Genomic DNA, 57,671 nt, shown 5'->3' on the forward strand with positions numbered 1-57,671 from the left:
TCTCTTAGAGGAATGATTCGATACTCAATTAGAAATTCCTGGTTAGAAGATTCTCTCTACTTTTATTTCCTTCTGCACCCTGTAAAAATTATTTTTGGGTTGCTCACAGGGTGCGGAAGATGGGTTACATATCCCGTTAAAAAATTTTATACAAGGGGTGTTCTTGACTGGTCGTACGCCGCCCAGCCTGGCGCCGTAGGCGATAATAGCACTGGCCGTAGCGCAGGCGGGGTAAACCCAGGGGGAATGGCGGATAGGCCCGTAAAAGATGAAATCGGCGCCGTATACCAGAGACAACGTGTAAACAGCTACCCCCGCCGCTACCATTGCCCTTTCCTCCTGAAGGCGTGATTTCTGCCAGGTGTGGAAAGCGTTGGAAGGCGAGCAGCCGGCCGGGTAGCCCAGCTTTTCTTCCTTGATCATTATAGCACTCCAGAAGGTACCCGGCACATATTAGTGGAATTTTTGTACCGGAGTTATTAAATTAAACCCTTACGATGAGCACTGATGAAATTCCGGCAGTGACGATCCCTCCCACACAAAACTTCAGTTGAAAGTACAGTCCCCATTATTTCTCTGTCAAGAGGATCGAGGATCGCCGCATCCAAACCCTCATAAAGAGCAATGGTCAGGAAGTGCCGGTTAATCATCTTTCTTTTTGGTAGACCAAATGAAATATTGCTTAGTCCGCAGGTAATTTTCACCTGAGGGAATTCCTCTTTCAGTCGGTGCATCACTTCAATAAACTTCAGCATTGACTGATTATCGGTGGCGAGGGCGATCACTAGGGGATCTATATAAATTCGGTCTTCAGATATACCATAGCTCTTCCCCTTGTTGATCAGGCTTCTCGCAATATTCAAACGGCTCTCCGCATCTTTTGGAATCCCATTATCATTTATGGTAAGGGCAATTACATCCCATCCATATTTTAATGCTAAAGGGAAAATTTTTTGGGGTTTATTTCCTTCTTCTGAGACTGAGTTGATTATTCCCTGCTTCTTAACATATGGTATCACTGCAGCCAGGGCTTCCGGACTTGGGCTATCCAAGCAGAGTGGAATACTTGCCACTTCCTGTACCACATCTATCAACCATTTCAAACTCTCTACCTCGATACTAGGGCCCGTACCGGCACAAACGTCAATGTAATTTGCCCCTGCCTCTTCTTGATCCTTGGCTAACTTTTGTATGAACTCTACATCTCTTTTAGTTATTGCTTCGGCTACTCTTTTAATGCTACCATTGATTTTCTCCCCGATAATAATCAACTTAATATCTCTCCTTCTCCTTCAACGTAATATGATTATAGATTATGGTACTACTTCAGGAACGATTCGGTAGGCATCCCAGTGCTGGCATATCCCCAGTTTTGAGCCTGCTTGGACTCGAAAGCGAGCGACTTGAGCCGAGCGCAAGTCCTGCCCGCGAGGACACCCCCGCGAGCGAGAACCAAGCAGGCTTATAGGCTAAAACCGGGGATAACTCAGGGAGAACATTGCTAGATTGAAACTGGCATAGTTCACTTGTGCATTAATATTTTAATATACCCCATATTCTTTTGCCGCCTGAATCATTGCATGTACATTTTCTGGCTTTGCGTTATCGAGAGATGCTCCAGAACACAAAATAAATCCTCCTCCTTTACCCGCTACGTTTATTAGCTTCTTGCAGTATTCTTCCACTTCTTGCGGGCTACCTATTTGCAATAACGATAATGATACATTGCCCATTATGCAAGCCACATCGCCCAAAATATCCTTTGCTTTAGCCATATCGGTATTATCAAAATACCATATGGTTTTCCCTTTGGGGATATCTCGAACCACTTCCAATCGGGTGTTATAGCCCCCTTCTGCAAACAATCTTGGTACTAAGCCTTCTTCTACCAACCCTATGATAACTTTTCTTAAAGATGGCCAGTAGAAGGTTTTAAATTGTGCATCTGAGAGAAAACCATCTGCTCCTTTGTGTAAGGGTATACCGACCAGCGGAGAACCCGTTTTCTTTGCCGAAGTTACGCCCCACCTTATGGCAAGCGGTGTCAGCCTTTCAATTGCTTCCAACAATTTTTCCGGTTTACGGTACATATCCAACATTATGCCGCGCGTTCCTCTAAGGGTATCGCCAATTATGTCAAATGGTGCTCGCGTTGTACCTCCACCGAAAGCAGGAAAACCATTAGCCCTCAATGTACGACCAATTTCTCTAACTTTTGTCGACCATTGAACTGCTTCGTTTCCTGCTGCTATTAGGGCGTTTAAAGCCTCTTGGACCTCAGGCAGCCCGAAGGGTAAGAAGCTATTCATTGCAGTAGTTTCTAAAACTTCGGTAACAGGAGCAAGTTTGGTAAACGGCTCGAGAGCTCCAAAAACCCTAGGTAAATATACCCTAAGCCAGAAATCAGAAGGATCCTCAATTAAATGATCATACTCATCGGCTTTCATATATTCTGCTTCCACATACTGGAAATCAGCATTAGGTGGTAATCCATAACCTGGCCATTTATATTGTTTATTGACAAGGATTTCATTAAATTTGCCTGATATAGGACCGCCCGAATATGCGTCTGGTACAAAATCCATTACAACCTTTGTATATGCAAATACAGCCTTCTCCGCGTCATACATAATATCTTGAATCGTCATGCCTGTATAACGAGCAGGGTAAAGTCCTACTCCTAGGATTACGGGTACGCGGTCAGGGGTTTCTTTTAATTGAATGGCTTTCTTTATTCTGTTCGCCCTGCTTTTATATGCTTCTTCCGCTTCTGCGCTTACGAACTCAATACCCGAAGGCGAAAGCCACTTTTCAAACATTTTTTCCTGTTTTTCTTCTGATGTCATCTTTTTATTCCCCTCCTATCCATTTTTTAGCAAGCGCAACAGCCTCAACAGCATCTTTTCCATAAGCATCTGCACCTGCATACTGTCTTACATTTTCATTACATTGACCCCCACCAATCATGATCTTAACTTTATCACGCAAACCCGCCTCTTTAATAGCATTCACTGTGTCCTTCATCGCATCAAATGCCACTGTTAAAAGTCCACTCAATGCAACTACCTGGGGCTGAAACTCCTTAATAGCTTCCACAAACTTGGCCGGAGGAACATCTACACCAAGATCTAGAACTTCAAAACCGTTTACCTCCAGCATAAAACTGACTATGTTTTTGCCAATATCGTGTACATCTCCTTCAACCGTTCCTATGAGCACTTTTCCTAAGCGCCTCGCAGTAGCACCTTTGCTTAACCTGGGTTTTACTAACGATGCTATTTCTTTGAGTATCTCCCCTGCCATTATAAGATCCGGTAAGAAGTATTCGCCATTTTCGTAGCGTTTACCTATGATATCCACACCTTGTTGAGCCAGTTCCAGGACCTCTTCTGCCATTGTCCCGCTCTCGAGCATCTTTTGGGCTATTGTAATCGCTTCATTCTCCTGCAAATTTGCTAGGGCTTCAACAAATTCATTTTTCACAGTTCCTTTCCTCCTTGATATGATAGTAATTCAAGGTTCAAACCTATGGCCTTTGAAAAGGTAGATAGCGGGCAAAGAAGGTTTTTGGGGTTCCCAGGAGAAACCATCTGTGAGGATGGTTTTGGGGCGGCGCTATCCCCCCTTGCACATGAGCGCTCGATGAAGACTGCGTCCCCACTCCTGACGGATACCGCTAACCCCCACAATGCGCACCCAGTCCTTAAGGCCGGTAGCAGCAGCCGGCTCGTGCATCCCTTAAGGCTGGGACGGTGCTAATGGCGCAAGGCCGCTGGATGAAGTCAGGGCTGCTGGGACCCCAAAACCTTTTGTTAACCCCCACACCCAGGGAAAGGAGGTGATAAGCGCATGTCGGTCTTGTTCGTGGGTATTAACGTTAGCCTCCGGGAAAATAGGCCCGGTTCAGATCCTAATGTTAACTTTTTATTCTTCAAGAGCTTTAATGGGTTGTTCCCTTATCAAAATTAGTGCAATAAGGGCGATTAACGCAACTATAAACAGAACATTCATAGCAGTACTAAAGGCGGCAGGTACATAGCCTCCTCCTTTTTGTATAATAACACCCCACGTTTGGATCATAGCGCCAGAACCCAAAAGATTTTGCAGAAGCACCTGTGTTGAACGTGCAGTACCTATATACCTGGGACCGACTAATGTCCTTAATAATGCTATACCGGCATTTACTCCAACAGAAGTGCTGAAGCTGAAACCTCCAAACAACGCAAACATCATGGCGATTATTGTAGCCTGTTCCAAGGTCGTAGCACGTTTCAAGGTTAAAGCAAACGTTATTATTATAATCATTGTTATAGCATGTGCTATTATATTAGTAAACTTGGCTCCTTTTTTACTCGCTACATATCCTGCAACATATGCACCTATTAGTGTGCCAAAAGAGCCTGTTAATAAAATATTGCCGGCAGTAACTATATTTATTTTTAGAACTTGCTTCAGTATTACGCCACCCCAACCTGCGAATAACGTTTGATATATTGTCGCGTTAATGATAGCGAATACTAGAAATAGCCCATACTGCGGCTGTTTTAATAGCACACCCAAGCCAGCGAGGGGATTTGTCACCTCTCTCTTAGGAACCTCAGCGGAGGATTGTTCAGTTGGTATTAAACCCGCATCCCTTGGACTGTCTTTTACAAGCAAAAATATACTAACTGTGATTATAGCTGCCAATATACCTAACGTTAAGAAAGTGTTTCCCCATCCTAAATTAGTAAGCATCAATGCAAGCGGCGTTGTTGCCAGCATTGCTCCAAGTCTTCCAATTGCTGCTACCGTACCATTTACATAAGCAAATCCTTCTCTACTCTCCCATCCTGCTATCAATTTTATAATAGCGGTGTACACAGACAGTGCACCCATAGCTATTAATGCTCTTCCGACAAGGATAGCGGTAAAATTGTTTTGAAAAACAACTAATGCCAATGTTCCTATTGACATAAGAGTATACAACACTGCCATTGAACGTCTTGCACCAATATAATCGATCAATAATCCACCAGGGATAGCCGCAGCAGCAGTAGCGTAGAACCATACTGCACCAATCAAAGCAGCTCTTGCAGGAGTCAGGTTGAATTTTTCAACCAGAGCCGGGGTGATCATTCCGCCAGAAGTAGTATGGAAAAAGGTATATATCAGAGCTAGGCTTGCAATTACATATCCTATCATTTTTATTTTACCTAACCTATTTAACCTTTCCCTTTCATCTATGGTTATCTCCATATTGCAGTTCCTCCTTCTGTTCAAACCGTTCTTCTATCAGCTCCATACCCTGGCGGCATTCTTCGATAATGGCCAGGGGAGCTCCTCCAGCTGCCAGCCGGGCCTTTACTTCAGTTAATTAATACCTTTTTCTCTTGCAAATCAGCCAAAAGTTGTCCCGCAAGCCCATCCCCACACGCCCCTTTTTCCCAAGATTTAGCGAAGTCATCGACCTTCTTGTATGTCGGTCAAGTCCAGAATATGGTGTAAAATTTTTTTACTAGACGGACTACCTTTCCTCCGACCATTACTTAGGTTATACCATAATTTACCTCCTTCCCTGTTAATACCAATTTGGGTTCCGTATAATTTGCTTCTGCTTTACGTTTCCTCAACCGTAACGCAAATTCATCTAACAGAGGGAATTTTGCACCAAAATCGAGACTTGACCTTGTATACCGGTCTATACATATATTCTACTTCTGTTTGATAATTCCTGCTTATAATCGAACAAAAAATTTTGATACCATGTTGTTTATTTTCCGGGGAAAGATGGTGGACAAAACAGACAGTTAAACCAGGGCCCGTCTCTCTTCTGTACTCACGACCCTCATCCCCAGCCAGCGCCGGCAGATGGCCACTCCTTCCCCCGCCTCCCGCACCCAGGCGTCAGCACCCACATACTGGCAAACCCGCTCGTTGACCAGGCCTCCTATAAGAACTTTGACCGCAGGTTTAGGAGCCAGCATGCGGATCAGTTGGACGGTCCGGCGCATGGATTCAAAAGATGAAGTCAGTAAAGCAGATAACCCCAAAACCCGGGCACCAGTTTCCCGGAGAATGCTTAAAAATATATCAGGTAGGATGTCCACCCCTGCATCATAGACGCGGAAACCTTCACATCGAAGCAGGGAGATAGTTATGTTCTTGCCGATGTCATGGATATCGCCCTCTACCGTGCCAAAAACGATGTCAGCTTTGCCAGGCTGCTCCTGAGAGATTGGCGAGATAGCCAGAAAGGGTTCTAGAACCTGGAGAGCTTCCTGGAATATTTCCGCCGACATTACCAGGTCACTTAAGAAATATTCTCCCGCTGCATAACGTTCCCCTACTATTTTAAGCCCCTGCCGGCATTCTTCTACAATTTCCAGGGGCAGCTTCTGTTCGCGGAGGGCTTGCTTGACCAGTTCAAGGACCTTCTTTTCTTCAAATTCTGCCATAGCCAGGGCTAAAGGTCCCAACACACAAACCACCTCTCGTCCTTATTTTAGGCTCTTGTAAGCTTGCACCTCAGAGTCTAAATTGCCATGGAAACCGAAGTCAACTGATACCGATCGCCACGGTATAAACACCATCCCCACCCCACCGGCCGGCCATCCCCGGCCAGGAGTACCTGCTCCAGCAAGAAGGCCGGCGAGCCCGGCGCCACACGTAAAGCCCGGGCCTCTTCGTCATTAAGGACCGTCGCTTGCAAAACCATTTTACTGCTTATCGGGAGAGCCTCGGCATGTTTCTCCACCATCTCCGGGAGCGCCTGGTACTGGAGCTCGTTCTCAAGGATGGGCCGTCCCCGGTCGTAGCGGAGGTATTTACGATCATAGGCCAGGGGCTCTCCCCCGGCTAAAAGGGAACGGCGGATATAGAGCACCTTCGTCCCTGCCGGAACTTGTAATTTCCCGGCTGCCTTTTCCGGCGCGGGAACCAGCCTGGCTTCCAGCAACCGGACACTGGAGGTTAAGCCCCGTGCAGCCGCCTCCTTGTGGAATTCTTCCATGACAAAAACAGCGCGGTCCAGCTCGGGCCGGGAGACAAAAGTACCTTTCCCTCGTTCAGTGCGAATGAGACCGGCCCTGGCCAGCTGGCTCAGGCTGCGGCGGACGGTCATGCGGCTTAACCCGTATTTTTCGCTCAGCTCCGCTTCGGAGGGTAAAGCCTCGCCCGGGCGGTAGTCACCCGCCCTGATCTGGCGTTCTAGGATCTGTGCCAGCTGATAGTAAGGAGGTACAAAAGAGCTTTTGTCTATAGCCACGTGTTAACCCACCTCACTCAGGTAGAAGTAACCAGCTTAACAACCCTGGGTTCCAAGGAAGCTTTGTCGTTTATACAACTATTCTCCATTTATTTGATAATTCCTGCTTAAGGCAAACTAATAGCAGCATTAATTTAGCTCAAGCAGAGCACTCGCCGCTACTACTTTTTTCTCTTGTGTTTTATATATGTTGCTGTATAATGTATATGTATATTACATTACAGAAGGAGGTATTAAAGCCATGGCTGTACGCACCCAGATTTACTTGCCAGAAGAACTTTACGAGCGCTTGCGTAGACGCGCGGTTATTACTGGTAAGTCCATGGCCGAACAAATCAGAGAATCGCTGGAACGCTACTTTACCGAAATAGAAGCCAACACCCCGAAACTTGAAGATCCTATCTGGCAATTAGGCGACCGTATCCAGAGCCAGGATCACGATCTTTCCACCTGCCATGATGCTTATCTCTATCCCCGGAAAGGCCGGTAAACATGAAGCCCTTTTTTGTTGATACTTCCGGCTGGTGTGCTGTATATGACCGCTCGGATGATAACCATGGGAAAGCCTTTTCCTTCTGGCAAAAGATAGCTTCCGCTGCGGGCACGCTATATACCAGCGATTATGTAATGGATGAAACCCTTACTTTACTCCGAGTTAGGACCGGCCATACATCAGCAGTAGAATTCGGTCGCCTCATCCTCGCCAGTAAAGTGGTAAAAATTGTTCCAGTTTCCGCATCCAGGTGGGAAAAGGCATGGGAGCTCTTCATAAAGTTTGGGGATAAGGATTTTTCTTTTACTGACTGCACCAGTTTTATAATTATGCAGGAATTACACTTGAGGGAAGTACTGGGTTTTGACCATCATTTTCGCCAAATGGGTTTTATTCTTTTACCAGATTAAAATTAAAAGGCCCCGGCTAAGTCCAGGGGGCCTCTAGATAACTGTTGTGGATAGGATGCTTGCTTTTACCTGCGTCCCGGCAGGTTGCCGTTGTGAATTTCAAAACTCCAGTTGAGACCGTTATTGTTGTCCCAGTTGTTGGCGCTGTCCTTGAAGCAGATGTTCAGGCGGCTGCCGTCTTCCACCCGGATGTTTTTCACCCAGCCGTAGCCGGTACGCTCCATGCGGTAATCATAGATATTCTGCCAGTTATTAGCGTCCCCGTAACCGGTATGCATCCATACCTGGTCGGCGCCGCAGGCATCCAGGAGGCCGTGGTAAAGGATGGTCACTTCATCGCCAGCGGTAATGGGTACCGGGTCCACCACCACCCCGCCGGGATATTCGGCCGCCCGCATCTGCTGCAGGCGCGTCCGCTCATCACTTACAAAGCGGCTGCGGTTTTTATCGCCCAAATCTATAACCTCCCCAGGGAAAGTTGCTAAAATTAGTTTCCCTGGAGCCAGGCCGGGCTATGCAAAAACTGCTACTTTCTCGCCGGTCCGGTAATAGCGCTGCTCTCAGACACCAGGCGCGAAAAATGAGTTTAGAGATGCAGGTCGGTTCTTTAGGAACTTACCGTCTTTCCAACCAGTCTTTACTGGCATATTTCGCCCTTAACTCGTCCAATCGCCCTTTTTCCCCATCTGTCAGCTCTCCCCGTATAAATTCTAAGCCGTAGAGCCTGGTAAAGGCCCGGGCTATACCGGCCTTTATTTCCTCTCCTTCGACCCGGCGGCCTAAAATGTCCTCCAGGCCGCAGGCCTGGTGGTAAAATTTATCCTTGAGGCGCTGGCGTACGGCTTCCGAAGGCATTTTTAGGACGGCAAAAAGGTCGTCAACATTTAAGGCGATGACTATCGACCCGTGCTGGAGGACCACGCCCCCCTTACGTGTCTGGGCGCTGCCTACCAGCTTGCGGCCGCCACAGGTTATCTCATACCAGGAGGGGGCATCAAAACAGGCGGCCGAAGTATGCTCATCCTGGCCTCCTTTGCGGCCAGAGGCAATCTCCACTGGCGCTCCCAGCTCCCTTAACCCCAGGGCCAGGGCCTCCGCCAGGCGCAGGTAAGAAGGGCGAATCCCGCCAGTCATGAGGGGGTGGTCTTCCCGGGCCACCACGCTGTAGGTGACTTCATTATCATGGAGTACGGCCCGGCCGCCGGTTAAGCGGCGCACCAGCCCCAGGCGCCGTTCTTTCACGGCCTCCAGGTCAATTTCTTTCTCTAACTGCTGGAAATACCCCAGGGAAATGGTGGGCGGCGACCAGGCGTAAAAACGTAAGGTCGGCGGCGTTTTGCCTTCCCGGTGCTCCAGGAGGATGGCCTCGTCCACGGCCATGTTGGTGTAAGGATCGGCCACGCCGGTATCTAATAGCCGCCAGGTTTCAGCTGGCATAGATTTACCCCCCTGGTCCTAACTGATTAGATCGCATTAATATTTCTTAAGGATATCATGATGACCGCAAGCTAGTAATACCAGAGTATCACCGGTCCGCTCAAAAATAACCCGGATACTAATGCTGGCATAGGCTTCCCAAAAGGGTGTTCCTTTAATACGGTGTACCTTGAGGGAAGGATGGCACGGGTTTTGAGCCAGGAAGCGTATGGTTTTCAACACGTGCTTTTGAGCTTCTTTGCTTAACTCTTGAAACTGTTCCAGGAAACTATCAGTCCTTATTATCTGAGGCATTCTCCAGTTCTCCTATTAATTCTTCAACATTGCCGTAAGCCTTAACTCGCCCTTCCGCCAGATGCTGCAAGCTCCGTTGCATCCTTTCCTGCCATTCCTCGCTCCAGAAATATTCCTGTTGCCTGGGGTGCCAGTCAACCGGGACAAGGCGAAGGCTGGTACCATCTTCGGCCAACTCTAAGCGTATATAATCACCCTCTTTAAGGCCCAGTTTCTTTGCCAGTTGACCTATACTGATAAGCATCCTCTTCTGCACTTGCTGAATTATTGCTGGTTCCCGATTCATGTCTGGTGCACCTCTTATTGATTCTGTTTTTCTGTATTATACCACACCGCTCAATAATGAAAAAGCCGGCAAGATAGGGCTTGCCGGCCTTAATTATAAATTCTTCGTGCTGCTTACTTTCCCTGCCAGCGTAAAACCGGGTTCCTGGCCGCACCCACCTCGTCCAGGCGCCGCACCGGGGTGTTATGGGGAGCCTGATGCAGAACCTCCGGGTCCTCGACTGCCTCTTTAGCAATAGCTATCAAAGCATCGCAGAAGGCATCCAGGGTTTCCTTGGGCTCGGTTTCCGTGGGCTCGATCATCATGGCCTCATGGACAATCAGGGGGAAGTAGATGGTCGGCGCGTGGAAGCCGTAGTCCAGTAGGCGCTTAGCGATATCCAGGGTATGAACGCCGGCCTCATTTACCTCCTTGGGCGGCGCAATTACAAACTCATGCTTGCACACCCGGTCGAAGGGCACCTTAAAGTAGGGCCTGAGCCGCGCCAGCATATAGTTGGCGTTTAAAACGGCCTGCTCGCTGGCTTCCTTCAGGCCGGAAGCTCCCAGGGTACGGATATAGGCATAGGCCCTGACCATCACGCCGAAATTACCATAGAAGGAACGTATCCGGCCGATGGTCTGCGGCCGGTCGTAATCCAGGTAATACCGGCCGGCATCATCCCGGGCCACCACCGGTACCGGCAGGAAGGCCGCCAGGTGCTTTTTCACCCCCACCGGGCCGCTACCGGGTCCGCCGCCGCCGTGGGGGGCGGCAAAGGTCTTGTGGAGGTTCAAGTGCACCACATCAAAGCCCATATCCCCCGGCCGGGTAATACCCATTATGGCGTTCAGGTTGGCGCCGTCGTAATAGAGGAGCCCGCCAGCTGCGTGGACCAGGTCGGCCATGGCTTCAATATCGCTTTCAAAAAGACCTAAAGTGTTGGGATTGGTCAGCATGAGGGCCGCCGTCCGGGGGCCGACGGCAGCCTGCAGGGCTTCCAGGTCTACCAGGCCCCGCTCGTCCGAGGGTATCTGGACTACCTCCAGGCCGGCCATGGCGGCGCTGGCCGGATTGGTACCATGGGCGGAATCCGGCACCAGCACCTGGCGGCGTTCCAGGTCGCCGCGGCTCTGATGATAGGCGGCAATTATGGCCAGGCCGGTAAACTCGCCGTGGGCGCCGGCGGCCGGCTGCAGGGTAACGGCGTCCATACCGGTGATTTCCGCCAGGTACTCCTGCAGGTTGTACATGAGTTCCAGGGCGCCCTGGGCCGCCTCAACCGGTACCAGGGGGTGCAGGTTGGTAAAGCCGGGCAAAGCGGCGACCGCTTCATTGACCTTGGGGTTGTACTTCATAGTGCAGGAGCCCAGGGGGTAAAAACCGGTATCCACCCCATAGTTCATGCTCGCCAGGTGGGTAAAATGGCGGACGACTTCCACTTCGCTCAGCTCCGGCAGGGCGGCATCAGCCCGGCGGCAGGCCGCTGCCGGGAGGTAATCTTCTACCTTCCCCGGCACGTCGCACTCCGGCAGGGTATAACCCCGCCGGCCGGGAGCCCCCAGTTCAAAAAGCAGCGGTTCCGTCCTCATGCCAGGATCCCTCCCATGGCCGCTACCAATGCGTCAATTTCGGCCCTGGTCCGCACTTCCGTGACGGTAAAGAGCATGGCGCCGGCGATTTCCGGGTAATAAGGGCTCAAATCAAAACCGGCGGCAAAACCCTGAGCTGCCAGGCCCCGGGCCACTTCATCAGGCGTGAGTTTCGTCCTCAGGACAAACTCGCAGAAGAAGGGGCCATTAAAGACCGGCGTCACCCCCGGCAGGGCGGCCAGCCTGGCGTAGGCGTAGTGGGCCTTCAGCAGGCACTGGCGGGCCACTTCCTTCAGGCCCTCCTTACCCAGGGCCGCGAGATATATGGTAGCCGCCAGGGCGCAGAGGGCTTCATTGGAGCAAATATTGGAAGTAGCTTTTTCGCGGCGGATATGCTGCTCCCGCGCCTGGAGGGTCAGGACAAAGGCCCGTTTGCCTTCGACATCCGTGGTCTGGCCGACGATACGGCCCGGCAACCGCCGTACCAGTTTCTCCCGGGCGACGATGAAGCCCAGGTAGGGACCGCCGAAGTTCAGGGGATTGCCCAGGCCCTGGCCCTCGCCTACGGCCAGGTCGGCCCCGTATTCCCCCGGTGCCGTCAGCAGCCCCAGGGAAATGGGATCCACGACGGCAATGCTTAAAGCCCCGGCCTTATGGGCCAGTTCCGTTGCCGCGTCCATAGGCTCAATTTGACCAAAGAAATTGGGATTCTGCAGGACAACCCCGGCCACTTCCTTTCCGGCCATCTTTTCCAGGGCGACCAGGTCCGTCCGGCCGTCGGCCAGGGGTATCTCTTTAAGCTCAACTCCCTGGCCTTTGGTATAGGTGGCCAGGACGGCCCGGTACTGGGGATTGACGGCCCGGGAAACTAAAATCTTCCGGCGCCTGGTGGCGTTGCAGGCCACCAGGGCCGCTTCGGCCGTGGCCGTAGCCCCGTCGTAATGGGACGCCGTGGCTACATCCAGGCCCGTAAGTATACACATTAATGATTGAAATTCAAAAATGGCCTGTAAAGTCCCCTGGCTGATCTCGGCCTGGTAGGGCGTGTAGGCCGTATAAAACTCCGACCTGGCCAGGAGGTTGCCAACAACGCTGGGAATGTAGTGCTCATAGGCACCGGCGCCCAGGAAGGAGACCAGCCTTTTATTCTTTCCGGCCAGCTCCTCCAGATGAAGCAGGACCTCGGCTTCCGCCATGGGCCGGGGAAGATCGAGTTCCCGGCCCAGGCGGACGGCCGCCGGTATGTCGTTAAAAAGCTCTTCCATCCGGTTGGCACCGCAGGCCGCCAGCATCTGCGGCCGTTCAGCTGCCGTGGTGGGAATGTACGTCATCCCCTTACTCCCCCTTCTCCTCCTTCACCAGCTGCCGGTAAGCGCCGGCATCCATCAGGTCTTCCACCTCAGCCGGATCACTCATTTCCAGTTCGATCATCCAGCCCTTGCCGTATGGGTCGGCGTTAATGTCCTGGGGTGAATCCAGGAGGGCTTCATTGACGGCGACGACTTTGCCGCCTACCGGTGCGTAAACGTCGGAAGCCGACTTCACGGACTCGACGACGCCAAAGCTGTCACCGGCAGCCAGTTCGTCGCCCACCTGGGGTAACTCGACAAAGACGATATCTCCCAAAGATTCCTGGGCGTAGTCGGTAATGCCGATGCGGGCGCGGTTGCCCTCAACTTCCACCCATTCATGATCCTTACTGTAATACAGGTTAGTAGGGAATTCCATGTTCCCATTCCTCCTTCTTACTTTTTGGTCCGGCGGTAGAAGGGGAGATCCACCACCACGGCGCGCTGCAAACGGTCGCGGATGCTCACCTCTACTTCGGCGCCGGCACTAACACTTCCTGCTGCCATCAGGGCCAGGGCAATATTTTTCTCTAAAGTGGGGGCATAGGAACCGGAAGTAATATAACCAATTTCCCGGCCACCCGCCAGGACAGGGTACCCCGGCCGGGGGATGCCCCGGTCGACCATGGCCAGGCCCACCAGCCGGCGTTTTATGCCGGCTTCTCTTTGCGCCGCCAGGGCCGCCCGGCCGTTGAATTCACCCTTCTCCAGGCAGACAAAGCGGCTTAGGCCCGCCTCCAGGGGGTTGATGGCCGGGCCCAGCTCATGGCCGTAAAGGGGCAGGGCTGCTTCGAGGCGCAGGGTATCCCGCGCCCCCAGCCCGGCCGGCACCAGGCCCGCTTTTTGGCCTGCGGCCAGGAGCTGGCGCCACATGGCGGGGGCGTTACCCGCCTCAAAATAGATCTCAAAACCGTCTTCCCCCGTATAACCGGTGCGCGAAATCAGGCAATCCACCCCCAGGACCCGGCCCCTGGTCCAACGGTAGTAGCCCAGGAGAGCAATTTCCACATCCGTCAGGGGCTGGAGGATGGCCAGGGCCAGGGGACCCTGCAGGGCCAGCTGGGCTGTGGCCGGGGAAATATCGCTTATCTCCACTGCCAGGCCGGCGGTGTTCTCCCGGATCCAGGCAAAGTCTTTATCGATATTCCCGGCATTGACTACCAGCAGGTACTCGCCTTCTCCCTGGGGATAGACCAGGAGGTCGTCCACAACGCCCCCGTCCGGGTAACACATGGGACTGTAAAGGACCCGGTCGCCGGTAGCCCGGGCGGCATCGTTGGTGATTAGTTTTTGCACCAGGTTAAAGGCATCCGGTCCTTTAATGACAATCTCGCCCATGTGGGAAACATCGAAGAGCCCGGCGCAGTTACGTACCTGGCGGTGTTCTTCGATAATGCCGGTGTACTGGACGGGCATCAGCCAGCCGCCGAATTCCACCATCCTGGCCCCGGCACCTATATGTTCTTCATACAAAGGTGTCTTTTTTAACCCCGCCACCTAATCCACCTCGCTTTGTTAGTATGTCCATAAAAAAAGCCATCGCCGCATCATGCGGTGATGGCCTCTGTCCTGGTACCTGAGAGATTAGGCAGCTGCCTGCCTTCCCCTTTGGTGTTCCTTAAAGCCAAGCTTTAAGGAAGCTCTCCAGAGTTGGGTCCGGGAGCGGTACTTTTGCCTGAGAGGTTCCTTACCCCGTCACCCACCCGGGGAAAATTGCTCCTTCGGCGCCCTGGAAAAGGGTCTCTTCCACTCCCTTCATCCGCCCGGTATGCAGTTTTATTTTCAAGTTATTATATTCTATTCGTCCTGCAGGTGTAAATTCCTGCCGCCCAAAAAAATTTTTCAGTTAATTTTGCCTTGAACTTTATGCTGTCTTACCTGTGTCTAATGTTTGCGTAGAGGTAGCTGGCGGAAGGCTTGCTCCACCAGCCTCCGGGCGGTAAGGCAGGCAGCTACCCCGCCGGTACCGGTTTCCCGTAACGATGCCGGCAAAGCTCGCCCCACCTGGACCATGGCGGCTATTACCTCGTCAAAGGGTAGATAACACTGGAAGCCGGCCAGGGCGATGTCGGCTGCCGCCAGGGCATGGGTCGCCCGGTAGCGTTGCGCATGACACAGGGGATCTCCACCAGGCCACCCACCGGGTCACAGACCAGGCCCATCAGGCCCTGGAGGCTAATTGACCATAACTTACCCCGCAACAATCCTAGTCCCCGAACGACCGGCTACGGCCTCGGCAGCCCTGGCCAGGGAGCCGATGATGGCCTTCTCGCCCCCCGCCTCTACGAAGGCAATGGCGGCTTCGACCTTTGGTCCCATGCTGCCCGGCGGGAACTGGCCCTCCGCTAGATACCGGCGGGCCTCACTGGCGGTCAGTTCCTCTACCTCCCGCTGGGTGGGCCTACCGTAGTCCAGGCAGACCCGCTCTACGTCCGTCAGCAGGAAAAGGACATCAGCCCCTACCTGGCTGGCCAGGATCGTGGCCGCCCTGTCCTTATCAATGACGGCCTCCACTCCTGCCAGGCTACCGTCGGGACGGCGCACCACTGGGATGCCCCCGCCGCCCGCGGCGACAACAATAACTCCCGCCATAGTTAAAGCCTTGATGGCTTCCTTCTCGATAATCTCCAGAGGTTTAGGGGAGGGTACCACCCGGCGCCAGCCGCGGTTACTATCTTCAACCATGCGATAGCCCCGTTCCTGCATCAATTTTTTGGCTTCTTCCTGGGTGTAAAAGGGACCTACGGGCTTGGTGGGATTTTGAAAAGCCGGGTCGTCGGCCGCAACTACCACCTGGGTAATGACCGCGGTCACCGGCACCTGGAGACCCTGGCGGGCCAGTTCATAACCCAGGATCTGCTGGATGGCATACCCTATGGAACCCTGGGTGTTGGACACCAGAACATCCAGGGGCATGGCCGGGACAATATCCTTGGCCAGTTCATTTTTAATTAGCAAATTCCCCACCTGAGGCCCGTTGCCATGGGTTAAAATCAGGCGATAACCATTACGGACAAGATCGACCAGTTGCCGGCAGGTGACAGCAACGTTGGCCTTTTGCTCGGCAAAGGTCCCCTTTTCCCCGGGGCGGGTGATGGCATTGCCGCCAAAGGCCATGACTACGGTCCGGGGCATCTTACTCCCTCCTGTGTTATCACTCTTTATTTTATGCCTTTATATTCAATACAGATTTAATTATTCCTGCCGGCGCCAACAGATTTTTAAGTAAAAATTAAAAACAGGGGTGGTTTTGCCACCCCTGCTAAACCAGCACCGTTCCAGGCGTTGTTGCCCTGAGCATTAAAGGCTTGTCAGGTGGTAATTTAAAACAAATACTTATACCCCTTATAAGCAGCCCAGATAAGGTTTAAAATCCCTTTTTCTACGTCAACACCAGCCCTTCCGGAGGCATCAAACGTTACCTTCAATACCCTGCCGCCAACCCTGAGCTTAAAGACAGGTTCTTCCTTGTCTGCTAACAAGAGGAAACCGTTGTTCTGGCTGTTCGTAAAATCTTCTTCCCTCCAGAAAAGAGTTAATTTATCCTTATAAGGAGCGCCGTCATAAGGGCAAAATGTCGCGCAGTTCCCGCATTCATTACACATACCGTCCACATGAATAATCTGGTTTAAATTCTTGTAACCACCATTTCCAGTCTTAACAGCAATGTTGGCCCTGTTGGGACACACTTCCACACAAATATTACATACAAAACCGCATTCCAGGCATCGCTCATATTCATTACTTAAGTCCAGGAAGGAAGGGGCTTTCAGGGTTCCTTTTTTCAGGTTAATTTCCTGCAGCCTTTTTTCCTGTGCAAACGCTAGCCTTATACCAAGGTCGTTCAAAGCACCTTCCCTGGCGAGAATGGCCCCGGCAACCTTACGGCCGTCGGCAATAGCCTCCACTATTGTGGCCGGGCCGCGCAGGGCATCGCCGCCGAGAAAAACATTTTCAACATTTGTTTCATTGGTAGCAGGATTAATGGCAATTTCCCCTTGCGCGTTAACCTCTATACCGTTCTTCTGCAGGATACTATAGTCCACACCCTGGCCGATGGCAGAGATAACGGCATCAACTTCGATATTTTCAAACTCACCTTCTTGAGCAACTACATTCATCCTTCCGGAGGCATCCGGTTCGCTAAGTTTCATCTTTTGACACTGCAGTACACCTTCCGACCAGGAGTACGGGGACAAAAGCTCCTTCAAAATTATGCCCTCCGCCAGGGCAGCTTTGAGCTCTTCCCTGCTCGCCGGCATATACTCTTTCGTTCTCCTGTAGACTATATAAACTCTTTCTACGCCTTCCACCCTCAGGGCCGCCCTCGCGGCATCCATAGCCACGTCCCCGCCGCCGATGACGGCCACCTTTTTCCCCAGCTGCACAGTATTCCTGTCCGCTTTAAACTTCTCCAGGAATTCAATAGCGCTCACTACTTTTTCTGCGCCGCTCTTTAGATCCAGGGCTTTAGCTTCTCCCGCCCCTATCGCCAGGTACACGTATTTATAGCCGTCCCTTTTTAGCTGCTCGACGGAAAAGTTCGGATCGGCGCCCAGCTTAAATTCGACGCCCGTCCCTTTAATCAACTCCAGATCGTTTGCAATTACTTCCCTTGCAATCCGGAAAGGCGGGATAATATACTCGACGGTACCGCCGGGCTTTTCCCTTTGGTCAAAGATGGTGACACCCATGCCGGCCTTTGCTAAAAAATAACCTGCAGCCAGGCCCGAAGGACCAGCCCCGATAATTGCCACCCTGGGTGTTTTTCTCGCGGTCGCCTGCCCTTCTCTTTGCTCATGAGGCCGGCAGCCGTTTTCGGCAGCCATCTTCTTTATGGCGCGAATGAGAACCGGCTCATCATAGTCCAGGCGGGTACACTTGGCGGCGCAGTGCTGGGTACAAATCGTTCCCGTGATAAAGGGCAACGGGTTTTTTTCAATTATAAGTTCGTACGCCTCGCGATACCTTTGCTCCCCCACCAGCCTGATATACTCCGGGATGTCCTGGCCAATAGGGCAGCCAACGGTACACGGCGCTATAAAGCAATCTGTTAAGGGTAATTTCTTGACTAACTTCCGGCTCCTGACTCCTCTTTTTTCCTTCAGGTAATCGGGATCTTTAAAGGCGCCGGCCGCAAGTTCGGCGAGCTTTTCCACGTCTATAGTATCTGTTGCCCTGTCCTGCAGGTGAGATTCCAGTTCCCCGGCAATCTGCTGCAACCTTAGATAGCCTCCAGGCTTTAAGAGCGTCGTTGCTACGGTAATGGGCCATATTCCCGTCGCGAAGATGCGAACAATGTTAAAAGCATCTCCTCCTCCGGCGTAGGAAATTTTCAGCCGGCCGGCAAATTCCGCAGCCAGCCTGGAGGCAAGATTAATGGTCAACGGATACAGGGCCCGGCCTGATAAATACATTTCTTCGCCCGGCAATTCGCCTTTTGTGTTTTTCACCGGCAGGGTATTGGAAAGTTTGACGCCAAAACCCCTTTCCTGTTCCTGAGCAAACCCTTGCAGCCTCTTTAATAAGGCGAGGCCATCTTCATATTGCAGGTCGTGGCTAAAAGACTCTTCTTGCAGGTGGATGTAATTATAACCCATCCTGGCCAGGGCATCTTTTACAAACTCATAGCCCAGCAGGGTCGGATTGAGCTTGACAAAAGTGTGCAGTTTTTTTTCAGCCAGGAGATACCGGCAAATGGTTTCTATTTCTGCCGGCGGGCAGCCGTGCATGGTGGAAAGGGTGACGGAGTTACATATGTTTGGTGAGATGCTGTCGATAAATCCTTCATCCACCACCGCAAACCTCTTAATTTCTTCCTTTAGCACCGTCTTGCATTCCTGGAATATGGCGGTATTTGAGGCGTCCTTGAGCCCCTCTATGAATTGGTCAACTTTGGGAGATTTTATGCCCTTTAAGTCATAGCCAACGCTCATATTAAAAATGAAGCCCCGCTGGTCCGAACCCCACAGTTCCTTTTGCAAAATGTGCAGCAAAAACCATGCCTTGACATACTCTTCCAGGGCTTCCTCAATGGCCAGTTCGGTTGACCATTCCACATTATAACATTCATCCGCTGCGGCGATACATGGCTTCGGAATGTCCAATTGGTCAAGCACCTGCACCGTCTTCAGCTCAAAAAACCTGCCGCCGGATAGAAAAGCAGCAACTATATTCTGTGCCAGCTGCGTATGGGGACCGGCAGCCGGTCCAATGGCGTTCTCCAGATATTCTCCGAATAATTGCAGGTAGACTTCTCTTCTCCTCTGGAAAAATTTTTCCTGCGGTAGGCCAAAAATGCTGCCGTATCTCTCTTTTTCTGCAAGTACCCAGTTTAAGAGTTTCCTGAACGGCATCGGACGCATTATGCTACCCATGCGTTATCCCCCCATATGAAAATACAATGCCAGTCCCAACTAAAAAAATCTGCTTACCTGATAACATTTTTTGAAAAGCCGGGCGTTGCCGCCACCTTATCTTTCTTCCCGGTCGTAAGGAATGGACAGGGCACCGGGGGCGCCGATGTGTTTCACCAAGGTCTGACGGGTGGCAATGATCAGGACCACCAGGGTCAGGATATAGGGTAACATCTTTAAGAAAAATGAAGGAACGGCGATTTTGGTGGCCGCCTGCAGGGTATAGGTCAGGGCATCCACCCCGCCAAAGAGATAGGAACCAAGGAGCGCTTTAACGGGGTCCCAGACGGCAAAAATAACCAGGGCTACGGCAATCCAGCCCCGGCCGGCCGTCATGTTTTCCAGCCAGCTGGGAGCATAGGCCAGGGAAAGGAAGGCGCCGCCGGCCCCGGCCAGCATGCCGCCAATGATGACGTAGATATAGCGCAGGGCAAAGACATTGACCCCCAGGGCGTCGGCTGCCGCCGGGTTCTCCCCCACGGCCCGTAAATTCAGGCCCGGCCGGGTACGGTAAAAATAGTACCAGAGCAGCGGTACCAGGACATAGGTTAAATAAACCAGGGGGTCGTGGCGGAATAAGACCGGACCAATAAGGGGGATATCCGCCAGGAAGGGTATGGCCACGGGCTTAAAGCTTAAGGGCAGGGGAATACCAACATAGGGTTTGCCCAGAAAACCGCTTAAACCGGTACCAAACATGGTCAGGGCCAGGCCGGTTACCACCTGGTTGGCCCGTAAGGTGATAGTTAAAAAGGCAAAGATAGCTGCCATCAACCCGGCCGCCAGCAGGGCCACCAGGAAGCCCAGCCAGGGGTTACCCGTGCGCACCGCTACCATGAAGCCGGTCACGGCTCCTACCAGCATCATGCCTTCTACCCCCAGGTTTAAAACTCCGGCCCGCTCGGCCAGGATTTCCCCCAGGGCGGCATAAAGGATGGGCGTACCGGCAGTTATGGCTGCAGCCAGGGTGGCAATCCAGACAGAATTTTCCATATTATTTTCCCTCCTTACGGCCAAAGTGCAGGCGGTAGCGGGTTAAAATCTCGCCTCCCAGGACAAAGAAAAGGATGGCTCCCTGGAGCATGGATACCGTCGCCGCCGGCACGCCGGAAGTCTGGACGCTGTAACCCCCGACAATGAGGCCGCTAAAAAGGAAAGATACCAGGATGATGGTCGCCGGGTGGAGTTTGGCCAGCCAGGCAATAATAATGGCCGTATAACCATACCCCGGGGAAATACCGTGCTGCAGGCGGTGGGTAATGCCCGCCACCTCGCTCATGCCGGCCAGGCCGGCCAGGGCGCCGCTCAACAGCATGACCAGGATAATATTGCGCTCAATTTTAATCCCTGCATAGCGGGCGGCCCGGGGGCTTTCACCAATAACCCGGATTTCATAGCCCCAGCGGGTACGCCAGAGAATAATGGTCAGCATAATAGCAGCCAGCAGGGCAAAAATCAGGCCCAGGTGGATGCGAGTACCGGCAATGGTCGGCAGGATTGCCGCCTTGCTGAAGGGTGCGGTCAGGGGGAAATTAAATCCTTTGGGGTCCTTCCAGGGGCCGTAAACCTGGTAATCCACCCAAAGGATGGCCACATAGTTTAACATTAAAGTGGTAATGACTTCATTTACACCCCACCTGGCTTTTGGCAATGCCGGCAACACGGCCCAGAGGCCGCCCATAGCGATACCGGCTACAAACATGGCCGGCAGCATGATATAGGCCGGCAGGTTGGGAAAGGTCAGGGCCACAAAGCTGGCGCCAAAGGCACCCATGTAGAATTGTCCTTCCGCCCCTATATTCCACAAGAGCATGCGGAAGGCCACGGAAACGCCCAGGCCCGCCAGCATCAAAGGGATAGCCTTGACGACGGTTTCCGATAGGCCGTACTTGGAGCCGATGACGCCATAAAGCATGCTCTGGTACACCTTTAAGGGGTTAAATCCTGTCGCTGCCAGAAAGATGGCCCCCACCCCCAGGGCCAGGATGACGGCAATGACAGGAACTATCACCGCCATGACCCGCGAGGGCTCCAGGCGTTTTTCCCAGGTGAACAGGGGTGCCGGGGCCGGCCCCGGTAAGGAAGATCCAACCATCAGGCACTAACCTCCATTCTTTTCGCTCCGGCCATCATCAGGCCTACCTCCTCAACGCTGGCCTCTTCGGTAGCCACCAGGCCCATAATTTCGCCTTCATACATGACGGCAATGCGGTCGGCCAGGCGGAAAAGCTCTTCCAGGTCTTCGGATATTAAGAGGATGGCCGTCCCGGCAGCCCGTTGTTCCAGGAGCAGCCGGTGCACTGTTTCGGTGGCGCCAACATCCAGCCCCCGGGCCGGATAAACGGCTACCAGGAGGCGCGGCCGGGTGGAAATCTCCCGGGCCAGGAGTAACCGCTGCAGGTTGCCGCCGGACATCATCTTCACCGGGGCATCCAGGCCGGCCATCTTGACCTGAAAGCGTTCCACCAGTTCCCTGGCCCACTGGCGCGCCGCCCGCCTGTTGAGGAGGATTTTGCCCCAGCGGGGGTGGCGGTATTCCTTCAGGAGCAGGTTATCGACAGCCCCCAGGTTGGGTACCAGGCCCATGCCCAGGCGATCCTCGGGTATATAACCCACCCCGGCGTTTATTACCCGGCAGGGATCACACTGACCTAACTCCTGGCCGGCGACGGTAATAGTCCCACCCTGGGAGGGTCTTAAGCCCGCAATAACCTCCGCCAGCTCGCGCTGGCCATTACCGGCCACCCCGGCTATACCGAGGATCTCGCCGGCATAAACTGCCAGGTTTATGCCCCTTAAAGCCGGCAGGCCTTTATCGTTTAAGGCCTTTAAATCCTTTATCTCCAGGACTTTATCACCTTTCCGGGGTGCAGGTTTATTCACCTGCCATAAGATCTCCCGGCCGACCATCATCCGGGCCAGTTCCTTCTCGTTTGTTTCGCTCTTTTTGACGGTGGCTACGGTTTTACCGCCCCGTAAAATAGTGATGGTGTCGGCGGCATCCATAACTTCCTGCAGTTTATGGGTGATAAAGATTACGGCGCAGCCCCGGGCGGCCATCTTCTTCAACGTCTGGTACAGGTCCCGGGCTTCCTGGGGGGTCAAAACCGCCGTCGGCTCATCCAGGATCAACACCCGGGCATGCCGGTACAAAAGCTTGATAATCTCCACCCGCTGCTGTTCGCCTACCGAAAGCTGCCAGATACGGGCCTGGGGATCTACCTGGAGGCCATATTCTTTAGAAAGGGCGGCTATCTCCCCGGCCAGCTTGTTTAAGTTGAGTTTGAGGCCACCCTTTAAGCCTAAGGCCACGTTTTCCGTCACCGTAAAGGGCGCCACCAGGCGGAAATGCTGGTGGACCATACCGATGCCCGCCGCAATGGCATCCCGGGGTGAACGGAAATTCGCCCTCTGACCATCAATATAGATTTCACCACCATCGGGCCGGTACAGGCCGGTAAGGATGCTCATGAGGGTGCTCTTACCGGCCCCGTTTTCCCCCAGCAGGGCATGAATTTCCCCCGCCTGGACGGATAGATTAACCCCGTCGTTGGCCACCACGCCGGGGAAAACCTTGGTTATTCCCCGCATCTCTACCAGGGGTACTACCATAAAAAAATGCCTCCCTCAAAACCTTCTCGCTTATAATTCGCTCTCTAATGGCGAATTCCTGCCCTAAAACATAATTTATAATTAAATTTTAGCCTTATTAGTATTGTATTACTTAACTCTCGATTTATAGTTAAGGCCGTGGAAATAAATTCCACGGCCCCTGGTTTAGAGCGCTCCTTTTATTTCGGGATCTCGCCTTCTACACCTTCGACAAACCAGTTAAAACCGAGGACATCTTCGTGACTCATTTTCTGGCCTTCCGGCACCCGGACTTTGCCGCTCTGGTCCTTGATGGGGCCCTGGAAGACATAGAACTTACCGTCAATAATCTCCTGCTTCTTCTGATTTACCAGGTCGCGAACCTCCTGGGGTACCTTGTCACTGAAGGGACCCAGGTCAACAATACCGTCTTTCATGGTCCCATAGTAGTCTTCTGATTTCCATGTCCCGTTCTTGACGGCTTCCACTGTTTTAACATAGTACGGGCCCCAGTTCCAGATTGGCGATGTCAGGTTGGCATTGGGGGCGAACTGGCGCATGTCACTGTTATAGCCAATACCGTATTTGCCGCGCTCCTGGGCCGCCTGCTGGGGCCCGGGCGTATCCTGGTGCTGAGCAATGACATCGGCGCCCGCATCTAAGAGGCGCAGGGCTGCCTGCTTTTCGGCTGCCGGGTCGTACCAGGTATTGGTCCAGACTACCTTTACCTTAACGTTGGGATTAACTGAACGCGCCCCCAGGGTAAAGGCGTTGATGCCGCGGATCACTTCCGGAATGGGATGGGCCGCCACATAACCCAGGATATTGGACTGGGTCATTTTGCCGGCCACCATGCCCGAGAGATACCGGGGTTCTTCCATGGCCCCAAAGTAAGTGCCGACATTCTTAGCCGTCTTATAGCCGGAGCAATGTAAAAAGACCACGTCGGGATACTTTTCCGCCACCTTAATGACGTAATCCATGTAGCCAAAGCTAGTAGCGAAGATTACCTTGTTGCCCTTTTCCGCCAGTTCCGTCAGGACCCGTTCGGCGTCAGCCCCTTCGGGGACGCTTTCCATATAAGTATTGGCATCCACCCAGGGTAACTTCTCAGCCAAATACTTGCGGCCCTGGTCATGGGCCCAGGTCCAGCCGGCGTCGCCCACGGGTCCCACGTAAATAAAGGCTACTTTAAACTTCTCGTCTTTAGCCTGCTCACCGGCCGCCGGCTTTTCCCCGCTCTGGCTGTTCCCGGCGGGCTTCTGGCCGCTGCAGCCGGCGGCAGCTACCGCTACCATCAGGGCCAGAAGTAACACTAGTATGAAACGCCATCCTTTGCGCATCATGTGTCCATAGCTTGTCCTCCAAGCTATGGAGTCCACCTCCTTTTTGATGTTTTTTTCACCAAGGCCGTTGCTGCTTTATTCTTTCCTATATAGCTCCCACCCCCTTTAACTGTAACTCCCGCACGACAAATCCCCGGGAAACTTTCCCGGACCAGGCTGCTATCAATATATGGAACAAATTAAAAACCAGGCTCCCGCAGCGCTACAAAGGTTAATCACCTTCGTAGCCAAGGTGATTCCGGTCACCTGGTAGATACTCCCGGACCAATTTCCGGGATTATACGAAGACTTCAAGACTTCCACTTTGTATATATAAATTCGCCGTTCAGTCTTAAAATCCTGCCAGCATTATATGACCGGATAAAATATTATTAAATGTATACTGTATAAAATCATTTTTTATTAAAGGAAATTACATGGCTATGTTGAATATACAAAACGCCTCCATAATAGATGGAAAGAAAATACCCTGGCCAAAGCCCTGCGGGGTGAACTGCCGCCCCAGTGCCTGAACCCGGAAGTCTACTACCGGCAGCAGGGAATGTAAATTATTTAGCGAAAACAAATCCAGTTAGAAATACACTTAGTTCCAAGGAGGATAAATTCATGTTTGAAAACCTCTTAGCCGCTAAAATGGCCAACCTGGGTACGGAAACGGCCTTCATGGTCCTGGCCAGGGCTAAAGCCCTGGAAGCCCAAGGCAGGGAGATCATTCACCTGGAAATCGGTGAGCCCGACTTCGACACCCCCCGCAATATCATCGACGCCGGTATTAAAGCATTAAATGCAGGTTACACTCATTATACCCCGGCGCCGGGCCTGCCGGAAGTCCGGGCGACAATTGCCGAGTATGCCACCCGGCAGAAAGGTGTCCCTTATACAGCCGAGGAAGTAGTCATCACTCCCGGCGGCAAGCCCATTATGTTCTTCACCATCCTGGCTTTGGTTAACCCCGGCGATGAGGTTATCTATCCCAACCCCGGTTTTCCCATTTACGAATCAGTAATTAACTTCGTCGGGGGCAAGGCCGTTCCCATCCCTCTAAGGGAAGAAAATGACTTCCGCCTGGATGTCGACGAGCTGGCAGCTTTAATTTCGCCCAGGACCAAACTCCTGATCATCAATTCTCCCGCCAATCCCACCGGCGGTGTGCTGACGCCTGAAGACGTGGCGCGCATTGCCGACCTGGTTCGCGGCAAGAACATATTCGTCCTCTCCGACGAAATCTACGACCGTATCGTCTATGATGGGGCCCAACCGGTTTCCATTGCCGCCCAGCCCGGTATGAAGGACTGGACCATTATTTTAGACGGTTTTTCCAAGACCTATGCCATGACAGGTTGGCGCCTGGGCTTCGGCCTCATGCACCGGGAACTGGCCGAACGGATTGCCCAGTTGATGGTGAACTCCAATTCCTGCACCGCGGCCTTTACCCAGAAGGCCGGCCAGGAAGCCCTGACGGGTCCCCAGGATGCCGCCGCGGCCATGGTGGCTGAATTTAAAAAGCGGCGGGATATCATCGTTGATGGCCTTAATAGCATACCCGGCATTACCTGCAAGCGACCCCTGGGTTCCTTTTATGTCTTCCCCAACATCAAGGGCCTGGGCCGTTCCAGCCAGGAAATGGAAGCCATCCTCATGGAAAGGGCCGGTGTGGCCGCCTTAAGCGGTACAGCCTTTGGTAAGTACGGCGAAGGCTACCTGCGCCTTTCCTACGCCAACTCGGTGGAGAACATTAAAAAGGCCCTGGAGAAAATTGCCGCCGTTGTCAAAGAGCTATAGAGAAAGGCCGGGAATTTTTGGGCCTTAAAAAACGTCTACCCGGGGGTTTGCCAACCCCCATGTAGACGTCTTCGCCTCTGGGAACTTTACATTGTCGTCCTGTTCACCTTTTACTATTCGACATCCATCTCTATTTTCCTGCCGGTGGCGCGGGAAAAAGCTGCGGTCAAAGCCCGGGTAACCAGGACGGCCGTCATATCTTTACGATAGGCGCTGGACCCCCGGAGGAGACTGTCCCGGGGCCGGGCCGCTGCTTTCGCTGCCGCCGCGGCCCTGGCGATAACGTCTGCTGTGGGTTCCTGGCCAATAAGGACCCTGGCCGCTTCCTCACACAGGAAGGGTTGCGGCGCCACCGGGGCGATACAGATGCGCGCCCGGGTGCATCTCCCCTCTACCACCTGGACCCGCACGGCAACATTGAGCATGGGCAGGGAAAGGGCCCGCCGGGGCGACAGGCGGGCAAAGGCCGACCCTTCGCCTTCTCCCCACAGTTCAACGGTAAACCTGGTCAATATTTCGCGGCTAGCATCCACTTTGGAGAGCCCGACGCCCTCATAGAGTTCTTCCACCGGTACCTGGCGTTCTCCCTCCCGCCTCAGGATGGTGGCTACGGCTCCCAGGGCCACCAGGGCTACGGCTGTATCGGCTGCCGGCTGGGCGTTAACCACATTGCCCCCCAGGGTACCTGCATTGCGTATCTGGGGTGAGCCGACGGCTGCAGCGGCTGCTGCCAGCGCCGGCAGCTTTTCCCGAATGAGTCCTGACGTTGAGACCTGGGTATGGGTTGCGGCCCCGCCCAGGATTATCTTACCGTTTTCTTCCGCAATTATCTTTAGTCCGGGGATGCGGGTAATATCAACCAGGGTATGAATTTGCCGTTTTCCTTCTTTGAGGTCGATTACCAGGTCGGTACCGCCGGCGATGAGGCGCGCCCCCGGGTGGGCGGCCAGCATGGCCAGGCAATCGGCCGGTGAGGTGGCAAAGAGGTATTGCCGGGGCATGTTATCACTCCTTAACCTTAAAACCTCTCCCACACCTTCACCGCCAGTTCCTGGGCCCTGGCGGCAATGGCCGCCTCGTCCAGGTGCAGGAGCCGCCGCTCCCGCATGAGAACTTTACCGCCAATAATGGTCGTGTCCACCAGGCCGCCGTTAAAGCCAAAGAGGAGGTGGCCAAACCAGTTGGCCGCCGTAAGGGGGGTCGGCGCGTGGTAATCCACCAGGATGACATCGGCGTAGGCGCCGGGCTCTAAGCGGCCCAGGGGATGGGGGAAGAACCGGGCCAGGATGCGGCGGTTATTCTCAAACACCATGGCCGGCACTTCAGTCCAGCCGGCGTTGGGGTCGCCGGAGACAAGTTTGCGCAACACATTGGCTGTTTTGAGGGATTCAAACATATCGCTGGTATAGCCGTCGGTCCCCAGGCCAACCGTCACGCCGGCGGCCAGCATGTCGCCTACCGGGGCGCAGCCGACGGCATTGCCCATGTTGGATTCGGGGTTATGGACCACCAGGGTGCCGGTTTCCTTCAGGATGGCTATTTCCCTTTCGGTTACATGGACGCAGTGGGCGGCGATGGTCTCCGGTCCCAGGATGCCGTGGTCATACAAACGCTCCACCACCCGTTTACCCTCGCGTTCCAGGGCATCTTCTACGTCCTGGATGCCTTCGGCCACGTGGATGTGGAAGCCGCTGCCCACCTCGGCCGCTGCCTCCCGGCAGGCGGCCAGGGTGGCGTCGGATAGGGTGAAGGAGGCGTGGAGGCCGAAGGTAGCGGTGAGCAACCCTTCCTGGCCGCGGTATTTTTTAATGGCTGCCATATTCTCTTCAATACCTTCCCGCATAATGGCCTCACCGTCGCGGTCCGAAACCTCGTAGGCCAGGCAGGTCCGGACGCCGGTTTCCCGGGCCGCCCGGGCGATCATCTCCAGGCTGCCGCGGACGGCGCGAGGGCTGGCGTGATGGTCCAGGATGGTAGTGGTACCGCTCTTGATGCAGTCGACCAGAGGGATCAGGGCGCTGTAATAGACATCCTCCAGGGTCAGGGCCTTGTCCAGGCGCCACCACAGCCGCTGCAGGATCTCCAGGAAATTGGCCGGCGGCGCGTCCTTCAGGGCCATGCCCCGGGCAAAGGTGCTGTACAGGTGCATGTGGGTATTGGTCATGCCGGGCATAATCACCATACCCCGGGCATCCAGCCATTCGGCCTCCGGGTAGCGTTGCTGCAATTCAGCTGTTGGGCCAACGGCAACTATCCGGTCACCTTCAATAGCCACCGCGCCTTCTTCCTGAAAGGGATTGTCCGGGGCCAGGGTCAACAGGCGGCCGTTACCAATGAGGAGCATACGTACACCTCCATAAAAGATATTGTACTTAACTAATCTGCCAGCGCTTTTTCAACGGCTTTAATGATGTTCTGGTAACCGGTGCAGCGGCATAGATGACCGGACAATTCTCTTTTAATTTCTTCCCGCGTATATTTTTTACCACTTTCTACCATGGCCGTTGCCGTAAGGACATAACCGGGTGTGCAGAAACCGCACTGGATGGCTCCCTCTTCGATAAAGGCTTTTTGTACCTTGGAAAGCTCCCCGTTTTTAGCTATACCTTCTATCGTGACTATATTTTTGCCATCGGCCCAAACAGCCATGTAAATACACGAGTCAACAGGAGTGCCGTCGATGAGAACCGTGCAGGCGCCGCATTCACCAACACCACACCCTTTTTTAACTCCAGTATATCCCAAACGGTTGCGCAAGACTTCAAGCAACGATTCGCGAATGTCTACTTCCAGAGTTGCCTGTATCCCATTTACTGTAAAGGAAATTTTTTTAAGCAATTTCCTCACCCCCCGCTTTGACAATGGCCGCTTTCAGCGCCCTCTGGGTAAGTTCCTCAACCAGGTGCTCCCTGTATTCTTTCGAAGCTCGCCAGGAGGTCCTTGCCTTTGTCGATTTAACTGCCAATTTTCCAATTTCCGCTATGGTTTCCCGGGAGATTGTTTTGCCTTTAGCAAAGGCTTCTGCTTCGCGACATCTTAAAGGAGTTGGGCCTGCAACCCCCAGTCCAATCCTGACATCCGCAAAAATATTTCTTTCCTTTATTTTACAAATCACTGCCACACCTAAAGTAGCGATATCCATTACCTTGCGCATGGAAAATTTAATATAATGTCCACCATAGCCCTGATAATCCCCGGGGGCCACTATTATTTCCGTAAGAATTTCCCCGGCCTTTAAATCAACCTTGCCAGGACCCAGGTAGAATTCCTGGATGGGAACAACCCTCTCCCCTAGCTTGCTTTGTAGCTTTAACCTGGCATTAAGGGCAAACAAGGTGGAAGCACTGTCGGCAGACGTGGCACCGTTGCAAATATTGCCGCCTATGGTAGCAACGTTGCGGATCTGTGGTCCCCCCATGGAAAGGGCAGCTTCTGCTAGAACAGGAATATTGTCTTTGATAACAGGATCATTGACAACTTGAGTGAAAGTAGTTAACGGCCCGATTATGATAGTACCATCTTCAAGTTTACGAATACCTTGCAAGGATTTTATTTTACGGATGCTGAGCAACTCTGCTTTTTCAATCTGGCCATGATGCATTTTAATCAAAACATCCGTACCGCCCGCAATGATCGTCAAGTTTGGATTAGCTGCCAGCAACTCGGTGGCTTCCTCTAATGTTGCCGCCTCATAGTATTCCTTAATGTTGTACACCCATCCTCACCACCTTCCTATATTAAGCCGGCTTCCTTGAACTTTTCAAAGACCCGCTGGGGGTTCATGGGTAGCCTGTTAAAGGCCACGCCAGTCGCGTCTAAAACGGCATTGCGAATCGCCGGTGCCACGGGAATAGTCGGCGGCTCTCCTAAAGCCTTGCAACCAAAGGGGCTGGTGGGTTCAAAGGTTTCGACGAAAGCCACGCCAATATCCGGGATATCCATTATCGTTGGCATTTTATAGTCCAGCAAATTATTATTCAGGGGTTTGCCGGTTTTTTCGTCAAACAACATCTGTTCTGCCAGCGCATAGCCAATTCCCATGCCTACGCCGCCATGCACCTGTCCTTCTGCTAATTGGGGGTTGATAATTTTACCTGAATCATGCACATTATATATTTCCAGGACCTCTATTTTTCCGGTTTTAAGGTCTACTTCAACTTCTGCAAAAGTAACACCAAAAACAAAGGCATTGATCCTGGCATTGTTGGACGTATCGCTTGTTATCGGTCTGGCAAAAACGGTATCATAATAAGTGTGCAAGGCCACTTCGGCAAGGGGCATGACAACTTCTCCCGAATGTTTATAAACAATGTTTTGTTCCTTAATATCTAAGGCGTGGGCGGGTATATCGGTCATACCCCAGACAAAATCCAGGATTTTTTCTTTTACTTCTAATGCCGCTTTTGCCACCGCCATGCCGGTAATATAAGTCTGCCTGGAAGCATAGGCACCGGTGTCAAAAGGTGTAATATCTGTATCCTGGGTGGAAATGACATGCACCATATCCACGGGTATACCCAGGACTTCCGCCACCATCTGGGCAAAGACAGTATCGCTTCCTTGCCCTATTTCGGTGGCACCGATTTGCAATTGGACGGAGCCGTCCTGGTTTAAAACAATTCTCGCTCCCGCCATTTCCAGCCCTACCGGATGGGTGCCGGAGGCGTAGCTGAAGCAGGCCATGCCTAATCCTCTGCGTTTCGTACCTGCTTGATTCTTATACCGCGCTTTTTTCTCATCCCATTTGATTAATTCTTTACCCTTTTCAATGCACTCGCGAATGCCGCAGCTCCTCACCGTGTTGCCATTCAAGGGATCTACATAGCCAACGTTAACAAGGTTTTTCTTGCGAAATTCGATAGGATCGATACCCAGTTTCCTTGCAATATTTTCCAAATGACTTTCCACGGCAAAGGTTATCTGGGGTGAACCATAACCCCGCATGGCACCGGCAACGGGCAGGTTGGTATATACAGTTAATGGTTCATATTTTAAGGCCTTCATAGGGTATAAAATCCTGAATTTGGTGCCCCCCGCCATAGCAATTGAGTGACCGTGGGAGGCATAGGCCCCGGTGTTGGAGATAGCCGCAATATGCATGCCGATTAGTTTCCCGTCTTTGGAAACGCCTGTTTTAATTTTATATTTAATGGCATGACGGGTGCGCGTATCGATCATGCACTCTTCCCGGGACAATTCCAGTCTTACCGGCCTTCCGCCTACGGCCAGGGTCATCAGGGCAGTTAAAGGTTCCAGGCAGACATCCTGCTTGCTGCCAAAGCCGCCGCCGACGCATGGTTTAATTACCCGTACCCTTCCCCAGGGGATACCCAGAGCCTGGCCGACGATCCTCCTGACAATATGAGGAATCTGCGTGGAAGTTACAATCACAATCCGGCCATCGCTGTCAACATAAGCACAGGATACATGGTTTTCTAACTGGCAGTGCTGGACAATACTTGTTTCCAGTTCATCCTCAAAAATATAGTCAGCTTCCTGGAAAGCCTCTTCAATAGCGCCGATTTCATAGCCATAAGAACTAAGGATGTTTCTTTCACAGTCGTCGTGGATTAAAGGCGCGCCTTCCCGCATGGCAGCTTCCGGGGTAAGCAGTGGCTCCAGTACTTCATACTCTACCTCAATTAATTTCAGGGCTTCTGCGGCTGTCAACTCATCTGTAGCCACCACTGCCGCAATGGCATCCCCCACAAAGCGGGCTTTGCTGGTTAAAATAGTCCGGTCTTCTTTATCCCTGTGCTTCGGGTCCAGGGCATAGGGATGCCCTGCCGTGGCAAATTTGATTTTCGGCACGTCTGCATAAGTCAAAACCGCTTCTACACCTGGCAGGGCCCTGGCTTTGCTGACATCGATGTTTTTAACTATGGCGTGAGCATAAGGACTTCTTAATATTTTGCCGACCAGCATGTCTCTTTCTATAAAATCGCCGGTATATTTTGCTTGCCCGGTAACTTTGGCAACAGCATCAACCCTGTTTATGCTTTTCCCAACTACTGTATAAGCCATTTTACCCCCTCCCCTCCCCCGCTATCATAGCTGCCGCCTTTTCTACGGCGGTGATAATTTTGGCATAGCCCGTGCAGCGGCATAAATTGCCCGACAGGGCGACCTTAATTTCCTCCCGGGTGGGATGGGGGTTCTGGTCCAGCAGGGCTTTGGCGCTCATAATCATTCCCGGGGTACAGAAGCCGCACTGGACGGCACCCTCGCTGATAAAGGCCTCCTGTAAAGGATGGAGCCGGCCGTCAGGCGAGGCCAGGCCTTCGATGGTAAGCACCTCCGACCCTTCAGCCTTGGCGGCAGGAACTAGGCAGGAGTTGACCGCCTGGCCGTCCATGAGTACCGTGCAGGCACCGCATTCCCCTTTGCCGCATCCCTCCTTGGTACCGGTGAGGCTTAAGTATTCCCGCAGCAGTTCCAGCAAGGTAATGTCTGCCGGGACCTCGACCTGGTACTCCTGGCCGTTGACTTTTAGTTTAATCCTAGGCACTGGTTTCAACCCACCCCCCTGATAAATTTATCCTCGGGGAAACAAATATAATAAAGAAACCAGCTGACGGTTACCCTCGTAGTCGAGGTGATTCCGGTCACCTGGTAGAAACCCCCGGCCCCATCGCCGGAGTTATACGAGTTCATTATAGTTATATTCGGCAAAAGTAACTTAAATCCTGCTAACAATTTTTTACCCCCGCTGAAAAATCAGCCAGGGCCTTGATGGCCAGCCAGGAAAGCAGGGCGCTGCCAATGGGCAGGCAATCTTCCTGGATATTAAAGCGGGGATGATGCCAGGGGTAGGGAGTCTCTCCCGGTATGGCTGCCCCGAGGTTAAAATATACTGCCGGGACTTTTTCCGCATAGCGGGCAAAATCCTCGGCGCCCATGGAGGGGGCCGCCAGTTCGAAAACCTTTTCCGGCCCCAGGATTTCCCCGGCTGCCCGGCGAAACAGCTCCGTGAGCCTGGCATCGTTTATTAGCGGCGGGTAACCCCGCAGGTAATCCAGTTCAATCTCCGTCCCGCTGGCGGCCGCCACCCCGGCCAGGACCTGGCGCATACCCCTTTCCAGTTCCTGCCGGACAACCTGGTTCAGGGCGCGGGTGGTACCGGTCATGGTTACCTCGGCGGCGATAATGTTTTCCTTCTCGCCGCCATGAATGCTACCGATGGTGAGAACGGCCGGCTGCACCGGGTCCATACGCCGGGAAATAATAGCCTGCAAAGCCAGAACGGCCTGGGCGGCAGCGACGATGGCATCGGCCCCCAGGTGGGGCGAAGCGCCGTGACTGGTGCGGCCTTTAATTTTAATGGTAAAGTTGTCGGCCGACGCCATGGCAGCCCCCGGGCGAATGCCCACCGTACCCACCGGGAGATAAGAAGTGACGTGGAGGCCGAAAATGGCCTTCACCGGCGGGTTGTCCAGGACGCCCGCCTTTAATATCAGGCGGGCCCCGCCCGGCGGTAATTCTTCTCCGGGTTGAAAAATAAATACTACCGGCCCGGGGAGTTCCCGGCGACGTTCGGCTAACAGTGCCGCCGCTCCTAAAACTACTGCCATATGGGCATCATGGCCGCAACCGTGCATCCGGCCCTGGTAGCGGGAAGCATACTCCACCCCGGTGTCCTCCTGGATGGGCAGGGCATCCATATCGGCTCTCAGGGCTACGGCAGGGCCGTCTTTCACCCCCTCCAGCAAACCTACGACACCAGTGCCGGCGATCCCGGTTCTGACCTGTAGTCCCAGTTCCGCCAGCACGCCGGCCACCAGGGCGGCCGTCTCCCTTTCCGCAAAGCTCAGTTCCGGGCACTGGTGCAACTGCCGCCGCCAGGCCACTAGGCGAGGTTTGAGTGCTGCTGCAGCAGCCAGGAAATCATCGCTCTTTAAGTTGCTTTTTAGCATGTAGGGAGTCACCTTTTTTCTTTTAATTACCCGCCTGCAGGCCTACAAGTGTCCTGGCAGGCCGGTTGCCAGTCTAATTATACTCCCCCGCCCATGTTTAATACAATTTCCACTTTATCGGCGACGGCAATTTTAAATTTAACCGGTACTTCGCGGCCGAAAAAAGCCCGGTCTATTTGCCGGGCCATCTCCCGGGTATCAACAACGCCGTTGGGACAAACTTCCATTCCCGGGCAGGCGACAATCGAACGTATGCGTGGGCCGCAGGCCCCTGGTAGTAGGTTCAGGACCTTGATTTCTTCAATCAGGGCCTGGTAATCTTCCAGCCTTACGCCGGGTATTTCTACCCCCTGGCGGGTGGTCAAGTGGACTTCGCCCCGGCCGTATTTAGCAGCTACCTTAGCAATATTCTCCAGGTCCCGCGCCGTTAAATGCCCGCCAATGGTCCGCAACCGCATGAGAAAAAGGCCGGGGCCCTGCTGCTTGATAAAGCCGCCTTTTTTTAGTTCATGAAAATTTAGTGTCATAAGTGATTTCACCTTTCGCATTTTGCTTCACAGACAAAAGTGTACTCTTCCAGTTCACGGATGCGCGGATTTTCCCCGCAGACAGAGCAATTACGGTTACGCTCGGCCTTTATTTCCCGGAAGCGCATTTCCAGGGCATTGTAGATCAGGAGCCGGCCGGTGAGGGTTTCCCCAACCTCAAGTAAAATTTTAATTACCTCGGTAGCCTGAATGGCCCCGATGAGCCCTGGTACCGTACCCATGACGCCGGCTTCCTGGCAGCTGGGCACGGCTCCTGGCGGGGGTGGGTCGGGAAAGATACAGCGGTAACAGGGACCCTGGCGGGGTTTGATGGTCATGACCAGGCCGTCCCATTGCAATACCCCTCCCTCAACCAGGGTTTTACCCGTCATGACACAGGCATCATTTAATAAATAGCGGGTGGGAAAGTTGTCAACGCCGTCGACAATCACGTCGTAGTCGCGGATAATAGCTAAAATGTTGTCTTTACCTAAACGCAGCGGGTAAGTATTTATAGTCAGCGCTGGATTTAAGGCCAGCAAGGTTTCGCGGGCCGATTCCGCCTTGAGCCGTCCCAGGCGGTCGCTATTGTGGAGAATCTGGCGTTGTAAATTGGAAAGGTCTACCCTGTCGCTATCCACGATACCTATAGTACCTACGCCGGCAGCCGCCAGGTAGTAAGCTACTGGCGAACCAAGACCCCCGGCTCCCACGATCAACACTTTTCCCTGTTTCAGCTTTTCCTGGCCCCGGCCGCCGACGTTCTTCAGGATAATCTGCCGGCTGTAGCGTTCTATTTCTTCGTTGGTTAAGGCCATTCTTAGCCCTCCAATCTTGACTAAATATATCGGTTTATCTTAGATTATAACAGGGGCCAAAAAGGTGGTCAAGACAATTTTTTACCTCTTCCCAGGAAGATTTTTTCAAGCATCAGGAAAACTGCCAGGTTGCCTTTAGCAAGGAGGTAGGAGATGGAGGAGGGATCAAAATTGACCAGGAAGCGCTGGATGCTGAGGGCCGTTGCCCATTGCAAAGAAGGCTGCTGAATTTAGTCCCGGGCATGACGTTAAACTGCCCATTAGTTGAAACCAAGGAGCTGGCCTTCCCCTCCCCTACAGGAGGGGAAGGCTTTTTAAAATGCCCCGGGCAACTTCCAGGAAAGCCAGGAATAAATTTTGTAGTTTTTGTGAAGTTCATTGACAGTATGTGACCAGCAAAATATAATCGAGTTAAAGATATACGGGTGGGGGGTAGTTTAAAATGTTGGGTCGGCCACCGACCTGTACGGGAAAGAGACTATTGTGCCTCTGGAATGGTACACCCGGTTATAAGATTGGCAAGGAATGGGCAAGGTAGAATAAAAGCCGTTGATAATTACTTACCCGGAGGTGTGAAAGATGGTGCCTGCCAGCGAAAAGAGCGGCTTGGCCCAGGTAAATTTACCTGTTATGGGTATGAGCTGTGCATCCTGCGTGGCCAAAGTGGAAAAGACTCTGAAAAATATGGCGGGTGTAGCGGACGCCCGCGTCAACCTGGTTGCCGGGAAGGCTACCGTGGAATATTTCCCGGACCAGGTCGGCGTGCCCCAAATGGCCAAGACCATCCAGGAGATCGGCTATGAGGTACCGGAAGAGGAAGTTCTCCTGACGGTAAGGGGGATGAGTTGTGCCGCCTGTGTCGCTAAGGTGGAAAAAGCCGTTAAAGCCCTACCCGGCGTCACTTCGGTAGTAGTAAACCTGCCGGCGGAAACGGCCAGGGTCCGGTTCTACCCCGGGGCGGTGGACAAGGCGCGCATTAAAAAGGAAATCCATGCCCTGGGCTATGAGGCTACGGAAAAGCTGACCGGTAAGGCAGCCCTGGACCAGGAGAAAGAGGCCCGGGAGAGGGAGATCCGGTACCAGCGCCGCAATATGTGGATTGCCTGGCCCCTGGCCACTTTAGTAATGATCGGCATGTTCCGGGACATGTGGATTTTCCCCTACTTTGTACCGGAATGGCTGGGGAACGTGTATGTACTGTGGGCTTTAACCACACCGGTCACCTTTATCCCCGGCTGGCAGTTTTTCGTCCACAGTTGGAACGGCCTTAAACGCGGAACTACAGATATGAACCTCCTTTATGCGACGGGTATTGGGGCGGCCTATATCATCGCCACCATCAATACCCTCTGGCCTGAAGCCGGTTTTGGGGGGCGCGGGGCCACTTTCTTCGAGTCTGCCGCATTGCTCACCGCCTTTATCGTCCTGGGCCGTTACCTGGAGGCTATTACCCGCGGCCGTACTTCCGAGGCCATCCGCAAGCTCATGAGCCTGCAGGCTAAAACCGCCCGGGTTATCCGGGACGGCCAGGAGATGGAGATTGCTGCCGATGAAGTTGAGGTAGGGGACATAGTGGTGGTCCGCCCCGGCGAAAGCATCCCGGTGGACGGGGAAGTTATCGAGGGTTATTCGGCCGTAGATGAATCCATGCTTACCGGCGAGAGCATCCCGGTGGAAAAACGTCCCGGAGCCCAGGTGGTTGGGGCGACCATTAACAAGACCGGTTCCTTCAAGTTCCGGGCCACCCGGGTGGGGAGCGAAACGGCTTTAGCCCAGATTATCAAGATGGTGGAGGAGGCCCAGGCTTCCAAGGCTCCCATTCAAAAACTGGCCGACTTCGTGGCCGGCCACTTCATCGCCGGCGTCCACGTCCTGGCCCTGGTCGTCTTCCTCTTCTGGTTCTTTATTGGCTACGATGCCTTTTTCCGGCCTGACAGCCGCTTTATCCTTTCACCCTACAGCCTGGCCGGGGTAGGTGTCTTTGGCTTTGCCCTCCTGTTATCGGTAACCACCCTGGTCATTTCCTGTCCCTGTGCCCTGGGCCTGGCCACTCCCAGTGCGGTCATGGCTGGGACAGGCAAGGGGGCCGAGAATGGTATCCTCTTTAAGGGCGCCGATGCGGTGGAGGCGAGCAGCAAGCTCAATGCCATTGTCTTTGATAAAACGGGAACCCTGACCAGAGGCGAACCCTCGGTCACTGATGTGATTGCCGCTCCGGGTTTTGAGCAAAGAGAAATCCTGCGACTGGCCGCCATGGCGGAAAAACCTTCCGAACATCCTTTAGGCGAGGCCATTGTCCGCGGCGCCAGGGAGGAAGGCCTGGCCATCGAGGAAGTACAGGACTTTGCAGCCATCCCGGGCCATGGTGTCCGGGCCACCTACCAGGGCCGGGAGATCCTGCTGGGTAACCGCCGGCTGATGCAGCAGCGAAATATCGCCATCGGCGACCTGGCCGGGCAGATGGAAAAACTAGAAGAAGAAGGCAAGACCGCTATGTTGATGGCGGTGGACGGCAGGGCCGCCGGCATCATCGCCGTGGCCGACACTTTAAAAGAGCACGTAAAGGTTGCCATCGAACGCCTGCACAGGATGGGTATCCAGGTGGCCATGATCACCGGTGATAACCGGCGGACGGCTGCGGCCATTGCCCGCCAGGTCGGTATCAAGACCGTCCTGGCCGAGGTGCTGCCCCAGGATAAAGCCGAAGAAGTAAAGAAGCTCCAGGCCCGCGGCCTCAAAGTAGCCATGGTGGGTGACGGCATCAACGACGCTCCGGCCCTGGCCCAGGCCGATGTGGGCATTGCCATCGGCTCCGGTACCGACGTGGCCAAGGAGACAGGGGACATTATCCTCATCAAGGACGACATTCGCGATGTGGTGGGGGCCATTGAGATCGGCCGCGCCACCATGCGCAAGATCAAAGAAAACCTGGTCTGGGCCTTCTTATACAATACCCTGGGTATCCCCATTGCCGCCGGCATCCTCTATCCCATCACCGGGCTGATTGTCAGTCCCGAACTGGCCGCCTTCTTCATGGCATTGAGTTCTGTCTCTGTGACCATGAATACCCTTACCCTCAAACGCTTCCAGCCCTTCCTCCGCCAGGAGCGGGATCAAGCTGCCCCCGAGGGGCGACCAGCGCCCCAGGCTGGTTAATATGGAGGTGGGAAGTTGGAGGTTGGAAACTTGTAGAAGAGTCTGCCAAACTTACGTTTTCATCTGGCAAGAGGACTCCCGGCGCAAAATTATTATGAGGTGAGAAATTATGACTGATCTCGAAACAAAAGCCGCCCGGCAGGCTGGGATAATCTATACAGGTATTTCCCTGGGGATGGCCCTCCTTTTCCTGGTGCTCACCTTCCTGACAGGGAAAACTTATACCCTTGTGGCCCGGGCCGGCGGCGCAGTATGGGTGTTTATCCTGACCATGATTATTACCATGCCCCTCGTTATCCCAGCCGTAAAGAATAGAGTAATGGGTTAATTATCATTACCAAGGTTAAAAAAGTTGAGTTTCTAAGGCTGTTACCGGAGGGCAACAGCCTTAATTTTTTGTCCTTGCCCGGCTGGCTATTGTTATGCTGGAGTAAGTTAGGGTAAAATTAGGTAAGGAATGCCAACAGAAAACAGATGTGGAGGTCAACGGGGACATGAGTTTACTGGAAACCTCCGGCCGGGCTGAGGCTATAACTAGTCGCTATTTCTGGCGCTATCTCTTATTGAGCCTGCGGCCCAAACAGTGGACGAAAAATGCCTTTGTCTTCGCCGCCATCCTTTTTTCCCGCCACCTGCTGGACATCCCTCTCCTGGTACGCACCATCCAGGTGTTTGTTATCTTTTGCCTTCTCTCGGGTGGCACCTACCTGGTCAATGACCTCATAGACCGGGAAAGGGATCGCTGCCACCCCCGCAAAAAGCACCGTCCCATTGCCGCCGGCCTGCTGGCTCCCCTGCCGGTGGCCTCGGCAGCCGCCGTCATCCTGGCCGGCAGCCTCACCTGGGCTTTTGCCTTAAGCTGGCAGGTGGGCCTTATTAGCCTCACCTATGCCCTCCAGACCCTGGCCTATTCCTTTTATTTAAAGCAAATGGTCCTTATTGATGTCTTTATCGTCGCCCTGGGTTTTGTCCTGCGGGTGGCGGCCGGCGCGGCGGCCATTATGGTGCCGATTTCGGCCTGGCTGCTCATTGCCGTTATTCTCCTGGCCCTTTTCCTGGCTTTATGTAAACGCCGCCATGAACTGGTCCTCCTGGACAACGCTGCCGCCCACCGGGGGATCCTGGCCGAGTATTCCCTGGGACTCCTGGACCAGTTGATTGCGACTGTAACTTCTGCTACCGTCGTCGTATATGCCATTTACACCTTTATCGGCGCCGCCCGGCCCCAGTTGATGTATACCGTTCCCCTGGTGCTCTTTGGCATCTGCCGTTACCTGTACCTGACCTACCGCCGCCAGGGCGGCGGCGAGCCGGAAAGCCTGGTCCTCAAAGATAAGTCCTTGGCAGCCACCATCCTCCTCTGGGCGGCCAGTTGCTTTGTCATCCTGTACTGGTTATAAAGGATGCAAAGCTGACAGCGATAAAAGAAAAGTGGCGACCGGGGAGATGGTATTTTGCACTGGCTGGCCTTCACTAGCGGCAATTTGATAGTTCTTCTCACGGCCTTTTTTTTGACGCGGCTGTGGGGACTGGCCCCCGCTGAAAAGTTCCTGGCCATTTTTACCCTGGCTGCGGGGCAAATCGTATTCACCATGCTCCTGGCCGGTACCGTATTGCGCCTGACAACTGCTAACCTGCTGGTGTTAAATTTAATTTTGCTTGCCATTGCAGTCCTGGTGGAGCGCCTCTTCCCTGGCCCCCGGTATCCTCACCAATTCCGGCTTTATGCCGGCTGGCGCCATAATTTCTGGGCCAGGCTTTTACTTTTCCTGGCCTTCCTGGAAACCATCTGGCTCATATTCCTGGGATACCTGTTCCCGCCCTATGCCTGGGACAGCCTCTACTACCACCTGACGGCAGTGGCCACCTGGCTCCAGGCCGGCCGGATCGTTTTAAGCCCCTATACCCTCTGGGCCAACGTGTATCCCATGAATACCGAGCTTATCTTTGCCTGGAACATGCTGCTTGCCGGCAGCGACCTGCTGGTTGACCTGACCCAGCTGCCCTTTGCCCTGGCCGGGGGACTGGCCGTCTATACCCTGGGGCGCGCAACCGGTTTGCGACAGACCAATAGCGCCGTAGCAGCCTGCCTTTTTTTCCTGACGCCCATTGTCCTGGTCCAGAGCAAGACCTGCTATGTGGATGTCGCCTTTGCGGCCATGTTCCTGGTGGCCTTTTACTTTGCTTACCGCTATTACCATGACCCGCGGCGCGCCTATTTACTCCTGGCCGCCCTGGCCGGCGGCCTGACTTTCGGGATAAAGGCTTCCGCCGCTCCCTATGTGGCGGTAGTTTTTCTCTTTATCATCGCGGGCAACCGGGTGGCCAGGCGGGCAGCCAACCAGCCTTACAGGCAAAACCTGCTCCTTTCCCTGGTTATCTTTGCCGGAGCCCTGCTCCTGTGGGGCAGTTTCTGGTACCTGCGCAACTGGCTGGCCTACGGCAATCCCTTTTTCCCTTTTACGTTTAAAGTTCTGGGATATACCCTCTGGCCTGGCCAGGGCAGCGTGGCCGAGCTGGTCATGGTCAAAAATACGCCCCCCGAACTGGCAGGCCTGCCTTTCTGGCAGCAGTTATTGCGTTCCTGGCAGGAAACCAGTGGTCCCTACACCTTCGACCAGCGCCTGGGAGGCTTCGGCCCCCAGTGGCTCTACCTGGAACTCCCGGCCCTGGCCGTAACCCTTATCCTGGCCCTGGCCCGGGGTCACCGGCACCTCCTGCTCCTCCTCCTGCCCCTGATCCTGCTTTTCTGGCTGCAGCCCTCCAACTGGTGGACCCGCTATACCATCTTCATTGTCGCCGCCGGGACTTTGAGCCTGGCTTACCTGGAGGAGAGGCTGCCAGGCTTCTGGGCACGACCTTTGCGGGCCGCTACCCTGGCCCTGGTTCTCATATCCCTGGCCGGTAGTTTAACCCACGGTTACTTTACGCCCCAGGTAATCGGCCGCTTCCTGGCCCTGCCCCCGGAGCAGCGTACCTTTTTCCAGATAACGCCCTGGGGCGATGAGTTAGCCTGGGTTGACCGGGTACCTCCGGGTTCGCGCATTGCCTTTACGGAAACAGCCTTCCCCTACCTGCTCTTTGGCCCCCGCCTGGAAAACCAGGTCTACCGCGTCATTGCTACTTCGGAAACGGACATGCTGGCGCAACTACGTACCGGGGATAGCCAGTACTTCTTGACAACAACTACTTCAGCCTATTACCGTTGGGCGCAAAGGAATCCGCAGGTCTTGCAGCCCTTCTTTACCTATGGCGATTATGTGACCTTTAAGGTGCTAAAGTAAGGCCGGCCAGCTTCTGGATATTGATTTCACCTGATATGGCATCTAATGAACTTAGCGGCAAAGATCGGCAAAATAAGTAAAAAGCCGCCTCTCTTCTATCTTGAAGAAAGGCGGCTTTATTGCCAGTTAAGCGCCATTGCTTACGAAGTTATTATAGTCAACTGTTAACAGGTCAACCTTTACCTCATTGTTGCCGCCAGGATAGCCTTGATGGTGTGCAGGCGGTTCTCAGCCTCGTCGTAGATTACCGATTGCGGGCCATCCATAACCTCTTCTGTCACTTCAACACCCCGGTCGGCCGGCATACAATGCATGTAAATAGCATCCTTCTGGCCGAGCTTCATGCGGCGGCCATCCATTACCCAGGTATTGTATTTTTCAATCAGATCCAGGCCTTCCTCCCTACTGCCGGTATAGGCAATGGGACCCCAGCTCTTGGCATAAATAATATGGGCATCTTTACAGGCTTCGTCCATGTCATGGACAATGTTAAATTTGACACCATTTTCTTCCGCATTCTTCCTGGCCTGTTCCACAATATCCGGTAATAAATGGAACTCGGGTGGATGGGCCAGGGTTACATTCATCCCAAAACGGCTCATGAGGAGGATGAGGGATTGGGGCATGGACAGGGGCCGTATATAATTGGGTGCGTAAGTCCAGCTAATGGTGAAATTGAGACCCCGCGTATTTTTACCGAACTTCTCCTGGATGGTCATGATATCAGCAAGGGCCTGGGTAGGATGGTATAAGTCGCACTGCATGTTGATAACGGGGATGCGGGAGTATTTGGCCAGTTCCCGCATGTAGGCGTTTCCTTTTTTGTAAGTACAGTAACGTATACCTATCCCATCACCAAAGCGGCTTAAAACTTCAACCGTATCTTTAGCCGTCTCTCCATGGCCAATTTGGGTAGCCGATGGAGTCAAGAAAATAGCATGGCCACCCAGCTGGGTCATACCGGTTTCGAAAGCGTTGCGGGTACGCGTGGAGTTTTCAAAAAAGAGCATATAAAAGGTTTTATCTTCGAGAAGGCGATGTTTTTCGCCCAGGGCTTTCCGCCTTTTGAGATCAAAGGCGATGTCCAGCAACGTGTCGATTTCTTCTTTAGTCCATTCCTGCAAGGTAATCAAGTGCTTACCGCGTAAATCGGTCTTCATATTGTTCCCCCCGTTAGGCTAAATTTTGCTTAATTAATTAAATCACGTTTAATCCAATTCAACTTTTGTTAATAAAATCCTGCTGCAAGGATAAAAAATTTTAAACACGGCCAGGAATAAACCGGCCCTGCCCGGCCTGGCCCAGGAAACATCCTTGATCGTAGATAAGCCAGCCCCGCAGGTAGGTAGCTTCCGGGTAGCCCTGCAGGTGAAAACCTTCAAAGACAGTATAACCGGCCGCCGAATGAAGGTTTGCCGCCGTCAGGGTAACCTGCCTGCGGGGATCAAAAATTACCACGTCGGCGTCACTCCCCGGCCTGAGGCTTCCCTTGCGCGGGTAAAGGCCGAAAAGGCGGGCCGGGTTGGTGGATAGCACCCTCACCAGCTGGGGCAGGGTCAGCCAGCCGTTGCGGACCCCAAAGGAATAAAGCAGGGGTAATAAAGTTTCCGTTCCAGGTACGCCGGAGGGAGTGTTATAAAAGGCCGTGCCGGCAGCCTTCTGTACCCGGCTGTAGCTGCAGTGATCGGTAGCCACCACCTGGAGGGCGCCGGCGGCCAGGTGTCGCCAGAGGCTCTCGTTATCGGCTGCTGTTCTTAAAGGCGGGCACATCAGGAAAAGGCGGCTGTCCGGCCCGGTATATTGAGACTCCGTAAGAAGCAGGTAGTGAGGGCAGGTTTCGCCGTAGACCTGCTGGCCTTTGCTGCGGGCGGCAGCAATAGCTTCCGCTCCACCGCCGGTAGAGACGTGAACGATATAGACAGGTGCTCCGGCTTCCCCGGCCAGGGCAATAACGTCCCGGATGGCTTTGACCTCTGCTTCTGCAGGCCGGCTGGCGGCATGGTAGGCCGGGTCCGTCTGACCGGCGGCGATTAACTCTTCCCTCTTAGCCGTAATTATTTCATGATCCTCACAGTGAACCGTAACCAGGGCACCCAGCCGGCGGGCCTGTTGTAACAGGTGGCTGATGGCAGCCAGGCTCAAGCGCTGGGCATAAGTGGTAAAAACCTTGAAGCTGGTGACACCCTTTTCGACTACAGCCCTTAGCTCCGCTTCGTCTTCCTCCTGGCCGGGCATGACCACCTGGTGCAGGCCGTAATCTACGCAGGCCTGGTCCCTGGCTTCTTCCAGGCGCTTGGTCAGGGCCTCTGTAAGAGATTCTCCAGGGCTTGCGGGCTCGGCATAATCGATGACGGTAGTGACGCCACCGCAGGCAGCCAGCCGGGTCCCGGTAAACCAGTCGTCGGCCGTCAGCAGGTCGCCGGTGGGCATCTGGTAATGGACGTGGGCATCGATGGCTCCGGGTAGGATATATTTACCGGTTACATCCCGGACCACCGCTCCTGGAGCAGCCAGGTCCGGGCCTACGGCAGCAATCTTTTCTCCCTTAATGGCCACGTCGGCCTGTTCTACCCGTGCGGCGGTGACAACCCACCCGCCCTTCAGCAAGAGGTCCACTTTAACCCCTCCCCCAAAAGTAGGGTTCTACCAGAAATGTGCCTTCTGGTGGGGATATGTCCCTACGCCGCTCAGAAGCTCCGCGCCGACAGAACTACGGCTCGGTTCGGACCGTTGCTCGCCGCCTGCGGATTGCCAATGAAAAGGCTTCCTGCTCCGCTGGCCTAGATCCTTCTATGAGGTCATGCAGTATTCCTCACCAAGGCACGCTCAGGCGTCCTCGGCAGCGGCAACGGTTACCTCACCTCGCCTGTTCTGTTACCGGCGCTCCGCTAATCGCGGCTCCGGGACATATCCCCACCCATAATTGGGCAATTTTAAATCCCCTAGTGCTTTATGAAGGGCCTCCAGGGAGGGTGCCACCCGGATGGGTTCCCCGGCAGCCTTGATGGCATTGGCCACGTCTTTGAGGCCATTACCGGTTACCAGGACGACTACCCTTTCCTCCGGCTTAATAATCCCTTCCCGGACGGCTTTGATGAGCCCGGCCGTGCCGGCCACCCCCGCCGGTTCACCGAAAACGCCGCTGGTCCGGCCCAGGACCCGCATGGCCGCCAGTATTTCTTCATCGCTAACATTAATCATAGTCCCACGGGAATCGCGAACGGCCCGCAGGGCCTTTTCGGGATTGCGGGGTACGCCGACGGCAATGCTGTCCGCCAGGGTATTTTCTTCCATAGGACGTACCCTGGTGCCCTCCCGGAAGGCGCGGGTAATGGGGCAGCAGCCTTCGGCCTGGACCCCCAGCATCCGCGGCAGCTTCTCAATCCAGCCGGCTTTTTTCAGGTCCACCCAGGCCTTCCAGGCCCCGGCCATGGTGCAGCCATCGCCCACCGAGAGTACTACCCAGTCTGGTACTTCCCAGTGCAGCTGTTCGGCCACCTCCAGGCAGGCGGTCTTCTTGCCTTCCACCAGGTAGGGGTTAATGGCTGCATTGCGGTTATACCAGCCGTGCTCTTCTATGGCTGCCGCCGACAGGCGAAAGGCGTCTTCATAGGAGCCCTGGACGCTGATGACCGTAGCCCCGAAGATCAAGAGCTGGGCCACCTTGCCCTGGGGTGCCCGGCCGGGGACAAAGATCACGGCCTTGAGGCCCACGGAAGCCGCCGCTCCGGCGAGGGAGGAAGCAGCGTTACCGGTGGAGGAGCAGGCCACCACCCCCGCCCCTTCGGCCATGGCCCGGGCCACGGCCACGGCCGAGGGCCGGTCCTTCAGGGAAGCGGTAGGATTAATCCCGTCATCTTTAATATATAATTCCTTTAAACCCAGCTCGGCCCCCAGGCGGTCGGCCCGGTAGAGGGGGCTCCAGCCTACCCTTAAAGGCGGCAGGGGTCCCTCCTGGGCCACCGGCAGGAAAGGACGGTAGCGCCACATAGAAGGCTCCCTGTTTCCGGCCAGGCTCTCTTTAGAAATATATTTGTTGATATAGTCATAATCGTATTCCACGTCTAAGATACCGTCAGTTGATCCGCAGACGGGGCAGGTATAAAAGCCGGGCCGGGGCTGATAAGTCCGGCTGCAATTAATGCAGCGCAACTGGGTAACGTTGCTCACGCAGGTCATCTCCTACGAAAATAACTTTGTCACAGGCTGGCACTGTCTTGCTCACATCTCACTTCCCACTTCTTGCATACGGCGTTCCTTCCAGGGGCAGGCTCAGGCGTAATTTGCCGTCGCGGCGGTAGTAGGCGCCGGCGACGGCCGCCGCCGTGGGAATGGTCGCCAGCTCGCCAATGCCCTTGGCGCCGTAGGCATAGGGAGTACCGCCCTTTTCTATCAAATGCACCTCCATCTGCGGTACCTGGTGACTGCGCAGGAGTCCCAGCCTGCCTAGGGTCTGGCGTACAGGTATTCCATCCTGTACCGGGAAGTCTTCCGTCAGGGCATAACCCAGGCCCATGACAATGCCCCCTTCAATCTGGCCCTCCAGGTTTAAGGGGTTAATGGCCCGGCCCACATCATAGGCAGCCACTACTTTCGCCACCCGGCCCTCCTCATCCAGGATGGCTACCTGCGTGGCATAGCTGTAGCCGACATGGGTTACAGGGTGCTCCTTGTTGGAATTAAGAGGATCGGTGGCGCCGTAGAATTCCCCCTGGAAAACCCGGCCTTCCAGGCCGGCAAGGGTACGGCCTTTCAAGGCTGCCGCCAGGTCCGCCGCCGCCCGGCGGGTTGCTTCCCCGGTAAAGAGGCTCTGGCGGGAAGCCGTGGTGCAGCCGGCGTCGGGAGTCCGGGCCGTATCGGCAAGGACGCAATCAATGAGCGCTGCCGGCAGTCCGGTAGTCTCGGCGACAATCTGGATGAGGACCGCCTCCATCCCCTGACCCATGCAGGCCGCACCGGAGTAGATTTTTACCCGTCCCCCGCTGACTGCCAGCCTGGCCCGGCCGACATCCCGGGTACCAACGCCGAGGCCGACATTTTTAAAACCGCAGGCAATGCCGGCGCAAGGGCTGCTTTCAAAGGCTTCCTTGACAGCCAGGAGGGTATCTTTCAGGCCGATGTCGGCACTGACTACCTGCCTGGTGCCCAGGGTGTCGCCCGGTTCCAGGGCGTTCTGCCAGCGGATCTGCCAGGGGGAAAGTCCGGTAGCGGTTGCCAGGAGGTTCAGCTGGCTCTCCATAGCAAAGTTGGACTGGGGCACCCCAAAACCGCGGAAGGCCCCGGCCGGCGGGTTATTGGTATAGACGGCCCGGCCACGGATGGTCACGTTGGGGATACGGTAGGGGCCGGTAGCGTGGGTGCAGGCCCGCTCCAGCACTTGGGCCCCCAGGGAAGCATAGGCGCCGGTATCGGCCACCAGGTCGGCCACCAAGGCTACCAGGTTACCTTCCGCGTCACAGCCGGTGGTCATGGTAATGGTCATGGCATGACGCTTGGGGTGGCAGAGGATGCTTTCCCGCCGGGTCCAGGTGAGCTTCACCGGTTTCTGCGTTGCCCAGGCCAGCAGGGCGGCATGGTGCTGGACGCTCAGGTCCTCTTTGCCGCCAAAAGCGCCGCCAACACACTTGTTGACCACCCGTACCTTTTCCGGCGGTAAATTCAGGAGAGAAACCAGCTGGGTATGGATCTCGTAAACGCCCTGGGTGCTGGTGTATATCGTCAGGCCGCTGTCTTCCGGTACTGCCACGGCGCTCTCCGGCTCCAGGAAGGCGTGTTCCGTAAAGGGCGTGGTATAAGTATTGGTTACCACGTGGGCGCAGGACTTTAAGGCTGCCTCAGCGTCACCTTTTTTGATCACCGTTTCGCTTAATAAATTACCTTTGGGGTGCAGGGCCGGCGCCCCCGGCGCCAGGGAGTCTTGGGGCGAAGTCAGGGGGGGCAATTCTTCATAATCAACTTTAATATAGTCCAGTGCCGCCCGGGCTTCCCGGCTGCTTCTGGCCGCCACCAGGGCCAGGGCATCGCCGGCATAGCGGGTTTCCTCACCTACCGCCACCAGTGCCGGCCAGTCTTTAAAGATATGCCCCTGATAGCGTTCTCCCGGGATATCGCCGGCGGTGAGGACGGCCACTACCCCGGGCTGTTCCTTAGCTGCTGTGACATCAATGGCCTTGACCTTCGCCCGGGCACAGGGCAGGCGAAAAACGGCGCCGTAAAGCATGCCGGGCACCTGCATGTCATCGACAAAGACGGCTTCCCCCAGGACCTTGGCCGGGGCATCGGGCCGGAAAAAGGCTTTACCCATACCGGCCGGGTCACCTGCCCGGGGCTCAATCTCGCCCCTTAAAGCGCGGCCGGCCAGGCGTACGGCGGTAATAATCTTCTGGTAACCGGTGCAACGGCAGAGGTGGGCCTTGAAGGCCTGGCGGATTTCATCTTCACCCGGCTCCGGCTGCCGGTCGAGGAGGGCTTTGGCTTCCATGACCATCCCCGGCGTGCAAAAGCCGCACTGCACGGCCCCGGCCGCCGTAAAGGCGAAAGTATAAATCTCCTTTTCCCGCGGGCTCAAGCCCTCGACGGTAATGATCTCCTGCCCGGCGGCCCTGGCGGCCGGCGTCCGGCAGGCCCGGACCGCTTTACCTCCCAGGAGCACGGTGCAGGCGCCGCAGGTGCCCTCGCCACAGCCGTTTTTGGCTCCGGTCAATCGCAGGTCTTCCCGCAAAACTTCCAGCAGGCTAACGTCTTCAGGAACATCAACTACCCGCTGCTCCCCATTAACCAGTAGTTCCAGGCGCATGCCATTCCCCCCGTTCGGCTTTAGTTTACTGGCAGCATTTCGCCAGCAACTTTACCAGGCGCAGTTTCCCTGGCTGTGGAGCCCAGGGACTTAACGCAACTCTTTTATCTTAGCGTCGTAATACTCGATCTTGGCGTATTCATCCTCCCAGAAAGAGGGGCTCTTCATGGCGTCTAGGTATTCTCTGGTGTACCCAAAGGGCAACCAGTCTTTCTCCTTCTGCTGGAAGAGCCGTCCCTTGGCCTCCGGCCTGCGGGTGTCCAGAATATAATGGGTATGGGCCTTGAGGAAAATATCTTTAAACCAGCGTTCCAGGACAAAGTCCTCAATTTCCAGGGTCCGCCGGGCCAGGTCCTCCAGTACGGAAGGATAGCGGTCAAAACCGTCGGTGGCAACGGTCACCACATTATCGCCGGGGCCTAAACGCAGGTATTTGGCCATCTTAATGGCGCCCAGGATGTTGCAAATGCCGGAAGGACCGAAATTGTCGCGTAAGGCCAGGGCATCGGCTTCTTTGACGCCATTCTTCATCAGGACTTCGGTACCATCCTGGAAAACCTTCAAGCCGCGGACGGTATCTTCATCGTGGATGAGGACAATAAAATCCGTATTGAGGACATTGTGGATGAGGGTGCACATCTTGTCGCCGATACCCTCAATGCGGTGCTGGCCGCGGCCCCCGTTATACAGGGTAGAACACTCATAGGGTTCCAGGGCCGCCACTTTACATTCCGGGAAAGCCTTCTTAATCTGGTCGCCAGCACCCAGCGTCCCCGCCGAACCGGGAGCCGAAGTAAAGCAGGCGATACGGCCGTTACCGATACCCTGGACGGCCTCAATGGCGGCATTACCGGTAACGTGGCGGTGGAAGCGGTAGTTGGGCAGCAGTTCAAACTGGGCCAGGGCAAAGTTCCTGGGGTCCTTTTTCAGTTCATAGGTTCGCTGCAGGGTTAAAATAACGTCGGACTCCGTACCGGGAGTGAGGTCCAGGTCGCCGCCGTACTTGCGGATGCGTTCATAACGTTCCTTGCTCATGTTATCGGGCATGATGACTACCGCCCGGAAGCCCAGGAGTTTGCAGATATAGGCCACACCAATGCCGAAATTGCCCGTTGAAGGTCCCAGGATGGTATGTTCACCGGGCTTGATGACGCCGTCCACGCAGCCTTCAATCAAGGTAGCGTAGGCCGGGCCCACCTTGTGGGAGCCGGAAGGGAAGCCCCGGCCCAGGAGGACGACGATATTGGCGTCCACACCCGTTACTTCCGGGGGCAGGACCATTTTCCGCACCTGGTTGTTTTCGTCTTTCCAGGTAATGTTGAAGAGGTTAATGGGGTCCAGCTCATTCTCCTTGAGGGCTTTTAAAGCCCGCTGCCTTATTGCCGGGTCAATTTGCGAAGGGTCGCACATCTCCGTGAAGGTCGGGCCAAAGGGAATCTTACCCGCCATATGGATCCCTCCAGTTAAATGTAATATTACTGAGTGCAAAAAACTTCACTCACACTTATGGTATAGTTCGACGTGGAAAAAATAAACCCTCCTTTTATTGCTAAAAAGGAGGGTTTTATTTTACCGGTTTTTATCTTTTTCAACCTCACTTAAGCAGCCCGTCCCGGTCGCGGTGGGCCAGGCGGGAGGAGGCTGCGGCGGCGATGGCAGCCACCAGGTCGTCGAGAAAGGTGTTGACCTTCTCGTTTTTCTTACTATTAACCACGCCAATGATGCCCGGCTTGACCTTGTCCAGGTAACCGAAGTTGGTAAAACCGATGGAGCCGTAAATATTAACAATGCTCAAGGCCATAACCTCGTCAATGCCGTAGAGGCCGTCATCATTACGCAGCATGGTGGCCAGGGGCTCGGCCAGTTGCCCCTTTTCAGCCAGCTCATCAATGGCTATACCGGTAAAGATGGCATTCTGGACCTCCCGCTTTTCCAGTACCCGCTCAACGCTTTCGCGGCAGGCGGCCATGGTCAGGTCATGGATATACTTTTGCTGGACTTCATATACCAGGCGGGCAATATCTTCTAATGTTACCCCCCGCCGCTCCAGCCAGGCTATGACTAGCTGCTTGAGCAACAGGGAACTGGCATATTGATTCTCCTTTGGTTGCGCCACACTCACTTCTTCTGTCCCCCTTGCAATAAGAAGTAACCCTATTCTAACATAAGTTTATTTTCCGGGGAAGAGGTGAGGTGTAATATGGCCTCCAAAACCCCGCCAGCGATGGCCCGGGCTTTATCGGAAATGGTGAAACAGTAATCCCGTTCACCGCGTGGGTCGATGTCGCCAACCTTCATTCCTCTGGTGACTTCCAACTCATCATGAAGAATCCCCCGCAGTACGCCGCTGATCCGCGCTGGTATGGGTACGCCGTCAACCATGGCCACCGTTTCGCCGGCAGTCACCGGGTCGCCGATGGCCTTGCAGCCCTTAAAGATACCATTAGCCGGCGCCCTTAAGACCCTTTCTTCGGTATAGCCCATAACTTCGCCCGGGATGCCGGTATTGGCCAGGGCTGCACCCTGCCAGATGACCCGGCCGAGATAATGGCCGCGCCTGGTTTCCACTACAGCATGAACGTCCCGCCCGGCCGTAAAACCCGGCCCCAGGGCGATGACAATGGGGGCCAGATTTATACTTGTTCCCAGGTTGGTCTTAGCCAGGATGGCATCCACGACTATTTGTGGCCGGAGGGCCGTAATAACCCCGGCCGGGGGATCAACCAGGACGGCAATTTCTCCCTGCAGGGCTTTCGTCAGGGCCTCCTCCGGGCCAGCCACCAGGCGGGCGGTAACCCCCTCTACAGTAATGGCGCCGGTATAAACCGCTTCCGCAAAGGCCACGGCCCGGCGGATTACCGTGGGCCGGGCTATCTCTGTCATGATTACCGGAAAACCTGCTTGATGGAGACGGTGGGCCACACCGCTGGCCAGGTCCCCCGCCCCTCTGATGACTACCAGATTCCGCACTTTCCTTCCCCTCCCCTGGTTAAACAATTAATTACCGCTCTGGTGCAGCCAGGCCTGGTAATCGGTGTGGGTATCGATATCTTTTAAAATTCCCGGGCAGTCAACTTCCACCGTTAAAACTTCCTCCGGGTGAGCCCGGATAATCTCCCTGGCTCCCACATCCCCCTGCAAGGCCAGGATCTGCGGCCAGAGGTCGCGGTCAATGAGGACCGGATTGCCCCGCCGTCCCTGGTAAACGGGAACAATAATTTTTTTCCCTTCCTGCCGGTAAGCTCCGGCCAGCCTGGTTATGACGTCCGGGGTGACTCCCGGCTGGTCGGCCAGGACAAAAAGGGCGGCCCGGCTTTCCGGCCCGAGGGCAGCTAGCCCGGCCTGCAGGGAGGTGCTGAGGCCCCGGCGGTAGCCGGGGTTGTAAGCTATATCGGCCGCTAAACCCTCCAGGGCGGCAGCAACCCTGCCGGCCTCATGACCCAGGACCACGACGACATTCCCCGGCACGGCTGCCAGGGCTGTTGTCACCACCCGGCGTACCATGGGCTGGCCGGCGATGGATAGTAGTTGCTTGTCACCGCCATAACGCTCCCCGGCCCCGGCGGCCAGGACAATAGCTCCCACCGGTCCGGGCCGGACTGCCTGTCTAAGGAGTACCTGGCGCACCGGTGCCGGGGTGGCCACCGCGCCCAGGACAACCTTCTCGCCTCCGGCGGCGAGAATAGCCCCGGCCACGGACCTGCCCGCCCGCAGCAGTTCATAATCTTCAGCCTGGTTTAACAAAACCACCCACCGCGCCGCCGGCGGCACCCCCTTGCGCCCGCCGCGAGGATGGGCCAGGACCCGGGCCACATCATGCGCTGTCACCAGGGAGCCTTCTTCTCGTCCCAGCAACCCGGCCGCCAGCCGGGGGCGGTGGACAAAGGGGGCGGCCAGGGGCCGCCCCAGCACCGGCAGGCCGGCTACCGTCACTACCAGGGTTGTCACCGGCGGGATGACCGGTTCATGGGCCGCCGGGGCCTTGATGAGGGCTCCCGCCGCTCCATCGCCCTCGAGGAGGAGGTAATCAATATCCAGTTCTGCCAGCGCAGTTACGCCTGCCGCGTCCAGGCCCGTAACCTTGCCCTGGTCAGTAACCCCAGACCCGCAGGTGACCAGATTCCCCCTTTTTAGACCGGCTGCCACACCTGCTGCCAGGCTGGCGGTATCGCTGGTAATAACCGGTTCCGCCAGTTGCCGGAGCTGGCTTAAAAGCATTTTTGTGGTCGGGGCAACAACCACCCGTCGCCCCATGGCTGCCAGTTCGCGGGCCAGACAAATAAGGGCCGAGGTTTTACCCCCTGCCCCGACAACAGTGATGATCTCTTTGGCCTGCACCCCCAGGGCCTGGTATAAGCGCATCTAAAAATCCCCCGAAAACAGCACTTTTCATAACCCGGTATTTTACATAATACACCGGTAAGGGCGCCAGCCCCCATAAGGGACTCTAGAACTGGGGTGGCGTAATGGCCGAAATAAAGACCAGGTCTTCGTTACCGGCACTCCACAGCTTGTGGGGGATGGAGGCGTAATAGTAGATGCTATCCCCCGCTTCCAGCCGGTAGACTTCCCCGCCGATGTCGATTTCCATAATCCCCTCGAGGACGACAATGCATTCTTCCCCCGGGTGTGCCAGGGGCTCGTCACAGCTGGCCGCTCCCGGCTCCAGGCGGGCCATCATCACTTCCATCTTACGGTTTAAATCCGGTGACAATAGCTCATAGGTCAAATGGGACTGGGGAAAGCGCAGCACCTTCCGCTGGTCTTTACGGACTACCGGACTGTGGTCTTCATGATTTAACAAGAAATAAAAAATGGGGATATCCAGCGCCTCGGCGATTTTGCGTAAAGAAGTAATGGAGGGATCGGCCAGGTCCCGTTCCACCTGGCTTAAAAAACTGGAAGTGAGGCCCGTCTTTTCCGCTACATCCTTGAGGCTCATGCCCCGCTCCCGGCGTAAGTTGCGTATCTTTTCTCCAAGCACTCTTTACCCTCCCAATGGTTCAATAAATACATCCATAATCCCGCCACAGACCATACCTTCGTCTGCAGCTGTGTCGGCCGTCAGGTCCAGGTGATATATTTCCGGCTCACCCTTTTGCAGGACCAGCAAAGCCCGTTGGCGAACGGCCGCTTCGGCACAACCACCGCCAATGGTCCCCAGGGTTTGGCCCCCGGCGGTAACCAGCATCTGGGTCCCGGCTTCCCGGGGCGCCGAACCCTTGACCTGGATTATAGTCGCCAGGGCACACGGCTCTCCTTGCTCCATTAATCTAACCGCCCCTTGAACAAGCTCCCGGTCCATCTTGTTAGCTCCCCCGCTTAAGGCAACTGAAATCATTAAGTATTTATTACAACATATTTAACTCTTTTTCCTTCTTCACTGGCGATCTTTATCCTTATTTTTCGCTGCCAAAAAATAACCGCCGGCTCTTAAAGAGGGGCGGTAGATTTAAGCTCCACGCCGGTAAACCCGGATAATCTCCGCCAGGATACTGACGGCAATCTCCGCCGGCGTTTCAGCACCGATGTCCAGGCCGATGGGGGCATGAATTCGCTCCAGGGCCGCTTCGCGTACCCCCTCGGCCAGCAGGCGCTCTTTTACCCCCTGGACGCGCCGCCGGCTGCCGATCATGCCGATATAGGCCGCCGGGGAGTCGATTACGGCACGCAGGCAGTCATAATCATGGCGGTGACCCCGGGTGACGATAACGATAAAAGTGGCGGCAGTGATCTTGATATCCTGCAGGGCCGCCGTAAAATTATTACAAATAATTCTATCGGCTGTTGGGAAAAGGGCTTGATTGGCAAAGTCCGGACGGTCGTCAATTACGGTTACCAGGTAACCGGCCAGTTTGGCCACTGCAGCAACCTGCTGGCCCACATGGCCGCCCCCTAGGACGATAACTTCCGGTTCGGGGAGCACCGGTTCCAGAAAAAGGGTAACGCTGCCCTCATCCAACTCTATGGTATCCAACCGGGGCCGGCGCCCGGCTAAAACCTCCCTGGCCCGTTCAGCTACAGCGGCTTCCAGATTTGCTGATCCCAGGCTGCCGTAATGACCCTCCGGAGTCCATAGGAAACGGTTGCCAGGTGCCACTCCCGGCAGGCCTGCTTCTGCTTTGACTACTAGAGCGGCTACCCCCGGCTGCTGTCCCTCCAGGGCCGCCAGCAATTGCCGGAAAAAGGCCAGTTTATCCATGGCTGCTCTCCTTCCTCCGTCAACCCAGACTTTTTGCAGGCCTCTTAACCTGACTCCCAAAACATTTCCCACTTACCGGGTGGACCATGGTCAGCCTTCATGAGAGAGGCGGCCGCAACCATCGGCCGCTGCCAAATTGCCTTCCAGGCAAAAATCTACAAACTCCGCCATGGTATTTACGACGGCGGCCGGACGGGCGGCCAGCAGGCGTTCCCGGGGGATCCTGCTCCACCCCGCTGCCACGCTCGTTACCCCACCCGCCCTTGCTGCCATAATATCGTGGGGGCTGTCGCCGATCATTGCTACTTCAGCTGGAGCAAGCTGTAATAGCTCAAGGCCGCGCCGGACGGGCTCCGGACCCGGCTTGTGGCTGCGCACGTCTTCCATGGTAACCACTACCGGGAAAAAATCTTCCAGGTCAAAAAGGCGCAGGCCATAAAGGGTGGTATCCCGCACGCGGGAAGTAACGATACCGAGCTTGATACCTGCTGCCAGAAGCTGCTCCAAGCCTTCCCGCACCCCCGGGCAGGGCTGCACCAGGGTGTCGAAATGTTCCTCACTGAAGCGGCGGTAAATGGGGAGCATCTCTTCTACCAGATCGGGTTTACCGGGTACAAAGGCGCTCAAGCCGTCCCGCAGGGGGATGCCAAAATAAGGGTAAATCTCTTCCGGGGCTACCTTCCGGCCCAGGTATGGCGCCAGGGTATGCTGGAAGGACTTGATCACCAGTTCGGAGGTATCCACCAGGGTGCCGTCAAAATCAAAGAGTACGCCGGCGAACAAAACCCTACCCCCTTACAGCCGTTCCTTCAGCAGCCGGTTCACCAGGCCGGGGTTGGCCTTGCCCCTGGTGGCCTTCATCACCTGGCCCACCAGGAATCCCAGGGCCTTGTCTTTGCCGTTGCGGTAATCCTCAACCACACCCGGGTTGGCGGCCAGGACTTCCTCGACAATCTGCGTCAGGGCGGCCGCATCGCTGATCTGGACCAGGCCCTTTTCCTCGACTATCTGGCGCGCCCCTTTACCGGTGGCAAACATCTCTTCCAGGACCTGCTTGGCAATCTTGCCGCTGATGGTCCCTTCCTTTTGCAGTTGCAAGAGACTCGCCATTTCTTCCGGCGGTACGGGAGATTGTCCCGGTTCCAGGTTACCGGCATTCAAGAGACGTAAAAAATCGCCCATGATCCAGTTGCTGACGGTCTTGGCGTCGGGATAGAGGGCCACCACCCGGTCAAAATAATCGGCGAGATCCCGCGAGCTGGTAATCACCCCGGCATCGTAGGCCGGCAGGCCATAATCGTCAATCAAGCGGCGGCAGCGGGCGTCGGGCAGCTCTGGCAGTTCCCTGCGCACCCGCTCGATCCAGGCGGCGTCAATCTCTAAAGGTACCAGGTCGGGGTCAGGGAAATAGCGGTAATCCTGGGCTTCTTCCTTGGTGCGCATGACATACGTCACGCCACGGTTCTCATCCCAGGCCATGGTAGCCTGCTCGACCCGGCCGCCGCTTTCCAGGATGGCAACCTGGCGCTCAATCTCATACTCCAGGGCCCGCTGCAAGGAGCGGAAAGAGTTCAGATTCTTCACTTCCGTCTTAGTACCGAAGGACTGGCTGCCCCGGGGCCGTACCGATACATTGGCATCACAGCGTAACGACCCTTCCTCCATCTTGCAGTCGGACACGTCCAGGTATTGGAGAATGGTTCGCAATTTTTCCATGTAGGCCCGGGCTTCGGCCGGCGAGCGCAGGTCCGGCTCGGAGACGATCTCCAGCAGGGGTACCCCCGTCCGGTTGTAGTCCACCAGGGAATAGCCCCCATCGGGACCGTCGACGTGGATCAGCTTGCCGGCGTCTTCTTCCATATGCACCCTGGTGATGCCGATAACCCGTTCTTCGCCGTCAACGGTAATCTTTAAATGACCCCCCCTGGCCAGGGGCAGGTCGTACTGGGATATCTGGTAGTTTTTGGGTAGATCCGGGTAATAGTAATTCTTGCGGTCAAACTTGCAGAACGGCGCCACCTGGCAGTTCAGCGCCAGGGCCGTCTTTAGCCCGAACTCCACCACCTGCCGGTTAATGACCGGCAGTACCCCCGGCAGACCCAGGCAGACGGGGCAGACATGGGTGTTGGGTTCACCGCCGAAGGCCGTGGTACAGCCACAGAAAGCCTTGGCATTGGTTTTCAGCTCCACATGGACTTCCAGGCCAATTACTGCTTCGTATTCCACTTTAAGCCACTCCCAGCTCCGGCCGCCGCCGGTGATATTCGGTAGCTTGTTCAAAGGCGTAAGCTGCCCGCAGCAGGGTTGCCTCATCAAAGGCTTTACCGATCAATTGCAGGCCAACTGGCAGGCCCTGGCTAAAGCCGCAGGGGATGGAGAGGGCCGGCAGCCCGGCCATATTAACAGGAATAGTGCAGAGGTCAGACATATACATAGCCAGGGGATCCCCTGCTTTTTCCCCTAAACGGAAGGCGACTGTAGGCGATGTCGGTGTTGCCAGCAGGTCGTATTTGCTAAAGGCAGCTTCGAAATCCCGGCGAATAAGGGTCCTTACCTTCAGGGCTTTCAGGTAATAAGCGTCGTAGTAGCCCGAACTCAAGGCGTAGGTGCCCAGCATGATGCGCCGCTTTACCTCCGGTCCAAAGCCCTGGCTCCTGGTGTTCATATACATTTCTATGATGTCTTTGCCCGGCACCCGCAGACCGTAACTGACGCCGTCATAACGGGCCAGGTTGGAGGAAGCCTCCGCCGGGG

The 57,671-nt window shown here is 54.9% G+C and carries 53 protein-coding genes, 1 pseudogene and 4 riboswitches (1 of these 58 running past the window's edge); of the genes and pseudogenes, 8 read left to right on the plus strand and 46 right to left on the minus strand.

Annotation, left to right across the window (positions count from 1 at the left end):
- Window positions 1-42 precede the first annotated feature (42 nt).
- The 7 genes from MOMUL_RS08795 to MOMUL_RS08825 all read right to left on the minus strand — a co-directional run bounded on the left by MOMUL_RS08795 (window position 43) and on the right by MOMUL_RS08825 (window position 7,246).
- Window positions 43-423: a pterin-binding domain-containing protein gene (locus tag MOMUL_RS08795; protein WP_062284214.1), complete on the minus strand. Its 381-nt coding sequence runs from the start codon at window positions 421-423 to the stop codon at window positions 43-45.
- A 56-nt stretch (window positions 424-479) separates the two neighbouring features.
- Window positions 480-1,271 carry a methyltetrahydrofolate cobalamin methyltransferase gene (locus MOMUL_RS08800; RefSeq protein WP_062284216.1) on the minus strand — a complete coding sequence of 264 codons (792 nt, stop codon included), beginning with the start codon at window positions 1,269-1,271 and terminating at the stop codon, window positions 480-482.
- A gap of 270 nt (window positions 1,272-1,541) precedes the next feature.
- Window positions 1,542-2,846: a uroporphyrinogen decarboxylase family protein gene (locus MOMUL_RS08805; protein WP_062284217.1), complete on the minus strand. Its 1,305-nt coding sequence runs from the start codon at window positions 2,844-2,846 to the stop codon at window positions 1,542-1,544.
- Between the two features lie 4 nt (window positions 2,847-2,850).
- A complete protein-coding gene (locus MOMUL_RS08810) occupies window positions 2,851-3,483 on the minus strand; it encodes a cobalamin B12-binding domain-containing protein (RefSeq protein ID WP_064774375.1) in 633 nt (210 codons plus the stop codon).
- Window positions 3,484-3,924: 441 nt separating this feature from the next.
- Complete coding sequence (locus MOMUL_RS08815; RefSeq protein WP_062284221.1) at window positions 3,925-5,238, minus strand: MFS transporter; 1,314 nt, start codon at window positions 5,236-5,238, stop codon at window positions 3,925-3,927.
- A 551-nt stretch (window positions 5,239-5,789) separates the two neighbouring features.
- Window positions 5,790-6,461 carry a cobalamin B12-binding domain-containing protein gene (locus MOMUL_RS08820; protein ID WP_407937689.1) on the minus strand — a complete coding sequence of 224 codons (672 nt, stop codon included), beginning with the start codon at window positions 6,459-6,461 and terminating at the stop codon, window positions 5,790-5,792.
- A gap of 53 nt (window positions 6,462-6,514) precedes the next feature.
- Entirely contained in the window at window positions 6,515-7,246 is a 732-nt protein-coding gene (locus MOMUL_RS08825) for a GntR family transcriptional regulator (protein WP_062284223.1), read from the minus strand.
- A gap of 241 nt (window positions 7,247-7,487) precedes the next feature.
- On the opposite strand from MOMUL_RS08825, the gene MOMUL_RS08830 reads away from it, so the two are divergent.
- Window positions 7,488-7,736 (plus strand): ribbon-helix-helix domain-containing protein, encoded by a 249-nt coding sequence (locus MOMUL_RS08830; RefSeq protein ID WP_062284225.1) that lies wholly within the window; start codon window positions 7,488-7,490, stop codon window positions 7,734-7,736.
- Between the two features lie 2 nt (window positions 7,737-7,738).
- Window positions 7,739-8,149: a type II toxin-antitoxin system VapC family toxin gene (locus MOMUL_RS08835; RefSeq protein WP_062284227.1), complete on the plus strand. Its 411-nt coding sequence runs from the start codon at window positions 7,739-7,741 to the stop codon at window positions 8,147-8,149.
- Window positions 8,150-8,214: 65 nt separating this feature from the next.
- Here the strand turns inward: MOMUL_RS08835 and MOMUL_RS08840 are convergent, their stop codons facing one another.
- The 15 genes and pseudogenes from MOMUL_RS08840 to MOMUL_RS08905 form a co-directional block, all read right to left on the minus strand.
- A complete protein-coding gene (locus tag MOMUL_RS08840; RefSeq protein ID WP_153018330.1) occupies window positions 8,215-8,604 on the minus strand; it encodes a carbohydrate-binding protein in 390 nt (129 codons plus the stop codon).
- 160 nt (window positions 8,605-8,764) lie between these two features.
- Window positions 8,765-9,586 carry a lipoate--protein ligase family protein gene (locus MOMUL_RS08845; protein ID WP_062284229.1) on the minus strand — a complete coding sequence of 274 codons (822 nt, stop codon included), beginning with the start codon at window positions 9,584-9,586 and terminating at the stop codon, window positions 8,765-8,767.
- A 36-nt stretch (window positions 9,587-9,622) separates the two neighbouring features.
- Entirely contained in the window at window positions 9,623-9,880 is a 258-nt protein-coding gene (locus MOMUL_RS08850) for a type II toxin-antitoxin system RelE/ParE family toxin (RefSeq protein ID WP_062284230.1), read from the minus strand.
- Entirely contained in the window at window positions 9,858-10,166 is a 309-nt protein-coding gene (locus tag MOMUL_RS08855) for a hypothetical protein (RefSeq protein WP_062284232.1), read from the minus strand. Before MOMUL_RS08855 ends, MOMUL_RS08850 begins: the two co-directional genes overlap by 23 nt.
- Window positions 10,167-10,279: 113 nt before the next feature.
- Window positions 10,280-11,737, minus strand: a complete 1,458-nt coding sequence (gene gcvPB, locus MOMUL_RS08860) for an aminomethyl-transferring glycine dehydrogenase subunit GcvPB (RefSeq protein WP_062284234.1) — start codon at window positions 11,735-11,737, stop codon at window positions 10,280-10,282.
- Window positions 11,734-13,068 (minus strand): aminomethyl-transferring glycine dehydrogenase subunit GcvPA, encoded by a 1,335-nt coding sequence (gene gcvPA, locus MOMUL_RS08865; protein ID WP_062284236.1) that lies wholly within the window; start codon window positions 13,066-13,068, stop codon window positions 11,734-11,736. The genes gcvPB and gcvPA overlap by 4 nt, the downstream gene beginning before the upstream one ends.
- A gap of 4 nt (window positions 13,069-13,072) precedes the next feature.
- The gene (gene gcvH, locus MOMUL_RS08870) at window positions 13,073-13,465 is read right to left on the minus strand and encodes a glycine cleavage system protein GcvH (protein ID WP_062284237.1); all 393 of its coding nucleotides are present in this window, start codon (window positions 13,463-13,465) and stop codon (window positions 13,073-13,075) included.
- Between the two features lie 17 nt (window positions 13,466-13,482).
- The gene (gene gcvT, locus MOMUL_RS08875) at window positions 13,483-14,583 is read right to left on the minus strand and encodes a glycine cleavage system aminomethyltransferase GcvT (RefSeq protein ID WP_062284239.1); all 1,101 of its coding nucleotides are present in this window, start codon (window positions 14,581-14,583) and stop codon (window positions 13,483-13,485) included.
- A 65-nt stretch (window positions 14,584-14,648) separates the two neighbouring features.
- A riboswitch (glycine riboswitch) is annotated at window positions 14,649-14,736 on the minus strand.
- Between the two features lie 3 nt (window positions 14,737-14,739).
- Window positions 14,740-14,845: riboswitch (glycine riboswitch) on the minus strand.
- A 251-nt stretch (window positions 14,846-15,096) separates the two neighbouring features.
- Window positions 15,097-15,248: pseudogene (locus MOMUL_RS17320) on the minus strand (L-serine ammonia-lyase, iron-sulfur-dependent, subunit alpha); the annotation flags it as partial.
- Window positions 15,249-15,276: 28 nt separating this feature from the next.
- The gene (gene arcC, locus MOMUL_RS08880; protein ID WP_062284241.1) at window positions 15,277-16,221 is read right to left on the minus strand and encodes a carbamate kinase; all 945 of its coding nucleotides are present in this window, start codon (window positions 16,219-16,221) and stop codon (window positions 15,277-15,279) included.
- Window positions 16,222-16,409: 188 nt separating this feature from the next.
- Window positions 16,410-19,463, minus strand: coding sequence for a putative selenate reductase subunit YgfK (gene ygfK / locus MOMUL_RS08885; RefSeq protein WP_062284244.1), 3,054 nt, complete (start codon window positions 19,461-19,463; stop codon window positions 16,410-16,412).
- Window positions 19,464-19,559: 96 nt separating this feature from the next.
- Window positions 19,560-20,495 carry an ABC transporter permease gene (locus MOMUL_RS08890; RefSeq protein WP_062284246.1) on the minus strand — a complete coding sequence of 312 codons (936 nt, stop codon included), beginning with the start codon at window positions 20,493-20,495 and terminating at the stop codon, window positions 19,560-19,562.
- 1 nt (window position 20,496) lies between these two features.
- Window positions 20,497-21,597, minus strand: a complete 1,101-nt coding sequence (locus MOMUL_RS08895; RefSeq protein WP_062284248.1) for an ABC transporter permease — start codon at window positions 21,595-21,597, stop codon at window positions 20,497-20,499.
- Window positions 21,597-23,114, minus strand: a complete 1,518-nt coding sequence (locus MOMUL_RS08900; protein WP_062284250.1) for an ABC transporter ATP-binding protein — start codon at window positions 23,112-23,114, stop codon at window positions 21,597-21,599. Before MOMUL_RS08900 ends, MOMUL_RS08895 begins: the two co-directional genes overlap by 1 nt.
- Window positions 23,115-23,293: 179 nt before the next feature.
- The gene (locus MOMUL_RS08905) at window positions 23,294-24,439 is read right to left on the minus strand and encodes a BMP family ABC transporter substrate-binding protein (RefSeq protein WP_062284251.1); all 1,146 of its coding nucleotides are present in this window, start codon (window positions 24,437-24,439) and stop codon (window positions 23,294-23,296) included.
- A gap of 204 nt (window positions 24,440-24,643) precedes the next feature.
- A riboswitch (purine riboswitch) is annotated at window positions 24,644-24,744 on the minus strand.
- A 301-nt stretch (window positions 24,745-25,045) separates the two neighbouring features.
- Between MOMUL_RS08905 and MOMUL_RS08910 the strand changes: the two genes are divergently transcribed.
- Entirely contained in the window at window positions 25,046-26,221 is a 1,176-nt protein-coding gene (locus MOMUL_RS08910; RefSeq protein WP_062284253.1) for a pyridoxal phosphate-dependent aminotransferase, read from the plus strand.
- 113 nt (window positions 26,222-26,334) lie between these two features.
- Here the strand turns inward: MOMUL_RS08910 and MOMUL_RS08915 are convergent, their stop codons facing one another.
- From MOMUL_RS08915 to MOMUL_RS16620, 10 genes are all read right to left on the minus strand, one after another.
- The gene (locus MOMUL_RS08915) at window positions 26,335-27,222 is read right to left on the minus strand and encodes an FAD binding domain-containing protein (RefSeq protein WP_062284255.1); all 888 of its coding nucleotides are present in this window, start codon (window positions 27,220-27,222) and stop codon (window positions 26,335-26,337) included.
- Window positions 27,223-27,239: 17 nt separating this feature from the next.
- Window positions 27,240-28,565 carry a putative aminohydrolase SsnA gene (gene ssnA, locus MOMUL_RS08920; protein WP_062284257.1) on the minus strand — a complete coding sequence of 442 codons (1,326 nt, stop codon included), beginning with the start codon at window positions 28,563-28,565 and terminating at the stop codon, window positions 27,240-27,242.
- Window positions 28,566-28,597: 32 nt separating this feature from the next.
- Complete coding sequence (gene xdhC / locus MOMUL_RS08925) at window positions 28,598-29,059, minus strand: xanthine dehydrogenase subunit XdhC (protein ID WP_062284259.1); 462 nt, start codon at window positions 29,057-29,059, stop codon at window positions 28,598-28,600.
- Window positions 29,052-29,936, minus strand: coding sequence for a xanthine dehydrogenase FAD-binding subunit XdhB (gene xdhB / locus MOMUL_RS08930; RefSeq protein ID WP_062284261.1), 885 nt, complete (start codon window positions 29,934-29,936; stop codon window positions 29,052-29,054). The genes xdhC and xdhB overlap by 8 nt, the downstream gene beginning before the upstream one ends.
- A 17-nt stretch (window positions 29,937-29,953) precedes the next feature.
- Window positions 29,954-32,245 (minus strand): xanthine dehydrogenase molybdenum-binding subunit XdhA, encoded by a 2,292-nt coding sequence (xdhA, locus tag MOMUL_RS08935; RefSeq protein WP_062284262.1) that lies wholly within the window; start codon window positions 32,243-32,245, stop codon window positions 29,954-29,956.
- A gap of 1 nt (window position 32,246) precedes the next feature.
- Complete coding sequence (locus tag MOMUL_RS08940; protein ID WP_062284418.1) at window positions 32,247-32,729, minus strand: (2Fe-2S)-binding protein; 483 nt, start codon at window positions 32,727-32,729, stop codon at window positions 32,247-32,249.
- Window positions 32,730-32,788: 59 nt separating this feature from the next.
- Window positions 32,789-32,889, minus strand: a riboswitch (purine riboswitch).
- A 21-nt stretch (window positions 32,890-32,910) separates the two neighbouring features.
- Window positions 32,911-34,134, minus strand: a complete 1,224-nt coding sequence (locus tag MOMUL_RS08945) for a M20 metallopeptidase family protein (RefSeq protein ID WP_062284264.1) — start codon at window positions 34,132-34,134, stop codon at window positions 32,911-32,913.
- A gap of 77 nt (window positions 34,135-34,211) precedes the next feature.
- On the minus strand, window positions 34,212-34,661 hold the full coding sequence (locus MOMUL_RS08950; protein ID WP_236713060.1) for a hypothetical protein: 450 nt from the start codon (window positions 34,659-34,661) through the stop codon (window positions 34,212-34,214).
- 8 nt (window positions 34,662-34,669) lie between these two features.
- Window positions 34,670-35,479 carry a HesA/MoeB/ThiF family protein gene (locus MOMUL_RS08955; RefSeq protein ID WP_062284266.1) on the minus strand — a complete coding sequence of 270 codons (810 nt, stop codon included), beginning with the start codon at window positions 35,477-35,479 and terminating at the stop codon, window positions 34,670-34,672.
- A gap of 68 nt (window positions 35,480-35,547) precedes the next feature.
- Entirely contained in the window at window positions 35,548-35,694 is a 147-nt protein-coding gene (locus tag MOMUL_RS16620) for a hypothetical protein (RefSeq protein ID WP_161484990.1), read from the minus strand.
- Between MOMUL_RS16620 and MOMUL_RS16625 the strand changes: the two genes are divergently transcribed.
- From MOMUL_RS16625 to MOMUL_RS08975, 5 genes are all read left to right on the plus strand, one after another.
- Window positions 35,689-35,871: a hypothetical protein gene (locus tag MOMUL_RS16625; RefSeq protein ID WP_161484991.1), complete on the plus strand. Its 183-nt coding sequence runs from the start codon at window positions 35,689-35,691 to the stop codon at window positions 35,869-35,871. The two genes, MOMUL_RS16620 and MOMUL_RS16625, sit on opposite strands and share 6 nt — an antisense overlap.
- Before the next feature lie 187 nt (window positions 35,872-36,058).
- A complete protein-coding gene (locus tag MOMUL_RS08960) occupies window positions 36,059-38,635 on the plus strand; it encodes a heavy metal translocating P-type ATPase (RefSeq protein ID WP_062284268.1) in 2,577 nt (858 codons plus the stop codon).
- A 109-nt stretch (window positions 38,636-38,744) separates the two neighbouring features.
- Window positions 38,745-38,963 (plus strand): hypothetical protein, encoded by a 219-nt coding sequence (locus tag MOMUL_RS08965; protein WP_054936668.1) that lies wholly within the window; start codon window positions 38,745-38,747, stop codon window positions 38,961-38,963.
- 166 nt (window positions 38,964-39,129) lie between these two features.
- On the plus strand, window positions 39,130-40,035 hold the full coding sequence (locus MOMUL_RS08970) for a decaprenyl-phosphate phosphoribosyltransferase (RefSeq protein WP_062284269.1): 906 nt from the start codon (window positions 39,130-39,132) through the stop codon (window positions 40,033-40,035).
- 54 nt (window positions 40,036-40,089) lie between these two features.
- Window positions 40,090-41,919, plus strand: a complete 1,830-nt coding sequence (locus tag MOMUL_RS08975; RefSeq protein WP_062284271.1) for a glycosyltransferase family 39 protein — start codon at window positions 40,090-40,092, stop codon at window positions 41,917-41,919.
- A gap of 179 nt (window positions 41,920-42,098) precedes the next feature.
- Here MOMUL_RS08975 and argF read toward each other — a convergent pair whose 3' ends face one another.
- From argF to gatA, 14 genes are all read right to left on the minus strand, one after another.
- Window positions 42,099-43,079: an ornithine carbamoyltransferase gene (gene argF / locus MOMUL_RS08980; protein ID WP_062284273.1), complete on the minus strand. Its 981-nt coding sequence runs from the start codon at window positions 43,077-43,079 to the stop codon at window positions 42,099-42,101.
- 100 nt (window positions 43,080-43,179) lie between these two features.
- On the minus strand, window positions 43,180-44,535 hold the full coding sequence (hydA, locus tag MOMUL_RS08985) for a dihydropyrimidinase (protein ID WP_062284275.1): 1,356 nt from the start codon (window positions 44,533-44,535) through the stop codon (window positions 43,180-43,182).
- A 258-nt stretch (window positions 44,536-44,793) separates the two neighbouring features.
- Window positions 44,794-46,089, minus strand: a complete 1,296-nt coding sequence (locus MOMUL_RS08990; RefSeq protein ID WP_062284277.1) for a threonine synthase — start codon at window positions 46,087-46,089, stop codon at window positions 44,794-44,796.
- A 58-nt stretch (window positions 46,090-46,147) separates the two neighbouring features.
- A complete protein-coding gene (xdh, locus tag MOMUL_RS08995) occupies window positions 46,148-48,715 on the minus strand; it encodes a selenium-dependent xanthine dehydrogenase (RefSeq protein WP_062284279.1) in 2,568 nt (855 codons plus the stop codon).
- 90 nt (window positions 48,716-48,805) lie between these two features.
- Window positions 48,806-50,164 carry a PLP-dependent cysteine synthase family protein gene (locus tag MOMUL_RS09000; protein WP_062284280.1) on the minus strand — a complete coding sequence of 453 codons (1,359 nt, stop codon included), beginning with the start codon at window positions 50,162-50,164 and terminating at the stop codon, window positions 48,806-48,808.
- Window positions 50,165-50,309: 145 nt separating this feature from the next.
- Window positions 50,310-50,795, minus strand: a complete 486-nt coding sequence (locus MOMUL_RS09005; RefSeq protein WP_062284421.1) for a phosphatidylglycerophosphatase A family protein — start codon at window positions 50,793-50,795, stop codon at window positions 50,310-50,312.
- Window positions 50,796-50,869: 74 nt separating this feature from the next.
- The gene (gene yqeB / locus MOMUL_RS09010) at window positions 50,870-51,685 is read right to left on the minus strand and encodes a selenium-dependent molybdenum cofactor biosynthesis protein YqeB (RefSeq protein WP_062284282.1); all 816 of its coding nucleotides are present in this window, start codon (window positions 51,683-51,685) and stop codon (window positions 50,870-50,872) included.
- A 27-nt stretch (window positions 51,686-51,712) separates the two neighbouring features.
- Window positions 51,713-53,077: a selenium cofactor biosynthesis protein YqeC gene (yqeC, locus tag MOMUL_RS15780; RefSeq protein WP_062284284.1), complete on the minus strand. Its 1,365-nt coding sequence runs from the start codon at window positions 53,075-53,077 to the stop codon at window positions 51,713-51,715.
- Window positions 53,078-53,162: 85 nt separating this feature from the next.
- The gene (locus MOMUL_RS09020) at window positions 53,163-53,699 is read right to left on the minus strand and encodes a cupin domain-containing protein (RefSeq protein WP_054936676.1); all 537 of its coding nucleotides are present in this window, start codon (window positions 53,697-53,699) and stop codon (window positions 53,163-53,165) included.
- 3 nt (window positions 53,700-53,702) lie between these two features.
- Window positions 53,703-54,056: an XdhC family protein gene (locus MOMUL_RS09025; protein ID WP_236713061.1), complete on the minus strand. Its 354-nt coding sequence runs from the start codon at window positions 54,054-54,056 to the stop codon at window positions 53,703-53,705.
- Between the two features lie 111 nt (window positions 54,057-54,167).
- Window positions 54,168-54,917: an XdhC family protein gene (locus MOMUL_RS09030; protein ID WP_062284286.1), complete on the minus strand. Its 750-nt coding sequence runs from the start codon at window positions 54,915-54,917 to the stop codon at window positions 54,168-54,170.
- Between the two features lie 90 nt (window positions 54,918-55,007).
- Window positions 55,008-55,700, minus strand: coding sequence for an HAD family hydrolase (locus MOMUL_RS09035; RefSeq protein ID WP_062284288.1), 693 nt, complete (start codon window positions 55,698-55,700; stop codon window positions 55,008-55,010).
- Between the two features lie 12 nt (window positions 55,701-55,712).
- A complete protein-coding gene (gatB, locus tag MOMUL_RS09040) occupies window positions 55,713-57,143 on the minus strand; it encodes an Asp-tRNA(Asn)/Glu-tRNA(Gln) amidotransferase subunit GatB (protein ID WP_062284289.1) in 1,431 nt (476 codons plus the stop codon).
- Between the two features lies 1 nt (window position 57,144).
- On the minus strand, window positions 57,145-57,671 hold the end of the coding sequence (gatA, locus tag MOMUL_RS09045; RefSeq protein WP_062284291.1) for an Asp-tRNA(Asn)/Glu-tRNA(Gln) amidotransferase subunit GatA. 937 nt of this gene lie beyond the right edge of the window; 527 of the gene's 1,464 nt are visible here — the last part of the coding sequence; its start codon lies beyond the right edge, outside the window; it ends in the stop codon at window positions 57,145-57,147.

Origin of the sequence: Moorella mulderi DSM 14980 (assembly GCF_001594015.1) — a bacterium.
Taxonomy (GTDB): Bacteria; Bacillota; DSM-521; order Neomoorellales; family Neomoorellaceae; genus Neomoorella; species Neomoorella mulderi.

What these genes read in the sequence shown, in the direction of transcription:
- MOMUL_RS08855 (WP_062284232.1), bottom strand. Translation starts at nt 10,166, where the DNA reads ATGAATCGGGAACCAGCAATAATTCAGCAAGTGCAGAAGAGGATGCTT.
- MOMUL_RS08900 (WP_062284250.1), bottom strand. Translation starts at nt 23,114, where the DNA reads ATGGTAGTACCCCTGGTAGAGATGCGGGGAATAACCAAGGTTTTCCCC.
- ssnA (WP_062284257.1), bottom strand. Translation starts at nt 28,565, where the DNA reads ATGCTCCTCATTGGTAACGGCCGCCTGTTGACCCTGGCCCCGGACAAT.
- yqeC (WP_062284284.1), bottom strand. Translation starts at nt 53,077, where the DNA reads ATGCGCTTATACCAGGCCCTGGGGGTGCAGGCCAAAGAGATCATCACT.
- MOMUL_RS08965 (WP_054936668.1), top strand. Translation starts at nt 38,745, where the DNA reads ATGACTGATCTCGAAACAAAAGCCGCCCGGCAGGCTGGGATAATCTAT.
- MOMUL_RS09030 (WP_062284286.1), bottom strand. Translation starts at nt 54,917, where the DNA reads ATGGATAAACTGGCCTTTTTCCGGCAATTGCTGGCGGCCCTGGAGGGA.
- MOMUL_RS08830 (WP_062284225.1), top strand. Translation starts at nt 7,488, where the DNA reads ATGGCTGTACGCACCCAGATTTACTTGCCAGAAGAACTTTACGAGCGC.
- MOMUL_RS08815 (WP_062284221.1), bottom strand. Translation starts at nt 5,238, where the DNA reads ATGGAGATAACCATAGATGAAAGGGAAAGGTTAAATAGGTTAGGTAAA.
- MOMUL_RS08805 (WP_062284217.1), bottom strand. Translation starts at nt 2,846, where the DNA reads ATGACATCAGAAGAAAAACAGGAAAAAATGTTTGAAAAGTGGCTTTCG.
- MOMUL_RS08950 (WP_236713060.1), bottom strand. Translation starts at nt 34,661, where the DNA reads ATGACACTAAATTTTCATGAACTAAAAAAAGGCGGCTTTATCAAGCAG.
- MOMUL_RS08910 (WP_062284253.1), top strand. Translation starts at nt 25,046, where the DNA reads ATGTTTGAAAACCTCTTAGCCGCTAAAATGGCCAACCTGGGTACGGAA.
- MOMUL_RS08960 (WP_062284268.1), top strand. Translation starts at nt 36,059, where the DNA reads ATGGTGCCTGCCAGCGAAAAGAGCGGCTTGGCCCAGGTAAATTTACCT.
- MOMUL_RS08945 (WP_062284264.1), bottom strand. Translation starts at nt 34,134, where the DNA reads ATGCTAAAAAGCAACTTAAAGAGCGATGATTTCCTGGCTGCTGCAGCA.
- MOMUL_RS08905 (WP_062284251.1), bottom strand. Translation starts at nt 24,439, where the DNA reads ATGATGCGCAAAGGATGGCGTTTCATACTAGTGTTACTTCTGGCCCTG.
- MOMUL_RS08890 (WP_062284246.1), bottom strand. Translation starts at nt 20,495, where the DNA reads ATGGAAAATTCTGTCTGGATTGCCACCCTGGCTGCAGCCATAACTGCC.
- MOMUL_RS08850 (WP_062284230.1), bottom strand. Translation starts at nt 9,880, where the DNA reads ATGCCTCAGATAATAAGGACTGATAGTTTCCTGGAACAGTTTCAAGAG.
- xdh (WP_062284279.1), bottom strand. Translation starts at nt 48,715, where the DNA reads ATGCGCCTGGAACTACTGGTTAATGGGGAGCAGCGGGTAGTTGATGTT.
- MOMUL_RS08835 (WP_062284227.1), top strand. Translation starts at nt 7,739, where the DNA reads ATGAAGCCCTTTTTTGTTGATACTTCCGGCTGGTGTGCTGTATATGAC.
- MOMUL_RS08895 (WP_062284248.1), bottom strand. Translation starts at nt 21,597, where the DNA reads ATGGTTGGATCTTCCTTACCGGGGCCGGCCCCGGCACCCCTGTTCACC.
- MOMUL_RS08970 (WP_062284269.1), top strand. Translation starts at nt 39,130, where the DNA reads ATGAGTTTACTGGAAACCTCCGGCCGGGCTGAGGCTATAACTAGTCGC.
- gcvPA (WP_062284236.1), bottom strand. Translation starts at nt 13,068, where the DNA reads ATGACGTACATTCCCACCACGGCAGCTGAACGGCCGCAGATGCTGGCG.
- MOMUL_RS08915 (WP_062284255.1), bottom strand. Translation starts at nt 27,222, where the DNA reads ATGCCCCGGCAATACCTCTTTGCCACCTCACCGGCCGATTGCCTGGCC.
- gcvPB (WP_062284234.1), bottom strand. Translation starts at nt 11,737, where the DNA reads ATGAGGACGGAACCGCTGCTTTTTGAACTGGGGGCTCCCGGCCGGCGG.
- xdhA (WP_062284262.1), bottom strand. Translation starts at nt 32,245, where the DNA reads ATGGCTTATACAGTAGTTGGGAAAAGCATAAACAGGGTTGATGCTGTT.
- argF (WP_062284273.1), bottom strand. Translation starts at nt 43,079, where the DNA reads ATGAAGACCGATTTACGCGGTAAGCACTTGATTACCTTGCAGGAATGG.
- MOMUL_RS08955 (WP_062284266.1), bottom strand. Translation starts at nt 35,479, where the DNA reads ATGGCCTTAACCAACGAAGAAATAGAACGCTACAGCCGGCAGATTATC.
- gcvH (WP_062284237.1), bottom strand. Translation starts at nt 13,465, where the DNA reads ATGGAATTCCCTACTAACCTGTATTACAGTAAGGATCATGAATGGGTG.
- arcC (WP_062284241.1), bottom strand. Translation starts at nt 16,221, where the DNA reads ATGCCCCGGACCGTAGTCATGGCCTTTGGCGGCAATGCCATCACCCGC.
- MOMUL_RS09000 (WP_062284280.1), bottom strand. Translation starts at nt 50,164, where the DNA reads ATGGCGGGTAAGATTCCCTTTGGCCCGACCTTCACGGAGATGTGCGAC.
- ygfK (WP_062284244.1), bottom strand. Translation starts at nt 19,463, where the DNA reads ATGGGTAGCATAATGCGTCCGATGCCGTTCAGGAAACTCTTAAACTGG.
- MOMUL_RS09025 (WP_236713061.1), bottom strand. Translation starts at nt 54,056, where the DNA reads ATGATTTCAGTTGCCTTAAGCGGGGGAGCTAACAAGATGGACCGGGAG.
- MOMUL_RS08845 (WP_062284229.1), bottom strand. Translation starts at nt 9,586, where the DNA reads ATGCCAGCTGAAACCTGGCGGCTATTAGATACCGGCGTGGCCGATCCT.
- MOMUL_RS08795 (WP_062284214.1), bottom strand. Translation starts at nt 423, where the DNA reads ATGATCAAGGAAGAAAAGCTGGGCTACCCGGCCGGCTGCTCGCCTTCC.